Genomic DNA, 57,671 nt, shown 5'->3' with positions numbered 1-57,671 from the left:
ATCAGAAACGTGTACTTCCTTCGATAGCATATCTTGAGGGTGAGTACGGCCTTGACGGTATTTACATTGGTGTTCCAACTGTGCTTGGCGCAGGCGGTATCGAAAAAATCATCGAACTTGAATTGACTGAAGACGAAAAGGCGGCATTGGCTAATTCTGCTGAATCAGTTAAAGCTGTTATGAAAGTTCTTGTCTAATATCTTTAATAAAAATCGAGTAGCATATGCTACTCGATTTTTATTCTGATTATTGATAAACTTGTATTATCACACTAAAAGGGGGAAATAAGTTGATACTAGGGAAGAAAAGACGTCTAGGTAGAAAGATAGAGGAAATCACTGTTGGAGAAAAGTTGAAATTGACAGAGAAAATTGAAGATAAAGATCTCCTACTCTATCTTGGTCTAACAAATGATAGTAACCCGCTCTATATCCAGCATGATTACGCTTCACAGACGACTTATGGATTGCCTATCGTACCAACTATTATGCTGACAGGGATTGTGACATCCGCCGTTTCAAAGTATTTACCTGGGCCTGGTTCACATATCGTGAAACAGCAATTGTCATTCCCAAAAGCTGTGTATCACTATACAACTATCAATTTTTTGCTCGAAGTAATTCATGTTGATAAAGAAAAAAACTCAATAGACATTTCAATAGAAGCGTGTGACGAAAAGGAAGATATCGTTATTTCTGGAATAGTGACAGTCACTCCGCCAAAAGTGGAAGAGCGTCTTACATCACAAGCAATGGATAACTTTTGACGGGGGATTGATGCAAGTTGAGTTCAAGTATAAAGAAAATATTGATTGTCGATGACGAACAGCCGATTCGAACACTATTAGAATACAACTTAAAGCAGGCGCAATACGAAACAATCACCGCTGCTGACGGAGAAGAAGCTGTATTGAAAACAGAAATGGAAAAACCTGATTTAATTTTACTTGACTTAATGCTTCCGAAAATGGATGGGATTGATGTCTGCAAAACGTTAAGACAGCGGGGGCTCGATATTCCGATTATCATGCTGACGGCAAAAGGGGACGAGCTCGACAAGGTCCTAGGTCTTGAAATTGGCGCGGATGATTATATGACGAAACCGTTTAGTCCTAGAGAGGTTGTTGCACGCGTTAAGGCTGTATTGAGACGTAGTGGGGAATGGACAGGCCGTGTCGAAGAAACAGGGATTTTGACCACTGGATCTTTAACGGTGCACGCTGAACAATATGAAGCTTATCTTGACAAAGTAGAACTTGAGTTCACTCCAAAGGAATTTGAACTTCTTGTTTATTTCATGCAGAACAAGAATCGTGTTCTATCACGGGACCAACTTTTAAGTGCAGTCTGGAATTATGACTTTGCTGGCGATACACGCATCGTCGATGTTCACGTTAGTCATCTACGGGAGAAAATTGAAGAAAACACGAAGAAACCTGTTTTCATCAAGACAGTAAGGGGAATTGGCTATAAATTTGAGGAGCCGAAAATTTGATGAAAGATTTATATTCCCGATTAACTATTGCGTGTGCAATTCTTCTTTCGGTTCTTTTAACTGGCCTCGGTATTGTCCTGGGTCAGTTTTTCCCTTTATTCGCGCGTGATATCACACTTGATCTGCAACGACAATACTGGGTCTATTTAATCGTCACGCTGATAATTGCATTTATTCTCTCTCTCTTTATAGCGATGCGGATGATGATGCAATACGCCCGTCCGGTCGATGAAGTGACAAAAGTGGCCGTTCAAATTGCACAGGGCGATTACCATGCAAGGACTAAGACGGATGAACCAGAATATGATAATGAACTTGCGATTTCCATTAATAAAATTGCTAGCAATTTGCAAGAGATGACGACACTTCGAATGATGGAAAAAGAGCGTTTGAAAACACTTATAGAAAGTATGGGTAGTGGGCTTTTGATGTTTGGTCGTGAAGGGTCAGTCAATCTTGTAAATGGGGTATTTGAAAAGACGTTTGGATTTTCAAAAGAGGAGCCAATAGGTAAAACGTTCAAAACAATTGGTTTACCTATTGAAATTGAAGATTTGATTGAAGATGTTTTTATGACTGAACAAGTACATGAAAAACAGGTTAGGATTGATTCAGGAGGTTATTATTCCTACATGAGCGTTTATGGTGCGCCTGTTATCGGCCATCACGGGAATTGGCTCGGAATTGTTGTTGTCATGCATGATATTACAAAGCTTGTCCGGCTTGAAGAAGTAAGAAAAGATTTTGTTGCAAATGTATCCCACGAACTTCGTACTCCTATTACTTCAATTAAAGGGTTCACTGAAACATTATTAGATGGTGCGATGAATGAACCTGTCATAATGAAAGAATTTCTTGAAATCATTCAGAAAGAAAGTAACCGCCTACATCTATTAATTGATGACTTGCTCGAATTATCAGCAATGGAAAGAGAAAACTTTTCACTTCAGTTTGGACATGTTGAGCTGTTAGAGCTGATGAATGATGCATTGAAAATCGTTTCCGGTAGTCTGGAGCGTAAGAAGATGGCTATCAACTTGGATATTGCAGATGACATTGCTATCGAAGGCGATGCAAGTCGATTAATTCAAGTAATGGTGAATCTATTATCAAATGCGATTAACTATTCAAAAGAACAGACAAAAATCACTGTTTCAGTAAAAAGAATAGCGCAAAATGTAATTATTGAAGTACAAGATGAAGGAATCGGTATCGAACAAGTTGAACTGGCACGGCTGTTTGAACGCTTCTACCGTGTTGACCGTGCAAGGAGCCGTGACTCGGGTGGCACAGGGTTAGGACTAGCCATTGTCAAACACCTCGTGGAAGCCCATAGTGGTACAGTCGAAGTGGAGAGCACAATCGGTGTTGGTACATTGATTCGTATCTGTCTACCTTTGCGACAAGGTAATTAAGCAATCCCACGTCTGTTGATTAACTGAAAATAATTTGATCACAGACTGGGTGCTACTTGTATAGTTACATTTGGATTGCTTTGGATGGAATGACTTCTGTACGATTTCCGAGATGACTGGATATGTAGGGATACGACTTTGTCGCATCCCTACATATTTTTTCGGTAATCGTATGGTGGTCCTTCATCCGCCCTGCTCCAAATGGATAAGTCCACGAAGTGCTCAAGCTTATTGGGACGAAAGAATAGAATGGCATTTACCAGGATAAAAGCCGCCAAAGATGCAATTTTGGCGGCTGAAACTTTCTTTAGGGTTTTCTCTTTTTTTATTAAAGAAGTGTCACTTTCTAGTATACATCACATAATTTGATGATTACTTTTTGTTAAAAGTAATCAATGAACGCATTGTATAACGTGCAAAAGTGCCCGAAATTGCATCTTCGGGCACTTACACTCTTTATAGAATATCATCTACTCTTTTCTTCCAAAAAAACTGCATTTTTCACTTGAACATTGTAGGTACGCGACAGGCAACTATTCTCAATAGGGTTACTGGAAGAAGTGTAGTTAGAAGTGACGGAGTCACTTCTAGCTACACTAGCACCCCTCAGTAAATCTGTCATGAATAGTCGCCGAAAGCGTAACGGAAATGATCCAGTGAAAATGAAGGTCATTAAGCCCTACTCATCCGTATTTTATACGAATAAATGGTTAATCAACAGACGTGTTCATAAGTAAATAATTACAGAAGCAGACTAAACAACGCGTCATTTTCAATTCTATCCGCCCCCGTGGTAAGATGAATGAAGATGACGTTTTTTTGAATGGAGTGGAATGTACATGACGACAAAGAAAATTGTGTTACTTGACGGAAACAGTCTTGCGTACCGGGCATTTTTTGCATTACCTTTATTAACAAATGATAACGGTATCCATACCAATGCGGTATATGGCTTCACGATGATGCTCCAAAACATCCTTGAGGATGAAAAACCGACGCATATTCTCGTGGCATGGGATGCTGGAAAAACAACATTCAGGCATAAAACATACGGAGAATATAAAGGTGGGCGTCAGAAAACGCCACCTGAATTATCCGAGCAATTCCCTTATTTGCGTAAGTTGCTTGAAGCATACAATATCCCCCAGTACGAACTGGATCAGTATGAAGCGGATGATATCATCGGCACGCTTAGCAAAGCGGGAGATGCGGACGGTTCCGAAATCGTCGTCATTTCAGGGGATAAGGATTTAACTCAACTTGCCAGCGACCATACAACGGTGTTCATCACCCGAAAAGGAATGACTGATATTGAGAAATACACGCCTGAACACGTCATGGATAAATACGGCATTGAGCCCCATCAAATCATTGATATGAAAGGACTAATGGGCGATGCATCCGATAATATTCCCGGCGTTCCTGGAGTCGGGGAGAAAACTGCGCTCAAATTGTTAATCGAATACGGTTCGATTGAAAATGTTTATAAATCACTTGCTAAAATTACTGCTAAAAAGTTGAATCAGAACCTAACGGAAAATGAAGCACAAGCGTTTATGAGCAAAGATCTTGCGACAATTGAAGTGAATGCACCGATCACGGTTAACATTAATGATTTAGCGTATGACGGCCCCGATATGGATCAAGTGACGACTATTTACCGGGAGTTGAAATTCAAAACGCTCCTCGAAAAAATTACTCCTCAAGCAGCTGAGGAACCAAAAGAAGCAATTGAAGTCACGATTGTTGCCGAACTCTTGGACAAGGATTTATCAGATGAGATGGCGATTCATGTTGAAATGATGGATGAAAACTATTTGACTGCAGAGATTTTAGGCATTAGTTTGGCGGATGAAAAAAACATTCTATTTATACCGCTTGAAGTTGCAAAAAAATCGACACCATTCAAAAACTGGTTGCAAAATACGGACAAGCTGAAATACTCGTCTGATTCAAAAGCAGCTAGTGCATCACTAGCGCGTCAAGGTCTAGATGCAGAAGGCTTCCAGTTTGACCTATTGCTGGCGACCTACATCGTCAACCCATCGACGACCTATACCGATGTAGCTTCCATTACAGGAGAGTTTGGTTACACAGAAGTCGAGCAGGATGAAGTGATTTATGGAAAAGGTGCTAAGAAAGCGATACCGACCGAAGAAATAATTGCAGACCACGCCGGTCGAAAAGCGCTGGCGATTTGGAAATTGCACGCAGAGATTGAAGAGCGATTACAAGATAATGATCAATATGATTTATACCATGAACTTGAGTTACCGCTTGCGGCGATTCTTGCGAAAATGGAAACGACTGGTGTTAAGACGGACCGAGAGACGCTTCTGACAATCGGAACTGAACTGTCTGCTAAACTGGCTACACTTGAGACAACTATTTATGAAATTGCAGGAGAAAAATTCAACATTAATTCACCTAAACAGCTTGGCGTCATCCTTTTTGAGAAAATCGGACTTACTCCGATTAAAAAGACGAAAACTGGTTATTCAACTGCGGCGGATGTGCTTGAGAAGCTTGAAAGCGAACATGAAATTATCAGCCATATATTGAACTATCGCCAACTCGGAAAATTGAATTCGACATATATCGAAGGACTATTGAAAGAAATTCATGAGGATGGCAAGATTCATACCCGTTTCCAGCAAGCACTCACGACAACAGGTCGACTTAGTTCCATCAATCCCAATTTACAGAACATTCCTGTACGGCTTGAAGAGGGAAGGAAAATTCGTGCAGCGTTCGTTCCATCTGAACCGGGCTGGTATCTATTTGCCGCGGACTATTCACAAATCGAACTGCGGGTACTCGCACATATGTCGCAAGATGAAAAACTGATTGAGGCTTTCCGTGCAGGTGCAGATATTCATACGAAGACAGCAATGGATGTTTTCGGTGTTGATGAAGATTCAGTGACGTCAGACATGCGACGAGCAGCAAAAGCAGTCAACTTTGGTATTGTCTACGGTATAAGTGATTACGGACTTTCGCAAAACTTGGATATTACGCGCAAAGACGCAGCGCAATTCATCGATACTTATCTCAGCAGTTTCCCGGGAGTCAAACAGTATATGAGCGACATTGTTGCAGAGGCGAAAAGAAAAGGCTATGTGACGACGCTTATGAACCGTAGACGCTATTTACCAGAAATCACAAGTTCGAATTTCAACTTAAGAAGTTTTGCGGAACGGACTGCTATGAATACACCGATTCAAGGAAGTGCGGCCGATATTATTAAGAAAGCAATGATTGAAATGGCTAACAGGCTTGAAGTTGAAGGCATGCAGACACGTATGCTCCTGCAAGTGCATGATGAATTGATCTTTGAAGCACCAGAAGAAGAAATTGAGAAACTAAAAGAAATCGTACCTGAAGTGATGGAATCTGCTCTTGCGCTTGACGTGCCATTGAAAGTAGATTGGGCATTCGGATTATCTTGGTATGAGACGAAGTGAGGGGATAAAGTGCCTGAATTACCGGAAGTAGAAGGGGTTGTCCGTGCACTCGCACCAATTGCGATTGGAAGGACAATCCAGAACGTGACCGTTTCAGATACGGTTATCAAATCAAAACAACTAGGTAAAGAAGCTGTAATAAAAGGAATTACAACCGAAGACTTTATAGTAGATATGGCTGGTATGACGATTGAAAATGTCACACGGCGCAGTAAATACATTTACTTTCATTTAATGAAAGATGGTAACACCTGTCTTCTTGTCAGTCATCTTGGTATGACAGGGGCTTGGTTCACCGTTGACAGCGTTGATGACATTACGGAATTGAAGTTCCGTAACCATGTTCATGTTGTTTTTGCGCTGGAAGGCGGGGGACTACTGGTGTATTCGGATATTCGTCGTTTTGGAGAACTACGGCTTCTTGGCTGTGAAGCAGATCATCCGCCACTATTGAAAATGGCTCCTGAACCGTTCGCTACTGGAGCGCGCAAGCATTTCCTTGAGTTTGCAGCTATGCCGAAATATGCCCGAAAACCAATCAAAGAAGTCATTATGGACGGGCATGTATTATCTGGATGTGGGAATATTTATGCGACGGAAGCAATCTATAAGATGAAGATACATCCCGAAAGAACTACGGAGCGGATTAGTCTAAAAAGAAAAAATGAATTATTTGATGTGATTGTGGCTATTTTACAGGAAAGTATTGATGCGGGAGGCAGCTCCATTTCTGATTACCGGAATATTAATGGGGAAGCGGGCACAATGCAGGATCGTCTTAAAATGTATGGTAGGAAATTTTGCCCTGCTTGCGGCTCTGCCACGGAGAGTATGAAAATCGCAGGTAGGACATCCGTTTATTGTCCGACATGCCAGAAATGATTGTTGAAGGGCTGTGTGAGCTATGATTATCGGTTTAACGGGCAGTATTGCAAGTGGGAAAAGCACCGTATCCAAGATGTTGAAGAAAAAGGGCTTTCCAATTGTAGATGCGGATGAAATTGCACGTCTTGTTGTCGAACCTAGGAGTCCAGTTTTACAAGAAATCAGTCGCGTATTTGGTCAGGGGATTTTACGTTCGGACGGATCGCTTAATCGTGAAAAGCTAGGGGAGCAAATATTCGGCGATGTAGAAGAGCGCCAAAAGTTGAATGGTATCATCCATCCTGCAATACGACAAGAGATGTTAAGGCAAAAAGAGCAATTGATTTCAACGGGATCGAATACAGTTATCATGGACATCCCTTTGTTGTTTGAAAGCAAGTTGCAATCGTTCGTGGATAAAATTATTGTCGTGTCTGTCTCGGCAGAAATACAAAAGGAACGTCTCATTGCGAGGAATGTGTTATCGGAAGAAGAAGCGGATGCACGAATCCGTTCCCAACTATCAATCGAAGAGAAGGAACTGAGTGCAGACGCGGTTTTATTCAATAACGGTCCAGTGGAAGAGACAGAAAGCCAGTTGACTGAGGTGCTTTCTAAATGGAATGCAGAGCCTTGAAGTGATTCTGAAAAATGAAACATTTCAATTGTCCATAGTAAATCTTGGTTTTAGCATAATATGTGTTATACTAATGACGAGTATTAGATAAAAAGTATAACATACATACAGGAGGATCTTTATATGACTACTTCTATTGCGATAAACGGGTTTGGAAGAATTGGACGAATGGTATTCCGTCAAATGATTACAGAAGAAGATGTAACAATCGTTGCGATTAACGCAATGTATTCATCAGAAACACTCGCTCATCTTATAAAGTACGATACGAATCACGGTACATTTGATGGCGAAGTCATTGCAGAAGAAAATGCGATTGTCGTCAATGGGAAACGAGTGCAAATCGTCTCTGACCGTGACCCGCTTAACCTTCCTTGGAAAAAGCTTGGTGTCGATATTGTCATTGAAGCGACTGGTAAGTTCAATTCGCGTGACAAAGCGGCTCTTCACCTTGAAGCGGGGGCAAAAAAAGTCATTATATCGGCACCTGGTAAAAATGAAGATATCACAATTGTTTTAGGTGTAAACGATGATAAATTAGATATCGAAAAGCATGACATCATTTCGAATGCAAGTTGTACAACGAACTGTCTTGCTCCTGTAGCTAAGGTATTAAATGATGCATTTGGGATTGACAACGGTTTAATGACAACGGTTCATGCATATACAAACGACCAAAAGAACTTGGATAATCCTCATAAGGACCTTCGACGTGCACGTGCATGCGGACAATCTATCATTCCAACATCTACTGGAGCTGCAAAAGCGTTGGCACTTGTGCTTCCAGAATTGGAAGGGAAGATTCACGGAATGTCACTTCGTATACCTACGCCGAATGTTTCACTTGTCGACCTAGTTGTAGATTTGAAGCAAGACGTGACAGTAGAGATGGTAAACAATGCATTTAAGCAGGCTTCTGAAGGAGCGATGGCAGGTATTCTCCGTTTCTCAACAGAGCCGCTTGTATCTATTGATTACAATACAACAACTGACTCAGCGATCATTGACGGTCTTTCAACAATTGTTATGGCAGATCGCAAAGTGAAAGTACTTGCCTGGTATGATAATGAGTGGGGTTATTCTGCACGCGTCGTCGATTTGACAAAGAAAGTTGCAGTAGCTTTGAAAACAAAAGAACTTACTTAATTGTGAATAGAAAGCGTCCCTAAAGTCAGTGAAAGATGACTTTGGGGACGTTTTTTTTGGAAGACAAGTATATGTTTTCGACGTGGAATGGTGTCCAGGCTTCAGGCGCCAACCCTTGGGTCATAAATTATTTGGGAAGGGATTAAACTACATCTCTCCTCTATGGGGGTTGAAGTACGCCTCCTCGTACCTGTAAGCAGTCATTGCGACAGGACGTCGCGAACTTCGACTGCCTTCCTTTATCACTTATGCCTGTCGGGGTGGATGGCGCCTTGCGCTTTTCTCATTGTACAATGCTTCTTTCCACTCTATTTCGATTTTTTTTGTCGTTTTCTGTTATAATTAAGTTATTATCTAAGAAAAAGCGGAGGATACACATTATGAAATGTCCAGCTTGCCAGTTCAATGGCACCCGGGTAGTTGATTCTAGACCGGCCGAGGAGAATAGATCCATCCGGCGTCGCAGAGAATGCGAACAATGCGCATTCCGTTTTACGACATTTGAAAAAGTTGAGGAAATGCCTTTGATTGTCGTGAAGAAAGACGATTCGCGTGAAGAATTTAGCGGAGAAAAAGTGCTCAGAGGTCTTATTCGAGCATGTGAAAAACGCGCTGTTTCCCTTGAGGACCTAAAAAAGATCGTCTATTCGATTGAAAAAGAATTGAGAAGCGCAGGTGTCGTGGAGATTAATTCTGATGATGTTGGGGAAATGGTTATGGAACAGCTATCGGAAGTTGATGAAGTCGCGTATGTCAGATTCGCTTCGGTCTATCGCCAATATAAAGACATCACAGTTTTCATAAAAGAATTGCAAGACCTACAAAAACGGACGAAAAAGTAACGTATCCCATTCAGATAGGAAGTAGAGTTTGATGGCACCCCTTTATAAAGAACTACAGCCAGTTGACGCATACAAAATACGGTTATCGCAGCCCTTTTCAGATTATGATCGTCAACTCCTCACTTTATTTTACCAACCGCTGATTGGCCCAGGAGCGATGAGCTTGTTTATGACATTATGGGCGGACGCAGAGCGTGAAGACGACCGTGAATACAACCATTACCACCTTATGAACATCTTGACGATGCCACTGGGACCTGTCTTCGAAGCCCGTATATCTCTTGAAGCAATCGGCTTATTACGAACGTACAAGAAAAAAGATGGAGATGCGAGATTATTTGTTTACGATCTGCTTCCTCCACTTGATGCCAAAGCTTTTTTCCTAGATCCACTGTTGTCGACATTCTTATTTAGTAAAATCGGAGAACAGGCATACCGAAATCTACGTAGCCGCTTTGCGCTAGACAGTGTTAATGAAATTGGATTTGAAGATATTTCTCGTACATTTTTAGATGTGTATACGCCCGTTCAGCAGGGCTATAGTATGGATATGGGCGAGGGCCAGCAGTTTATCGGACGGAATGAGCCGGAAGGTGTTCCGTTTTTGCATTCAGACTTTGATTTCAATCTGCTAAGTTCGGGTTTATCTGAACAAATGGTTCCCAAAGCTTCATTATCTTCTGTTTCTAAGGAATTAATTGCGAAAATCGCATTCCTTTATTCGCTCACGCCGCTAGATATGCAAAAAGTCATCATGATGGCTCTCGATGAAGATCTCAAGTTGCCGGAAGACAGATTGCGAAAGTCAGCAGCGGAGTTTTATAAAATGAATGTTTCAAAAGAGGCGCCAGTATTGCATAAAGTGTATGCGAAAGAATTACCTAAGCCTGAAACAGGACTATTAACGCGAGATGAAGAATTGGTGCATTACCTTGAAAATACGGCGCCACTTGAAATGTTACGTGAGATTAACGGGAAAGAGCCACTTTCTGTAGACGTGAAGCTTGCAGAAAAGTTGGTCAATACACACGGATTGTCCGTCGGTGTCGTCAATGTTCTGCTGCAATACGTTCATTTGCGCAATGACGGGAAAATAACGAATAGTTATGTTGAGCGGATTGCTTCCCATTGGATGAACAAAAAGGTTGATACAGTGAAAACTGCACTTGAAATGTCGAGGAATGAGCATGACCAGTATGTTAAATGGAAAAATGAAGGTCAGAGCACAGGATCGAAATCGGCGCCTAGACGAAAATCCGCGCGTGAAGAGAAAGTACCGGAATGGTTTTATAAAAAAGAAGAAAAGAAAACAAAATCAGATAAACCTGTTAAGTCTTCTTCAGAGATTGATGAAGAACGCCGTAAATTACTTGAGGAATTAGGCGTAACGGGGGACGGGACGGTGAAGTGAAATGGAACATATTGGCGATACGTTGAAACGGGTCGTGAAATCACCGGCATTTGCCGCAAGATATGATGAATTGCGCAGAGAAGTGATGGAAAGTCCAGGGGTACAACAATTTTTGACGGATCATTCCACTGAAGTTGATGGTGAAGTTGTCGAGCGGAGTCTTGGCAAACTATACGAATACGCCACCGCTTCCCATAGTTGTGGAAAATGTCCCTACCTCGCAGGATGTGTGAATATCATGAACGGCTTCGAACCGAAATTGGTATTATCCCGTGGGCTTATAGATGTGGAATATACAAAGTGTCCCAACAGATTAGTTGATGATGATCAACGTAATATTAAGAAAATGATAGACAGTATGTATATGCCCAAAGATGTCATGGAAGCGAAATTGCAAAGCATTGATATGTTTTTTGATGATAGTAGGGTTCCGGCGGTACGAGCTGCAAAAGATTTCTTGAACGCTTTCGATGAAACCGGAAAACTTCCAGAGCGAGGTATGTACATTTATGGCCCGTTTGGAATCGGTAAATCATTCGTGCTTGGAGCATTGGCGAACGAATTAGCCAATCGTCGGATACGTACAGTTGCTGTATATGTCCCGGAATTCCTAAGGGAAATGAAACAATCTATTCAAGATCAGACCTTAAATGAGAAAATTGATTTTGTGAAAAACGCACAAGTACTTATGCTTGATGATATTGGTGCAGAAACAATGTCTGCTTGGACGCGTGATGAAGTGCTCGGCACTATTTTACAATACAGGATGGCAGAAAAATTGCCGACTTTTTTCACATCTAACCTTAGTTACGCTGAACTTGAAGATCATTTGACATACACACAGCGTGGTGAAAAAGAAGCTGTAAAAGCGGCAAGAATCATGGAGAGGGTGCAAATGATTAGCATTCCAATACGACTCGATGGTGAAAATAGACGCGATAAATAAAAGGGAAACCTAAAAATGACAGAAGCATTGAGCTTCTGTCATTTTTAATAGTTTATTTATTATCTTTTTTCAAAACGGTTTGTGCGTTGTTCTCTTTGCTTTTGATTCTCGTTTTCTTGAGTATTCAACTTATCGATATCGAATGTAGAGCCGAATTCTTCACGCATATCATTTGGTTTTTGGTTTCTGTTACGGTCTTGATTTTGTTTTTGGTCACGGTTTGGATTTCTGTCTTTGTTATTTGGCAAGATTAATCACCTCCATAAACGTATCATGTGTTTAATGCAGCTTTTCATTCCATGGTAATTAATTCTACCTAGATATGTTGACATAAAGAATCCACTCAACAACGCTCGGCGCATAGAATCATTAGCTCAACATATATAGCAAGAGCGATGTCTGATTTTTAACTTCATATTTTTGACAAGCCTTCGCGTTTCGTAATTGATAACAATAATGCTACAAACTCCCTATTCACTCCTGCACAGAATTTGATGTTTTGTTCTTTCCGGCTCAAATTCTTCGGAAAAGTGGCCTGAATGATTGTAAATTTACCTATATCAATATCGGGCGGGTGAATGTCCTCGTTATTCACTTTATCTCTCTTATAGCTCATTATTAAATACCGTTGCTACTAGGGCTGGTTTTAGTCGTCAATCCGCTTTTCGCTCATTAAATCACTTACGGTACCTAGTCGAAGCCCTTTCCCTTTAATTTCAATTATCATAGTTTCTAGCCCTTCAAAAACGGCTTTTGTAGGGTGCATTAGAACCATCGCACCGCTACTTACCCCAGAGACAACACGCACAACCATTTCGGAGGTTGCTGGCTTTCTCCAATCAACTGTATCGACCGTCCATAGAATTGTTTTCATGCCAAGCTCATTGGCGACCAAAATGGTTTCCTGATTAAAACTTCCACTTGGCGGTGCAAACCATATCGGTTTTATACCGAGAGTTTCCTCAATTACATCATTGGTTTTTTTCAATTCATTCACTGTTTCATTTCGAGAACGCTGTTTAAGGTCGGGGTGACTATAAGCATGGTTGCCAATTTCGTGACCTTCAAGGTTAATCATCGTAGCCAGATCGGGATTATTTTTAACCCAACTACCATCAAAAAAGAATGTTGCCTTTACCTGGTTGTCTGATAATGTTTTCAGGATACCCGGAATGTACTCATTGCCCCAAGCGACATTTATGAGTAGGGCTACCATTGGTTTTTCAGGATTCCCACGATAAATCGGTGACGGTTCTAAATCGCTCAAATGGATTTCCGGAGAAGTTTCCTTGAAAATGATTTTATTTGTATCAATATCTGTGCTGGGTTTCATGTTCTTATAGCTGGCTTCAATATCTACTTCTAAGCCATTATATCCGGGTATTGCTTTCCAGACTCTGTCGATTTTAGCGTTAATAGGTTCAATTTTATGTTGGTCATTATAAGCTGAAATCATTTTAATAAGTTCATCATTATCAGCCTCTGAGAAAGTAGTGATGGAGCTTTCGGCGTCAGGCTTTGAAGAAATAGCTGTAAATGTCTTTATGAGAATGCTCGGCACTGAGACTAGCACAATAAAAATCATAATCATGTAAATGATCTTTTTCATTCTTTTTCCTCATATGCAATACATTTAACTAATTGAAGATGTTCTGGCCAATCTACGGCAGCTTTATCACTCTGTTCCATGGTAAATCCTCCATTCAATATCTTGATACTAGTAGGCTTCCCGTTCATCTAAGGACTATACTTTTGATTATCTGGCAACACTGCAATCTAAACAAATAGAAAAACAGCTGGAGGAACCTAGAGGATCAGGTTGTTTTGTAATTATTAATCCAATGAATTATGGAGATACATGTAGAACGAACTTGCATTTATTACGTAATCGACGTATACTCAGTTTTAATTAATAATCTGAAATGCTTGGAAGAGGACAACAATCTTTTCGTCTACCTAAAGAGAACGGGGCCATTGGCTGGAAGCCCTGAAGGATAGAAGGATGATTTACCACCTTGGAGCAGCATCGGTGAACAGTGCAGTAACCGATGACGGAATCCGGTCCGTTACCCGACGTCAAGCTTCATCTTTTCGGTACGTTTGTCTAGCTTCAGCGGTCTAAACAGGCCTCTTACGCTTTTCAAGTGTTCCGGATTGAAGGAAGAAGGGTGGAACCGCGAGCTAAAGCTTCGTCCCTTTCCAGGGATGGGGCTTTTTTTGTTTTCCAATAATAATAAATGAGGAGTGCTTAACAATGACAAATATGATTAATTTGAAATTTCCAGATGGTGCCGTGAAAGAATTTCCACAAGGTACAACTACAGAAGACGTAGCAGGATCAATTAGCCCGGGACTGCGAAAAAGTGCACTGGCAGGTAAAGTTGGAGACAAGTTAGTAGACTTGAAATCAGCAATTAATGAGGACGGTGATATCGCGATTATCACACCTCAATCACCGGAAGCACTTGAAATATTACGCCATAGTACAGCACATCTTCTAGCACAAGCTGTAAAACGTAAGTTTCCTAATGCAAAACTAGGTATTGGCCCAGTTATCCAAAGCGGATTTTATTATGATATTGATTCGCCTGAACCGATTACAGCAGAAGACTTACCAGAACTTGAAAAAGAGATGAGAAGAATTATTGCTGAAAACGTGGAAGTAATTCGTCATGATGTATCTCGTGAAGAGGCGAAAAAGCGTTTTGAAGAAATCGATGACGAATACAAACTAGAACTTCTAGAAGCGATTCCTGAGGGCGAGCAAGTGTCTATTTATGAACAAGGCGACTTCATCGACTTGTGCCGTGGTGTTCACGTTCCATCTACAGGGAAGTTAAAGGAATTCAAACTCCTTAGCATCGCAGGCGCTTACTGGCGCGGCGATTCGAATAACAAAATGCTACAACGAATTTACGGTACAGCGTTCTTTAAAAAAGATGAACTAAAAGAACATCTTCGTCTTTTGGAAGAAGCTAAAGAGCGAGATCACCGTAAAATAGGGAAAGAACTTAATCTTTTCATGAACTCTCAAAAAGTAGGTCAGGGCTTGCCAATGTGGTTGCCTAAGGGAGCTACGATTCGCAGAATCATCGAGAGATACATCGTTGATAAGGAACAGAGGCTTGGCTATGATCATGTCTATACACCAGTTCTCGGTAGCGTCGAATTATATAAAACTTCAGGCCACTGGGATCATTATCAGGACGGCATGTTCCCTGTAATGAGTATGGACAACGAAGACCTTGTTTTGCGTCCAATGAACTGCCCTCATCATATGATGATTTATAAAAATGGAATTCATTCATACAGAAACCTGCCGTTACGTATTGCGGAACTTGGTACAATGCACCGTTATGAAATGTCCGGAGCACTATCAGGCTTGCAACGCGTTCGTGGAATGACGTTGAATGATGCGCATATCTTTGTTCGTCCGGATCAGATTAAAGATGAATTCAAACGCGTTGTCCAACTTGTTATTGACGTTTATAAAGATTTCAATATCGAGGATTATTCATTCCGTGTTTCTTACCGCGATCCAGCGGATAAAGAGAAATATTTTGATGACGATGCAATGTGGAATCGTGCACAAACAATGCTGAAAGAAGCGATGGATGAACTTGGTCTTGACTATGTTGAAGCAGAAGGGGAAGCTGCATTCTACGGACCTAAACTTGACGTTCAAGTGAAAACAGCAATTGGTATGGAAGAAACATTGTCAACAGTGCAACTCGACTTCTTGCTTCCTGAACGTTTCGATCTAACATACGTTGGCGAAGATGGAAAACAACATCGTCCAGTCGTCATTCACCGCGGTGTTGTTTCAACTATGGAACGTTTTGTTGCATTCCTAATTGAAGAATACAAAGGTGCATTCCCAACTTGGTTGGCACCTGTCCAAGTAGAAGTAATTCCAGTTTCACCAGATGCACATTTTGATTATGCAGATGGCGTTCGTGAAAAATTGGTTGCTGCTGGATTCCGCGTTAATATTGATAGCCGTGATGAAAAAATTGGTTACAAGATACGAGAAGCACAGATGCAAAAAGTACCTTATATGCTCGTTCTTGGAGACAAAGAAGTCGAATCAGGCGAAGTGAACGTTCGTAAATACGGCGAACAGCAATCTGAAAGCTTGCCATTCGACGAATTCCTTGCTAGACTAAAAGAAGAAGTTACAAGTATTTAAATTTATACAGCAGTGGTCAAACACTAACTATATAAATTTTAACGCATGTTTTCAGCGATGAAAGCGATGCGGCAACCGTGAATTCGCCAAGCCGCAGATTAAAACATGTTGACAAGTTTATTGTCACATGGTAAAGTAATTAAGGTTAGTAATGACTGAATACAGTTTGTGGTATAAGAAGAGGCTACCCGCTTCTCACCTGTTCGACGCCTAGACGTTGTTGACGGGTTAAAACATGAGTGAAGTGCCGTGCATTTGCACGTACACATACGCGGGTAGACAAATCCAATTTGTCTACCTTTTTTAATTGGATGGACCTGTGGGGCCGACCCGAACCGGACGGTATACCCAAACCATGTATTCGAGAAATATCCGGAGGTGGATTACTATTAGCAAAGACATGTACGTAAATGAGGGCATCCGTGCCCGCGAGCTACGCATTATTGATCACAACGGCGATCAGCTCGGAATCAAAACACGCACTGAGGCACTTGAAATTGCCGCTCTTGCGAATTTGGATCTTGTCCTTGTAGCACCAACAGCGAAACCCCCAGTGGCTCGTATCATGGACCACGGAAAGTTCAAATTTGAACAGCAGAAAAAGGATCGCGAAGTCCGTAAGAATCAGAAAATCATTTTGCTTAAAGAAGTTCGGTTAAGCCCGACAATCGATGAGCATGATTTCCAGACAAAACTACGGAACGCTGTCAAGTTCCTTGAAAAAGGCGATAAAGTTAAAGCTTCAATCCGTTTCCGTGGACGTGCGATTACGCACAAGGAAATCGGACAGCGTGTCCTTGACCGTTTCGCAGAAGCGTGCAAAGATGTATCTACGGTTGAACAACGACCGAAGATGGAAGGCCGCAGCATGTTCCTAGTGCTTGCACCAACTGCTGAAAAAGAGTAACAATGAATGATTTAGGAGGAACAGAACATGCCAAAAATGAAAACTCACCGCGGCTCAGCGAAACGTTTCAAAAAAACCGGTTCTGGTAAATTGAAACGCGGCCGTGCTTACACAAGTCACTTGTTTGCAAACAAACCGACAAAAGCGAAACGTCACCTGCGTAAAGCTTCACTAGTTTCTTCAGGCGATTTCAAACGCATTCGTCAAATGATCACTTACATGAAATAATTTAAAACACAATCGGACAGAAAAGCAGGAGGTAATGAACTATGCCACGCGTAAAAGGTGGAACAGTGACGCGCAAGCGTCGTAATCGAGTATTGAAATTAGCAAAAGGTTACTTTGGTTCAAAACATAGACTTTACAAGGTAGCAAACCAACAGGTAATGAAATCATTCAACTATGCATACCGTGACCGTCGTCAGAAGAAACGTGAATTCCGTAAACTTTGGATTACACGTATCAATGCGGCTGCACGTATCAACGGTCTTTCTTACAGCACTCTTATGCACGGCTTGAAAGTAGCTGGCATTGATGTTAACCGTAAAATGCTTGCTGATCTTGCAGTGACTGACGCGCAAGCGTTCACACAACTTGCAGATGCAGCGAAAAAATCAATCGCAAAATAAGAACGTCAATAAAAGTCGCCAAACGGTCCAGAGTTAATCTGGGTGCGAGGCGACTTTTTTATTTGTTTTTTTACGGCAACGGTAAAGTTTTCGTATTGAGGAATTTAGGAAGAGGATCTTATAGATCCGTGAATCTGCCGTGCAGTCTTAAAGAAATATATTATTACTCTCTGACTGCTAAACAGTGTAAAATGTAAGTAGAGAAAGAAAAGAGGGGAATCATACTTGCAAACGACACTTTTAGGATGGATTGCAATTATGTCCGTTTGGGCATTTATTACGATGGGGTATGACAAGCGTCAGGCAAAGAGAAAAGGACAACGAATACCTGAAAAGAATTTATGGACGCTTGCACTGCTTGGTGGAGGCATTGGTGCATATCTTGGGATGCAAACATTCCGTCATAAGACAAGACGTACATCTTTCCGGATCGGCTTTCTTATTTTAGCAATTGCCTATGGTATTGGCATACTCTATCTTCTAGGTGTTACCCTACCAGGAATGATGGAAGTGTAAAATAGCCCGCTTTTCAACGGGCTTGTTCTATTGTTCCATTAGTCGTTCGATTGGATTTTTCCAACTAATAGCGGCTTTGGGGTAGTTGGATAAGATTGTGGATGAAAGAAAATCAAAATCCGCTTTTGTGAAATCTTGAAGTTTTGTTTCATCTTTCACCCAAACGAAAATGGAGATGACGTCAATGGAATCATCTGTTGTATCTAAGTATTTTTCACCCTCAAACATAGCGCCTTTATACGATAGGAAGAAATTTTTTCGCACATTATTTACTTCATCATAGAAATAATACTTTTCCTCCGCGTATGCATCATCAAGCTTTTTTTTGGGGTCCGTCAAATAACGAATCCCGCGGTAGACTAAATAAATGATAAAAGCAATAATGATCAAGCGGATCAGTAATCCCATAACGGATCCCCCTTATGAATTTATAGATACTATCTTATACGGATGACAATCTGAAAAGTTTCAATATAGTTAAAAAAATGGAGGTTTTTTTTATGCAACTGTCAAAACTATTTACCATGCAACGTGAACTCGATTTATTTATCCAAAATAACAGAGAGGAAAAAACAGATGTTTTTCTAGAAAAAGGACTTGCACTCTTAATTGAACTCGCGGAACTTGCGAATGAAACGCGTTGTTTCAAATTTTGGAGCACAAAAGGTCCTTCGGATGACGCTGTGATTCTTGAAGAATATGTAGATTCGATTCATTTTCTACTTTCCTTGGGTATAGAAAAGGACTTACATACGCTAACAAACTGGCCGGAAGGTGAAGTTGAAGGAGAATTGACACAATTATTCCTAGAAACTACGGCTGCTATTCACTGTTTCCTGAATGAACTTAGCATGACGGCTTATGAGAAAGTCTGGATTCATTATGGGGCCATTGCTAAAAAACTTGGTTTCACAAATGAAGATATTATTGGTGCGTACTTAGCGAAAAATGAAGAAAATTATAACCGTCAAAAAACAGGTTATTAATTGTTTTATAGAAAAATCAAAAAATAGATTGACAGAAGCCTCCAGATAAAAAATAATAGAGTTGTATATAAACTTTTTAGGGGGCGTAAATGTGAACGATTGGAACAAAGAGGATTTTGGTATAAGGTTAAAAAAATTGCGTGAAGAACGCGGATTATCAATGATGGCATTCGGAGCAGCTATAGGAACGTCAGCAAGTCGTATTAAAGATTGGGAAAAAGGGAAGAATGCTCCATCGGCGGCTTGGGTGGCAAAAATATCAGAACGGTTTAATGTTACAACTGATGAGCTGATTCTAGGGAATTCGAAGACGTCAAAACCGTTTAAAAGCACGGGATCTGCAAATGTAGATATGCTTTACGACAAATTGAGAGAAAATGTTATTAGCGATATAGAAACACAAGAACAAACGAGTCGTACAGACGAACTGTATGCAGAACTTGATGCTATACACAAAGAAACGTATAGAAGCGGAAAGGGCAGAAAACGTGCAGAAATCGAAATGCTTGCGATACTGACAGAACTGCCGAAAAAAGAGGTCTTAGAACTTTTAGAACTTGCAAGGTTGAAAAAACGCTGGTTGTAATGAAAACGACTACGAATACAACGAAAAAAAAGATGCCTTTACGGCGTAAATGGTTTTTCATTTTATTCATACTTGTCCTTCTTTGCTTTGTCGTATATAAAGGAAATACAACAGTCGGGGTAACGCATTATGAAATTGTGTCGGACAAGATCCCTGCTAATTACGACAAATACACTATCGTTCAGATTTCTGATTTACATGATGCCGAATTGGGTGAAAAACATTCACATGTTGTTGATAGGGTGAAAATGATCACGCCCCAAGCGATATTCATTACGGGTGATTTTATCGACAGTAACCGCTACGATCTTGAAAAAAGTCTGATTCTTATTGAAGAGCTTCAATTTGTCGCTCCAATCTATTACGTGACAGGAAACCATGAAATCGCTACGCAGGATATGGACCGTATTCAGGGGGCTCTCGAAGACTTGGAGGTTCGTGTCTTATCGAACGAAGCGGATGTAATTACATTGTTTCCCGATAGTTCAATAGCAATAGGAGGAATTGAAGATCCGCTGGCAAGTGAGCTTGAAGATGATGAAGCCGTTAAAATATCGATAGAACAAGCATTTGAAAATATACCTGATGAGATGTTTAAAGTGCTATTGTCACATAGGCCTGAGCAATTTGATGTATACGCTGAAGCCGGGATAGATGTGACGTTCAGTGGTCATGCTCATGGCGGACAGTTTCGTATACCAGGGATCGGTGGCCTCGTTTCACCCGGACAAGGTTGGTTTCCCAAATATTCATCAGGCGTCCATGAGAAGAATGGCAGCGACTTGGTAGTCAGTCGCGGCCTGGGCAATAGCATCATTCCAGTGCGGCTGTTCAATCAACCGGAAATAGTAGTTGTCACATTACGCACAATAGAATAGTCTGGGCCTCCTTTCGATTATTGAAGGAGGTTTTTTTGTTGAAAATAATAATAGAATCTACCGTAAAATCCCATTAAATAACTTCTATTCTCATTTGTCGAAATAGGATATGATATGTACTTAACGTGAAAGTATCCGTAGTTAAGGTAAAGGCATTTTTGACATGTGTATAAAAATTACACTGCGAATGTTGAAAATGGAATAGGGAGGAACTAGAAATGATTCAAAGTGCTTTAGAATGGATTGTAACGACAGGGAATAACCTTTTATGGTCGTATATCCTAATCGGTTTGTTAATTGGTTTAGGTATTTATTTTACGATTCGAACGAAATTTGTACAGTTTCGCCTGTTTGGTGAAATGTTTAAACTTATAGTGGAAAAACCGGAAGTGAAGGGCGGGATATCCTCCTTTCAAGCGTTTACAATTAGTGCTGCATCACGGGTTGGAACAGGGAATATCACTGGGGTTGCCCTTGCAATTGGCATTGGAGGGCCAGGTGCAGTTTTCTGGATGTGGGTCATTGCGATAATCGGAATGGCGACTGCGTTTATCGAAAGTACGCTCGCTCAAGTGTATAAAGTGAAGGACGGCGATACATTCAGGGGAGGGCCTGCTTATTATATGCAAAAGGCTTTGGGAAATCGGAAGCTGGGTATCATATTCGCTATTTTGCTGACACTTTGCTTCGGTTTTATTTTTAATGCTGTACAGTCAAATACAATAAGTTTATCATTCAATAGTGTGTTTCATATTGAAAAATGGATTATTGGATTAGTTCTTATTTTTATAACGGCTCTTGTTATTTTCGGAGGCGTTAAACGGATTGCCAATGTCACACAAGTTATCGTTCCGATTATGGCTATTCTCTATATTATTGTTGCTTTATATGTCGTTATTATGAATATAAATGAGGTTCCCGCAGTATTTAAACTAATCTTCACGAGCGCGTTTGGAATGAACGAAGCGGTCGGTGGGGCAGTCGGGGCAGCGATTATGCAAGGAGTGCGACGTGGACTATTCTCCAATGAGGCAGGTATGGGGAGTGTACCGAACGCTGCTGCGGTTGCAAGTACATCGCATCCGGCAAAACAGGGTCTTGTTCAAAGTCTAGGTGTGTTTTTTGACACAATCATCATCTGTTCTGCAACGGCGTTCATTATTATTCTTGCCGATCTTTATAATACAGGTGAAGTGGATGGGATTCTCTTAACGCAGACATCCCTTGGTGTCCATGTAGGAGAGTGGGCACCTTATTTCTTGGCAATTGCCATTTTGTTTTTTGCTTTTAGTTCAATTATTGGAAACTATTATTATGGCGAGACGAATATTGAATTTATCAATGCGAATAAAATATGGTTAACTCTTTACCGTTTTGGTGTACTCGCGATGGTCATGTTTGGAACGCTTGCAAAAGTGGATCTTGTTTGGAACATGGCGGACCTCTTCATGGGGATGATGGCAGTCATTAATCTAATAGTTATCTACCTTCTAGGAAAAGTGGCATTCAAAACACTAGATGATTATACAGAACAACGAAAAAGAGGACTTAATCCTATATTCAAGGCTAGTACGATTCCCGGGCTAAAAGGTGCAGAATGTTGGGAAGATGAAAAGATAAGCGACGGCAAATAAAAGATTACTTCAATTGTTAATAAGGCAAGAAACCTATTTGAACTATAATTGGTTTCTTGCCTTATTTCATTTTGTTTACTATTTAGAAGAGTGTGAAAAAAGGTTACAATTAAGGTATGATAGAGATAGTATGCACTTAAGAAAGGATGATTAAGATGAAAGCATTTATCCATGAATTAGGGCAGTTGAAAATAGGTGACATGAAAGAACCAGTTGCAGCAAGTGGTGAAGTCGTCGTTGCGATTCAGACGGCAGGTTTGAACCGTCGAGACTTATATATACCTGGACGTAGGGGGAATGAGGCACAAGCATTGACACTAGGATCTGACGGTGCAGGAATTATTGAGTCAGTAGGTGCAGGAGTAACGGCGTTTGCAGTCGGGGATGAAGTAATGATTAATCCTTCGCTACGTTGGTTTGAAAACAGCGATGCCCCACCGGCAGAATTTGATATTTTAGGAATGCCCGATAATGGCACATTTGCTGAGAAAATTGCTATTTCGGCTGAACAGATTGAAAGGAAACCTACTCACTTGTCCTGGGAAGAGGCAGCGGTACTTTCGTTAGCGGGTTTAACAGGTTATCGTGCACTATTTACTAAAGGGGGATTAAAAGCGGGGGATACAGTTTTCATCCCAGGTGCCGGCAGTGGAGTAGCCACGTATCTTATTTCATTCGCTAAAAACGTTGGAGCACGTGTGATTGTTACTTCTCGCAGTGAAGCTAAGCGAAAACAGGCGCTTGACCTTGGAGCGGACATCGCTCTTGATACGAATGGGGATTGGAACAAGGAGTTAGAAGGAGAGACAATCGACCTCGTTATCGAAAGTGTTGGCCGGGCGACGTTTAATCGTTCGCTTAGTTTATTGAAAAAAGGCGGGCGTATCGTCATTTTTGGAGCAACGACTGATGATACAGTCGACTTGGATTTGCGCGCGTTTTTCTATGGACAGTACCAACTTTTTGGTTCTACGTTAGGAAGTCGAGAAGAATTACGTGACATGATTGCGCATGTCGAAAAATATGGAACACGTCCAATTGTCGATAAAGTCTTTAATTTGGAGGAAGCAGCAGAGGCCTTCGATTATATTGAAGAGAGTAAGCAATTTGGAAAAGTGGTACTGCGAGTAACGAAATGACGTAGTACTTCAGTTAATTAATAATGTCGTATAAATGTCACTGAGATATCCCGGTATTTGGATATAGTTGGGGTATACTTAAAATAAAAAAGGTGGGACAGACATGACAAAAAAAGTATCGCCACTAACTGATTTACAAATAGCATCACAGGCCACGATGAAATCGATTTGGACTATAGCCAAAGAGGCAGGTATACCCGAAGAAGCGGTCGAACCATACGGCAGATTCAAAGCAAAGATTGATGTAACTAAGTTAGCTGAGAGTAGCAAGGATGGAAAAGTGGTTCTTGTCACAGCCATTAGCCCAACACCGGCGGGGGAAGGAAAGTCGACTGTCACTGTAGGGCTTGCTGATGCCCTTTCAAAGCTCGGAGAAAAGACAATGATTGCTTTACGCGAACCATCCCTTGGACCTGTTATGGGGATGAAGGGTGGGGCTACAGGCGGTGGTTATGCTCAAGTGTTGCCAATGGAAGAAATTAATCTACATTTTAATGGTGATATTCATGCAATTACGACTGCGAATAATGCGCTTAGTGCACTTATAGATAATCATCTTCACCACGGAAATGTGCTTCGGATTGACCCGCGGAGAATTACTTGGAAACGCGTCTTGGATATGAATGATCGCGCATTACGCAACATAACAATTGGACTCGGCGGCCCTACACAAGGAGTTCCAAGAGAAGATGGTTTCGATATTACAGTCGCATCTGAAGTTATGGCGATTTTTTGTTTAGCGACAAGCCTGCAAGACTTGAAAGAAAGACTTGCACGTATCGTTATCGGTTATACGTATGATAAAGAGGCGGTAACGGTACGAGACCTTGGTGTCCAAGGGGCATTGGTACTTCTACTGAAAGAGGCATTCAAACCAAACCTTGTGCAGACAATTGAAGGGACTCCGGCACTTATACATGGTGGACCCTTTGCGAACATTGCGCACGGCTGTAACTCGTTAATTGCAACAAATACGGCACGTAAACTTGCTGATATCGTCGTTACGGAAGCTGGATTCGGTGCCGATTTAGGTGCTGAGAAATTCATGAATATAAAAGCACGTCAAGGTGGATTCTCACCCGATGCAGTTGTCATTGTGGCAACAGTACGTGCACTTAAAATGCATGGTGGAGTTCCGAAAAACCAGCTTGCAGAGGAGAATGTACAGGCTGTCACGGATGGATTAGTCAACTTAGCTAAGCATATTGATACCATTCGTGCATTCGGTGTCCAACCGGTCGTTGCGTTGAACAAGTTCATCACGGATACTGGTGCAGAACTGGAAGTCATTTTTGAGTGGTGTGAGGAAAACGAAATAAGGGTAGCACTCACTGATGTCTGGGAACGCGGTGGAGATGGCGGCATTGCTTTGGCGCAGGAAGTTTTAAAGCTTCTGGATGAACCAAATAATTTCGCTCCACTCTATGATGTAGAACAGCCCGTAAGTGATAAAATTACAGCTATTGTTCAAAAAGTATATGGTGGATTGGGTGTTGTATTTACAGAACAAGCGTTAAAAGATCTCAAAAATATCGAGAACAATGGCTGGGGAATTTTGCCGATTTGTATGGCCAAAACCCAATATTCATTTTCAGATGATCCGAAAATACTTGGGCGCCCTGAAGGGTTTACTATTACTGTTAGAAAAATCATTCCGAAACTTGGAGCAGGATTTCTTGTCTGTCTGACGGGGGATATTATGACGATGCCAGGATTGCCGAAAACGCCTGCAGCCCTTCAGATGGATATCGATTTACAAGGCAATGCAGTAGGTTTAATGTGATTTTTGAAATTGTGGATAGGTAATAAATTTAATGAGGTTGTCCAAATAATTGGGGACAACCTCATTGTTAATTAAGTAAGTCTCGAATCATGTTTCGCTTAAAAGCAAACATATTTAAATCAGTTTATTTAGGTGGCAATTTAGTAAGCGAGTGTATACGTGGTATGATAATTAACTATAAACGATAAAAAACACTGAACAGTAATTCAGTGTTTGCATTTAAAACAACGAAATAATTTCCTCCCTATTGAACTAAAGCACTGATTAGCATAATAAGAGGTGTAGCTATTATTAGAATATACCTATAGACTTCCAGCTAATTCTTTAATTACTTTTTTTGCTTCAGATGCAAATTCTACCGAGGCATCATAATAGTCTTGCCCATCTTTTAGGAGTGAAAAATCACCAATTTCAATTTTTAGTAAAGTACTACCATTTAGGTCTTCTAACTTAAACAGATATGCCACATCACCTTCATTCGGTTTTACTTCCCAATTTGATGAGTATAAGGCAAGTTTTAATTCCTTCAATTCTTCTGCTTTTATAATTGTTGTAACAGTCTGGTCGCCGTTAGGATGCTCCCAAACCACTTTACTTCCCTTACTCATATTTTCACTAGGATAATTTTCTGGAAGTTCATCCCACTGCGCAATATATTTTGGGTTAATGAGAACCTCCCATACTTTTGAAGGAGTAGCCTCTATATGAACTTCATCTTTTACAATTAGTATATTGGTCATTATATCTACCTCCTGAAATGTTGGATCTAAGTCAATATTTTCATTGAGAAAAACTGCCGTTAGTTCAATAATAAATAATTCCTATATTCTATTATACCAACAACACTTAGAAATCAAAATTTTCCATCACTTTAGAGTATCCCGTCCGTTTATAAATTGGGAGGATTTTTATTATTACGCCCAAAAGCGAACTTTCGTTGTTCTATATAAATCAAAAAAGCACTGCGAATTGCAGTGCTAATTTATGCTCTAATACAATGTGGTTTTGGCTACGAAATTTAATGTTATTTGCTTGTTTGCACCTCCGAAGAGAAACCGTGAAGCATTTCTGCTTCTACTTACTTTATTTTAAAGTGCTTTATCGTCAATCGAATCGAGCCATGATTCGATTGTTCCGATAACAGACTCAACACAGCCGTCTTCGAAAGGTGATATTAAATTGGCTTCGGCGACTAGTTTTGTAAAAGATTTTGAACCACCGAGTGTGCAAAGATGTAAATAATCTTTCCATGCCGCATCACGGTCCTCAAATGAGCGTTTCCAAAATTGGAACGCACATATTTGTGCAAGGGTGTAATCGATATAATAGAATGGGCTTTCATAAATGTGACCCTGACGCTGCCAAACAGCACCCGATTCCAAGTATTCAATGCCATCGTAATCACGCATAGGTAGATAGATATTCTCGATCTTTTTCCATGCAGCTTTTCGTTCTGCAGCTGTCATTTCAGGGTTTTCATAGATGACATGCTGGAATTCATCGACTGCGACACCGTATGGTAAAAAGAGCAATGCACTGCTAAGGTGTGCGAATTTATATTTATCCGTTTGTTCTTTGAAGAAGAGTTCCATCCAAGGCCATGTGAAGAACTCCATACTCATTGAGTGAATTTCTGCACCTTCAGATGTAGGCCACATATATTCTGATATACCAATATTCTGACTAGAGAACACTTGGAATGCGTGCCCGGCTTCATGCGTTAACACATCGATATCTCCAGAAGTTCCATTGAAATTAGAGAAGATGAAAGGCGAATCGTAATTATCGATGAATGTACAATAGCCGCCCGCTTCTTTCCCTGTCTTCGCTTCGACGTCTAGTAAGTTCTTGTCCGTCATGAATTTGAAAAATGCATCAGTTTCAGGTGAAAGTTCAGCATACATCTTTTTACCATTTTCAATGATCCAGTCAGGAGATCCCTGGGGTGTTGCATTGCCTGTAAGGAAGTCTAAGGACTGATCGTAAAACTTCAATTCGTCAACGCCTATACGTTCAGCTTGGCGCGCATAAAGGCGGCTTGCGAGCGGAACGATATGGTCGCGTACTTGATCACGGAATTTCTTCACCATATTGGCATTATAGTCGATACGGTCCATTCTTAGGTAACCAAGCTCCACAAAGTTTTTGTAACCAAGTGTCGTCGCGATTTCATGACGGAGCTTAACAAGTTGATCATAAATTACGTCGAACTTTTCACCGTTGTCAGCATAGAATTTGTAGGAAGCTTCCATAGCTGACTTACGAACGGAGCGGTCCGTAGATTCTGCATAGGGTCCCATTTGAGCAAGTGTAAGTGTTTTACCATCGAATTCGATTTGTGAAGATGCGACCAGTTTCGAGTAATCGGAAGTTAGTTTGTTTTCTTTTTGTAACAAGCCAACAATTTCTGGAGAAAACGATTTTATGGCATTATCAGCTAAAGCGAATAGTTGAGTGCCCCATTTTTCTTCGAGTTGTGCTCTGAAAGGAGTGGAAACCAGTTCTTTGTAGTAAGCGGTTTCAAGTTCTTGGTACTCAGGTCCGATTTCGTCGAAATAATCGCGTTCTTTCTGATAGAACTCATCGTTTGTATCGATGGATGCACGGATATAGACAAGGTTGGCCATTGTTGAGTAGTCTTTACCAATCGTGTTGATCTTCTCAATGACTTCATTTTGCTGGTCATAAGAACTTGCGGAACGGAATTCCTGTAGCAACTCGTCAAAGTCTTGTTTTACTTCTGCCATATTGAGCTTTGAGTATTGATAGTCTTCAAATTTAATCAAAATGATTCCCCCTGCTAGTTTACTAGTGAATTACTTCACTCTTTATATTGTTCACGAAGTTCCGGAATATTGCAAAAGAAATTTACGATTTTCATGTATTTTGTCAAATTAGCTTGTTAAAGAAGTATCATGACTAAAGCATAGCAATAGAAGAAGTATGAAAATAGTCGTCTACATTGGCACGTCTGTTTATTAACCGTTTTCTTTCATAAAGAGCAGGTAAGAAAGGCTTGAAAAACTCTATTTTCACTGGATCATTTCCGGTCCGCTTTCGGCGAGCTATTCATGACAACTTTACTGAGGGGCAAGTGTGGCTAGGAATTACAGTTCATTCCTCCTAAGTAATCCTGTTACGAATAGTTGCCTGTCGCGTTCCTACAACGTTCAAGTGAAAAATACAGCTACTTTAGAAAAAAAGAATAGAAGACTCTTTATAAAGGTTGTAAGTGCCCGAAGATACAATTTCGGGCACTCTAGTACTTTCTACAATGTGTTCCTTGCTTACTTTTAGTAAAGAGTATGCATCTTATCATGAAATGGACTATGAGAAAGTGACTCTTTCTTAACTAAAAAAGACAAGACTATGGAGAAGGCTTCAGTCGCCAAAATTGTATCTTTGGCGACTATTATCCAGATAAGAAGCCCGCTATTCTTTCGTCCCGAAAATCTTTAGTACTTTGTGTACGAATGTATTTGGATAGCGACGGATGAATAAGCACCATGCGATTACTTCACATCAAGAAACCTCGTTAATCGTATAGAGGTCGTTCAATCCAAGCAATCCAAAAGTAATTGTACAAGAAGTGCCTAGTGTTGGATTCAGTCATTTACTGGTTGCTTTTGGTAAATCAACATATGTGATAGATTGGATATTTAAGAGGTATATGGAGGGAACAATAAAATGCAAAATGGAACTGAACAATTGATGGATACGGATGTGGAATTTGGATTAAGTGAAGAGGAAGTGAATAAAAGGCTGGATGAATACGGGGCGAATAAACTTACGGGTAGTAAAAGCCGTACGCTGATACAACGGATTTTTGCGCAAATCAATAATGTGTTAATTTATGTATTAATCGTTGCTGCTGTTATTTCCGGAATACTTGGGGAAGTGGCAGACTCAATTATTATTGGATTGGTCGTTATCATCAATGCAGTTGTGGGGGTCGTCCAGGAATCGAAAGCGGAGGAAGCGCTTCAAGCGTTGAAAAATATGGCAGTACCTAAAGCACTTGTAAGAAGGGAGGGTGTCAAGCAAGAGATACCGTCGGAAGAAGTCGTTCCAGGTGATGTCATTCTCCTTGATGCAGGCAGGTATGTTCCGTGTGATATCAGACTAATTGAATCAGTAAATTTGAAAATTGAAGAGGCGGCACTGACAGGTGAATCTGTGCCTGTTGAAAAGGATGCACATTTTACTGGAGAGCCCTCAATGCCAATCGGAGATCGAAAAGACATGGCCTTTATGTCGACATTGACTACATATGGGCGTGCAACAGGAATTGCTATTGCAACAGGCATGAAGACTGAAATAGGGAAAGTTGCTACCATGCTTGACCAGGAAGTGGACGACGAGACGCCTCTTCAGAAAAGCCTTGCCCAATTAGGTAAATATCTTGGCATTGCTGCTGTTGCCATCTGTGTCATCATATTTACGATTGGCGTACTTCAAGGGCGTGGCTATTTGGAAATGTTCATGTTAGCGGTCAGTCTTGCAGTTGCAGCAATACCTGAGGGGATGCCTGCGATCGTTTCAATCGTCCTTGCAATCGGCGTTCAAAGGATGATTAAGCAAAACGTTATCATTCGAAAACTCCCTGCTGTGGAAGCGCTAGGCTCTGTGGATGTTATCTGCTCTGATAAAACCGGGACGTTGACTCAAAATAGGATGACGGTTACAACGTTTTTTGCAGATGGGTCTTTAAATGAGTTAAGTAAAGCCAATCTGAAAAAACCGGTACAAAAATTGTTGTTTGAGAATATCGCATTGTGTAATGATGCGACGTATTCTAAAACAGGAGAAACAGGAGATCCAACAGAGATTGCGCTTGTCGTAGCGGCGACAGAATCCGGACTGGAAAAAGAACTGTTGGATAATAACTATCCTAGAATCACGGAGTTACCATTCGATTCAAATCGGAAACGAATGACTACGGTACATCGATCTGCAGATGCAATTTATTCACACACAAAAGGTGCTATTGACGGCATCCTACAGAAGTGTACACATATTGAAGTAGCTGATGGGGCAAGGATACTTGATGAAACCGACCGACAATCAATTCTGGAAGCGGCCATGACGATGTCTTCTAAAGCGTTACGTGTATTAGGCTCCGCCTATAAGACTGTAGAAGAAGCCAAAGCCATGGAACTAGACCAAGCTGAAGAAGGATTGACATTCCTAGGCCTTATCGGAATGATTGACCCGCCGCGTGAAGAAGTGAAAGACGCGATTAAAGTGACGAAAGAAGCTGGGATTCGAACAGTGATGATTACTGGTGATCATCAGGACACGGCATTTGCAATAGCGAAAGAACTAGGAATTGCGACTCAGAAATCTGAAGTAATTGAAGGGAAAACAATTGATTCGATAACGGGGGATCAATTGATAGAAAAAACCGGAGAGATTAATGTCTATGCCCGTGTTTCGCCAGAACATAAAGTAAAGATTGTACAAGCACTTAAAGCGAAAGGTCATACAGTGTCGATGACAGGGGATGGAGTCAACGATGCACCATCATTAAAAGCGGCAGATATTGGCGTAGCGATGGGGATTACGGGAACTGATGTTGCAAAAGGTGCAGCAGACATGATTTTGACAGATGATAATTTTTCGTCAATCGTGAAAGCTGTCGAAGAGGGACGTGTGATTTACCGCAATATTAAGAAGTCCGTCATATTTCTATTGTCATGTAATCTTGGTGAAATTATAGCGCTTTTTGCTGCCATTTTACTAGGATGGCCGCTACTATTGCGTCCGATTCATATACTGTGGATAAATCTTGTGACAGATACATTTCCAGCGCTATCACTCGGCGTGGATCCTGAAGAGCCTGGAGTAATGAAAGAAAAACCACGACACCGGCATGAGAGTATATTCAGAGGATCTATTCCATTTTTGATTTTAAACGGAATTTTGATTGGGGCGATTACGCTCGTCGCTTTCATGGTTGGAGTATACATGTCAGGTGAGCATGAAGGTAGTTTCCTAGCCCTGTTTTCATCCGGAATTCCAGAAAGTGCACTAGTTCACGGACAGACAATGGCTTTCATCGCACTAAGTTTCTCCCAACTTGTTCACTCCCTTAACTTCAGGTCGATGGATAAGTCTGTATTTACCGCAGGAATTTTCAAAAACAAATTCTTGATTTACTCAATTTTGCTTGGAATCATTTTGCAAGTGGTTATCGTGTCAGTTGGTCCAATCGCGAAAGTCTTTAGTGTGCATTCACTAGGGCCTATGGAATGGCTAGTTATTGCCGCTTTAAGTCTGCTGCCTCTCTTGATAAACGAAATGATTAAATTCATTAAAAAATAAGGTATGTGCCAAAGTTAACCCTTTTGGTGTTGAATGATGTATTATGGAGTGTAGTGGCTTTGTAGCCGGGGAATCTAAAATTGTAAGTGAGAGGTTGGTACTACTATGGAAATTACTGAGTATATCATCAAAAAAATTAACGATCCTACTGGGATCATTGCTGGAGAACGTTATGAATACCGATTGTACATTAATCTTGATGAAGAAGACGAGCTTTATTCTGAAGGTGGAACGGGCCTTCGAGTAATCTTTGCAATTGACGAGGATGAAGGTCGAATTGCTTCATATCACTTCTTTGAGCGTTCAAGTGAGAAAGTTCTTGATTTCGAATTGGAAGATGACGAGAAAGAAACTGTTCTTGCATATTGCAGAGCGCATCGCGAATAGGAAGAAATAAAAGGCCTGTACACATTTGATGTGTACAGGCCTTTTATTGCGTACCTTTAATTCGAAAATCAGATTATGTGTATTTTATTGTATTTTGTTAGATAATGTGTAGAGTGGATAGAGAAGAAGAAAACTTTTATCCGAGACTAATCTAATTGGAGTGTTTAACTATGAATAACGAAATCGTTGATATTACAATTATCGGGGGAGGACCGACAGGACTCTTCGCTTCTTTCTATGCTGGAATGCGTGAAATGTCGGTTAAAATCATCGATAGCTTGCCACAACTTGGCGGTCAGCTGATCGAACTGTATCCTGATAAAGATATATATGATGTGGGCGGATTCCCAAAAATTCTTGCGAAAGATTTCGTAGCGAATCTAGTAACGCAAGCTCATTATTCGAAACCAGAAATCCTTCTCGGTGAAACGGCTATGTCAGCAACGCGTGATGGAGATCATTTCATTCTTAAAACAGATAAAGGCGTTCATTTGACACGTACCATTCTTTTGACTGCTGGAATCGGTGCATTCCAACCACGTAAGATTGGTCTTCCTGAAGAAGTACTTTTTGAAGGAAATACACTTCATTACAGCATTAAGGATCTGACGATTTTTAAAGATAAAAATGTACTCGTTTGTGGCGGTGGGGACTCCGCGGTTGACTGGTCACTTATGTTGGAGGATATCGCTTCAACTGTGACACTGGTTCACCGTCGTGAACGCTTTACAGCACATGAGACGAGCGTTAATCAACTGATGGAATCGAAAGTTGATGTGAAAACTTCCCGTGCTGTGAAAGTGATTGAAGGGGAAGATGGCAAGGTTAGTGGCATTGTCTTAGCAGAAAAAGACGGAACTGAGGAACGTCTTGACGTCGATCATTTAATTGTTAACTACGGTAATATATCTTCTCTTGGGCCCTTGAAAGATTGGGGTCTAGAAATGGATCGTAACTCGATTATGGTTAACACACGTATGGAGACAAACATCGAAGGTATCTATGCAGCTGGAGATGTTACAAATTATGCAGGCAAGGTGAAGCTAATTGCAGTCGGACTTGGCGAAGCGCCGATTGCGGTGAATCATGCGAAAGCTTATGTCGATCCAAAAGCAAGATTGCAACCACTTCATAGTACAAGTATCTTTAGTTAAATATAGTTTATGGTAAATTGAAAAACCGCCTTGCGCGGTTTTTTTTTGCGTGGAATTCGGGAAAATATTTATAAGTAGTGATTCGCTTGAAACTACCTTGCGATATAGAACGTAATAGTAGTAGTACATGAAGAGGGAATGCTAACAGTGAAAAATGTTCGTGATAGTGGTTTTATTTACTGGAAGTTGAATTATAGAAAAAAGTTTATCATATATGTTGAATTAAAGAATCCCACTAAATTTACTATGGTGATCAATAAGGAGAGAGTATTAATTCGGGGTGCGGATTGTAGAACGCTTAGCGCTTTGGGGATGCCTTACGCAGTAAGCCTGGATTAGCGCTTCGCATCCAGTCTTACGGCTTCGGCGACCCCTTTGCCGCGCCTGCGCTAGGGTGTTCGTTATCGAGAGAAATGTGATTTCGAGATGTATATGGCGAGATTGTAAGGTATTACTATTTGATACTATAAAAATTGAAATAAAGAATTCCGTTGAACCGCTACGGCGCTAGGGGATGCCTCCCGCCATAAGCCAAGCAGCTTCGCCGCCAGTCTTATGGCTTCGGCGACCCCTGTTAAGGCGCCTTCGCTCAGTATATATACCGGATTCAACATATATAATTATAGTCAAGAAATCCGCACTCTAGGTTACAGATTTCATCCCAAATTATGAAATGCGCTTTCTCACATAGACCATCCAGCGAAGGCACGTCTTCGTGGTAGCCGGTCTCCTTTCTGGCTTATCGCGGGAGGCATCCACAAAGCGTCGAAGTGGTATTAGTGGGAAGCCTAATTCATTCCAAATACTAAGGCTTTTTCAGTGGCCTCCCAAAAGTCCTTGTAAAGCGCATACGCCGTATTTATTTGTTCAACATATATAGAACTTTATGGCATATTCCGATTTGTATTGTCGTAATCATAGTACTGCTAATTTCAGCAATACCTGAACTAGAGAAAAAATTGGATTAAGGCGTTATTAATTACTTTACACTTATTTAAAATGAAAAAATGAAAAAATGAAAAAATGAATATCAACAGTAAAAATAATTTAGTGGTGCGCCATTTTGGTCAATCATTTCAAGCGGATGGGCTAGCTGTTAAGTGGTTTTTCACTAATGAGGGCTTTAGTAGAATGAGCAACAGAAAACCCACCTTGGCCAAGGTGGGTTTTCTGTTGCTCTAAAATAATACTCTGCATGGTTTGTAGCTCAGCTTATATACAGCTGTAGTGTATACGTTAACCTCTGAAACATACTGCTTTTAAGAACTATAAAAAGAAAGTGATAGCCAGGATGAGTAGCAATGGACCAAATAGGATGATGTATCCAATCGGGTTGGCGAAGTTGATGGTCCAACCGACACCGAATCTTTTCTCAACAAAAATGGAGGAATCGTCTTTATTCACATAAAAGATCCCAGCTTTCCAATACTTATCGTCATCGACGTCAGTAATACCAGCAATAGAATCATCTTCAATGTCAACATTGATCCGTGAGCCACTCTGACCAACTTTGAAAGCATAGATAGCTGTCGTTATAAGGACGATTAGTGAGAAACCCAACGGTAATGCAAGCATAAGTACTGCACTACCAAGTCCTTCATGGATTGTCGTAAGCTGTAGGAATCCCAAAAGAACAGTCATGAGTACGCTTATCATAAATAATAACCAACTCGTGTATTTACGGAACGATAATTGTTGAATTTGAGATGTTTTTCGTTTTGCGGCATTCAATTTAATGCCGGATTTTTTTGTGAATGCATTGATCCCAAGCATCATCCCTTGCATAACCAACAGAATGAGTAGAAGGGCAATTACGGAGAAAGGTGTTTTCGGGCTAAAGGCATCTGCTTGGCCACTTGGTCCCCAATGTGTTGGAATCATACTAGGCATACTACTGTATTGGGTTGCAGTATAGGCAATTAGGCCAATAGTTATAATCATTGGTAAAGCATAAAGAAATGAAGGAAGCATTTCGTCTTTTGTTCGGATAGCTAAATCAGCGATTCGGACCTGTTTCAAATGTAAGCCCCATTCATTGAGTTGTTTAAGACGTGTTGTTTTTGCATGAAAGTAAAAATAGAGCCCCATACTCAAAAAGATGATACCGAACTGAATCGCTAATCCGGTTAAGATAATTTTGTCTTCCGTTAGGCTACTAGTGTTGGCCCAGGTAAAATAAGCAATCAGTGAAATGAGACCGGTAATGAAAATAGTTGCGGCATATATTTTCTTGAAAGAAGCAATTGTAGGGTCGTCTGTATGTCCTTCTGGAATCGTTACGCCGAACGCAATTGTCCGTCTCAATAAAAATGGGGTGGCGGATAGCAGTACAAAGAGAAAACCGATTATGACTAAAAATAGTGTAAGTTCCATTCCTTTACTCCTCCTTAATAGATAAAATGATAGATGAAATTAATTTATTAATAGCTTCAGGTTTCATCCCGAGCACGATTGCTTCTGCGATGATTGGTTTTATTTCTGTGGAAATTCTTTCAAGATGATCCCCACGAATGTCATCTTGTGAAAGAGGATTGACGATAGCTCCTGACTTTGGAACAATCCGAATGATTTCTTTTCTTTCAAGTTCATGGTAAGCCTTATTGACGGTATGCATATTCATGCCAAGGTCTGCTGCTAATGATCGAACGGATGGTAGCGCATCCCCGCCTACCAGTATTCCGCGAGCAATCGCTTCGATTAGTTGGGAGGCTAATTGTGCGTAAATTGGTATATCCGATTCCGGTTCGATTTGGATGAACATTTGATTACCTCCTAACTGTTCTAATTCTATTATAACAAATGTGTTCTATTATGTATAGAGCAAGTGTTGGTTTACATTAATCAATTACGCCTTGGCCTAGTTGCGCTTGCGCAATTAACACCTTTCAAAATTTGTGACATCCGTTGGAGGCTTAACTTGAAACAGCAGAGTCTTCTACTGACTCAAGTTAAACTAAAAACCCCTGAACATCCAGTCCAGGGGGAGTAAAGTGACTATTTATTGTAACTCTGAAACTTTGACGAATGTATAACCTTCACTTTGCAAGTAAGCTAGAACTGCATCGAGACCATCCGCTGTCGATTGGTGAATATCGTGCATAAGAATAATGCTGCCATCTTTTGTCGCACCTTTTACATGTGCAAGAAGTTTGTCTGGATCACGGTGTTTCCAGTCGAGCGTATCTACATCCCATAGAACAACAGGTAAGTTTGTTTGGCTACGAACAGTTTTGTTAACTGCGCCATAAGGGGGCCTGAATGCAGTTACTTTCTGACCGGTGACATTTTCAATAATGGAAGACGTCTCGTTGATTTCACTGCGCACCTTTTCGACGTTTGCCTTTGTTAAATCAGGGTGGTTCCAGGTATGATTCCCAAGCTCGTGACCTGCTTCTTGTACTTTTTTTGCGATCTCCGGATAGTATTCAACCCGACTACCAAGCATGAAAAATGTTGCTTTTGCATCGTATTTATTTAACGTCTCAAGAATTTGAATGGTCACTTTAGGATCGGGCCCATCATCGAATGTAAGGGCAATTTGTTTAATGCCATCATCGACTTCTTCTGTGGATCCTTCCGTTTCATCTTCAGTAGTATCACTATCGTTGTTGCCTTGATTTGTAGAGGATTCTGTATCCTTAGGAGGGGTAGCTGGATTTTCCTCCTTCACCGGATCTTTGGTAATCGTATTCTCATCAGTATCTTCAACTACCAATTGGAACTTTTCGGAAAGTAAGCTGTTTATATCACTCACTGGAATTACGATAATCGGTGGACCGGCTGCTCCCGCTGCTAGTTCGTATTCATCGAAATATAGAATAAGAGATTCATCCGTGATTGCGAAATTATCGAAGTTTGCCCAGATTGGTTCAGTCTGGAGATGCACTTCTTCCGGGAAAACGTGATCTGCAAGTAAAGGATCGTTGTATATTGCTTCGCGTGCTAAAGTAGAAAGTTGTTCGAGATTTTTTGGATCACGTCCAAAGAGGTCCGCAATTGTAAACGTTTCTCCTGTTTCAGGATTCAAATGGAATGATCGAATATCGGTTGTACCGTTTGCCCCGCCGGTTGAACTACTGTTAACAAGAACAAACGAATAGTTTCCTGAATAATGGGAAAGGGTTTCAAAAGAAATGTTGAGTTCACCTGTGAATTTACTACCGTTTTTTTTGTTTTCTGCCATTGTAGTTAAATAGTTTTGTTTAGCTGTTGTTATGTATTTGGAAATAGCTTCATTGAATGGACTATGTAAACTTTGCGGATATTGAATGGCAAATGGAATATATGTATCATTAGAAGTTTCCGTAATAATTTTAATACCTGGATAATGGGAGTCAATCGTATCGATTACGACCGAAGTTGAAGCCTTGTTCTTTTCAGGAAGCGAAGAAGCCTCGTTCTTAGTAGTTTGTGAAATTAAATAGATGGCCGATACGGTTAATGCGATGATAGCTATTGAAAATGTAATGTCAATCCAGGATGAACGACGTTTTCGGTGCATATTTTTCATGTTGTAGGCTCCTTTACTGTTTATAAAAAGTTAGACGGATGAGTCTCGTTAATAGTTTCAAAAAGTTATATATATGTCGAAATCTATCATTAAACATACTTTTATAGTATACATGAAAAAAAGAAATGTACCAAGTATTGACATAAAATTCGGGAAAACTAATTAACCTTAGTTAATAGAAGGGTAATTTGGGTATATATTGACTAGGAATAATTCTTGACTAACGTAGCTAAAGAAGCTTGCTACGTCCAGACTTCAGCGCCTAGAGGCTCGGGTCATAAGTCGGTTCTGCTGTGCGGTAAAAAATCGGCTTCGCCAGCTCGTCTTGTGCCTGCCGTCTCTGAACAGGCGCTTGCGCTTTTGTCTATTTGTGATATAATATCAGCGTCCCGGATCTTGCAAATACGGGTTTGCTTTTGTATATTTACAATTATTTGTGAATAATCCGAGCCGGTTGTTGCTATAACATGCAATTATAAAAACAAGGTGGTTGGAAAAAATGGAAAAAAACGCATACCAGGTTCTTCTCTATTACAAATATGTAACGATTGAAGATCCTGAAACGTTAGCTGTTGAACATTTGGCGGCATGTAATGAAATAGGTTTAAAAGGTCGTATTATTTTAGGTACTGAAGGAATTAACGGTACATGTTCGGGAACCGTTGAACAGACGGAAGCGTACATGGACATGATGAAAAGCGATGATCGTTTCAAAGATATCGTTTACAAAATCGACGAAGCAGATGGACATACATTCAAAAAAATGCATGTGCGCGCTCGTGAAGAAATCGTTAACTTGAGCTTACCTGATGATATAAACCCAAATGAATTAACGGGTAATTACTTAAGCCCTGAAGAGTTCTTCAAGCAAATGCAAGATGAAGATACAGTTGTCATTGATGCACGTAATGATTACGAATTCGATCTTGGACATTTCCGTGGAGCAGTTCGTCCAGAAATTGAAAACTTCCGCGACCTGCCTGAGTGGATTCGCGACAACAAAGAACAGTTCGAAGGGAAGAAAATCCTGACGTATTGCACTGGTGGAATACGTTGTGAAAAATTCTCCGGTTGGCTTGTACGTGAAGGTTTTGAAGATGTTGGTCAATTGCACGGAGGAATCGTCACGTACGGAAAAGATCCTGTTGCCAAAGGTCAGCTTTGGGACGGACAATGTTACGTATTTGACGAGCGAATTGCGGTTCCAATCAATCAAGTGGAGCATGTAATCGTCGGCCGTGATCATTTTGATGATACGCCGTGTGAACGCTACGTGAACTGTGCAAATCCGATATGTAACGCAAAAATCATTTGTTCTGAAGAAAATGAGCACTTGTATATGCGCAGTTGTACGGACGAATGTCGTACACACCCGCGGAACCGTTACTTCGTTGAGCATAACTTGACAGTAGAACAATATGACGAGCGTCTCGAAGCAATTGAACGTCGTAAAAATGAAATGCAAGCTATTTAAATGAAAAACGCCTAAACAGATTTATCTGTTTAGGCGTTTTTTGTTGGAAGTATAGAAAATAATTCGTCAGATTTTTATCGTAAATAATGGTGGCGATAAGAAAAGTAATAAGCGATCAAACCGGCAATCGGGATGGAAGAAGTAATCAATAAAGACAACATAAGCCGGAATTCTCCCTCGAAGATCAGGGCCAAAGCCATTGCCGCTAGGGCGATAGGAGTGAAAAGAAGTATGGCTGAAAGCGCATCTTTTACCGCTCTTCCAGTTATTACTGCTTCCCGCTCATCATTCGAATAAAATTCAGGCAAAATCATTTCCTTCATAATAAACCGACCGTCAGGACTGTTCTTTCTATGCTTATACTGCTGAAAACAAATGAGCCCTAATACAATCCGAAAGGAAAGCATGAAATAAGGACTTGGACTATTGTGTGATGTATATATGTTGAATTAAAGAATCCCATTGAATCTGCTGTGGTTCTCGATAATGAGAGAGTTGTAATTCGGGGTGTGGATTGTAGAACACTCGGCGCTTCGGGGATGCCTCTCACCGTAAGCCTGGATTAGCGCTTCGCATCCAGTCTTAAGGCTTCGGCGACCCCTTTGCCGCGCCTGCGATAGGGTGTTCATTATTGAGAGAAATGTAATCTTGAGATGTATATGCCGAGATTGTAAGGTGATTACTAGTTGATACTATATAAATTGAAATAAAGAATCCCATTGAACCGCTACGGCGCTAGGGGATGCCTCCCGCCATAAGCCAAGCAGCTTCGCCGCCAGTCTTATGGCTTCGACTACCCCTGTTAAGGCGCCTTCGCTCAGTATATATACCGGATTCAACATATATAATTATAGTCAAGAAAGACGCAATCCAGGTTGCAGATTTCACCACTAATAATGAAATGCGCTTTCTCGCATAGAACATCCAGCGAAGGCGCGACTTCGTGGTAGCCGGAGCGATAAGACTGAAAGGGGTCTTCTTTCTGGCTTATCGCGGGAGGCATCCACAAAGCGTCGAAGCGGTATTAGTGGGAATCCTATTTCATTCCAATTACAAGGGCTTTTTCAGTGGCCTACCATAATCCCTTGTAAAGCGCATACGCCGTATTCATTTGTTCAACATATATAGTTGAATCATAATAATAGGTGCCCGATACATGAAGACTAAATGTAATAATCATCAAAACTCTAAGAGATTAGGCTATCGTTAAACTTCTCATCTGAAATCCGCACACATTCATTACTTATGTTGCAGTACTTTAAATGAAATTAAATACGTCAGCAATCCAACTATAGGAATGGAGACTGTTGTAAAGAGTGGATACCAAATATAATCAACAAAATAATTTGGAATGAACATATAAGATCCAACAATAAAAAATGAGTAAACCAAAATAAAGACGAATGAATTACTGACTGCTTTATGTGTAATTTGAACAGCTCGTTCGTCTGAAACATCGTATTCTACGGCTAAGAATGCATTCAAAACAGAGTGTTTGTTTTTACGGACGAGAATAAATTGTATGGTATTTATGATGACAAATAAAATGACAATAATTATAAAAATAAACCCTGGCCATCGAGTGATAGAGACTTCAAACCCATCAATATAGCCTCGGTCCATTTGAATAAATAGCTGCTCTACCCTTAAATAATCAAAAACCATTACCGCTAGAGATAACAGTAGCATAATCCTTAAAAACACTGTAATGTACATACTCATTTATTTTTCTCCTCTTTTGAAAAAATTCTCTCAATCGGCATTTCAAATACTTCTGCGATATTCATAGCTAATAGTAGGGAAGGGGTGTAGCTACCCTTTTCGAGCGAGACGATTGTCTGTCTTGTTACCCCAACCTTGTCGGCGAGATCACCTTGTGTCAAATTGAAACGCGCTCTTAATTCCTTCACGCGGTTTGTAAGCAAATGGATTCCTCCTTGCTGAATGTTAAGTTGATTGTATAGTAGGATATTCCTTTTGTAAAGTTAACTATACAAAAAGGATGCTTTGCTTTACATATAGTAGGCTTAAATTGTCACTTACCCTCTTACTTATAAGCATGTCAAAGTGTTATACTAAGAACAGTCAATTGATATTGGAGGAACTATAGTTATGCAGTGGAGAAATTTATATCGTGGATTCTTTATGGGGATTAGCGATCTTATTCCTGGTGTGAGCGGAGGAAGAATTGCGTTCATTTTGGGTATTTATGATGAATTACTAGCATCGATTAACGGGTTTTTCAGCCGTAATTGGAAAAAACATATTGGGTTTTTATTGCCATTAGGTATTGGAATCGGTACTACACTTTTACTCTTCAGCAGGGTAATCGAATACTTAATTAAAAATCAGCCTGCGCCTACTCAGTATTTCTTTATGGGGCTTGTCGTCGGCGTACTACCTTTTATTACAAAGCAAGCAGGTGTGAAAAGAAATTTTACATGGCAACATTTCATAGTCATTCTATTAGTTGGAGGAGCACTCGCTTCACTGGCATTCATTAAACCACAAGATACAGCGGTCATTACATCTCTGACTGCCTCCAATACGATTGGACTCTTTTTCGCTGGATGGGCGGGAAGTATCGCCATGTTATTGCCGGGTATTAGCGGTTCATTCATTTTGCTGGTTTTGGGCGTCTATTCGACGGCAATTGGTGCACTAGCAAACTTTAATTTACCAATTATCGCTGTTATCGGTGCAGGAATCATTGTGGGGTTCATCGTCAGCAACAAAGCAATCAGTTATTTGCTGAAGCATTTTAAGTACATCATGTTTGCTGTGATTATCGGACTTATTGTAGGTTCGTTATTCGTCATCTATCCCGGGATTCCTGAAAGTGGAACACCGTTTGTCATGAGTGTTATTGCGTTCTTTACAGGTCTCGTCGTCGCGAATATGTTCAGTTCACCGAACAAAACATCAATCGTCAATAAGTAGTGAAAAGTGCCGCATCTGAAACGGATTGAACCGTTTCTGGATGTGGCACTTTTCATATTGACCGTCATTATAACTTCCCTCCTCGCATACTATGGATAAAACATGCCCTGACTGGAGGGAAATTGATGGATATATTAAACAAAGTAAGAAATTTCCGAGAAGAAGAAAACAGACTTAAGTGGGAAGGCACGTTTGCTGAGTACCTAGCCATAGTGAAGGACAGAAAAGAAGTCGCACAAACAGCACATTCACGTGTTTATAATATGATTAAAAGCTCTGGATTAGTGGAGAAAGATGGTAACAGGCTCTATCAATTTTTTGGAGAAGAGATTTTTGGACTGGAAGAGTCAATCGAAAGACTTGTGGAAGAATACTTTCATCCCGCAGCTAAAAGACTAGAGGTTCGTAAACGGATTCTGTTGTTGATGGGTCCAGTGAGTGGTGGTAAATCTACAATCGTGACTTTATTGAAACGCGGACTTGAGAACTATTCTAAAACAGACGAGGGTGCGGTTTACGCCATCAAAGGCTGTCCAATGCATGAAGATCCGCTACATTTAATCCCGCAGCATTTACGCAAAGATTTTTTAGAGGGGTATGGTATTCGTATTGAAGGAAGCCTGTCGCCGTTAAATTCTATGCGACTTGAACAAGAATACGATGGTGAAATTGAAAATGTACTGGTAGAACGAATCTTTTTCTCGGAAGACAAACGTGTCGGTATTGGAACATTTACACCTTCCGATCCAAAATCACAGGATATTGCGGATTTAACGGGAAGTATCGACTTTTCTACAATTGCCGAATTTGGTTCCGAATCGGATCCGCGTGCTTATCGCTTTGACGGTGAATTGAATAAAGCAAACAGAGGCATGATGGAATTTCAGGAAATGCTGAAGCTGGATGAGAAGTTTCTATGGCATTTATTATCGCTGACCCAGGAAGGTAACTTTAAGGCGGGCAGGTTCGCGTTGATTAGCGCAGATGAACTAATTGTCGCGCATACGAATGAAACAGAGTACCGATCTTTTATTGCCAATAAAAAAAATGAGGCTCTTCACTCAAGAATTATTGTAATGCCGATTCCTTATAATCTAAAAGTTAGCCAAGAAGAGTGTATTTACGAAAAAATGATTAAAGAAAGTGATATGACGCATGTTCATATTGCTCCACATGCATTTAAGGTAGCTGCGATATTTTCAGTGTTGACACGTCTGGAAGATTCTAAGAAACAAGGAATCGATGTTGTAAAGAAAATGCGTCTTTACGACGGGGAAAGTGTTGAAGGATTTAATCAAATGGATGTAGAGGAATTGAAGAAGGAGTTTCCGAATGAAGGAATGAACGGCATTGATCCACGTTATGTCATCAACCGAATTTCATCGGCTATCATTCGAAAAGAAGTTTCTTCAATTAATGCACTAGATGTCTTACGTTCTTTGAAAGATGGGCTAGACCAGCATGCTTCCATTTCACAAGCAGACCGTGAAAAGTATATGAACTATATTGCAATCGCAAGAAAAGAATTTGATGAAATTGCAAAGAAAGAAGTACAAAAAGCATTCGTTTATTCATATGAAGAGTCCGCGGTATCGATGATGGATAACTACCTCGATAATGTTGAAGCCTATTGCAATAAAAACAAATTGCGAGATTTTTTAACAGGAGAAGAAATGAATCCGGACGAAAAATTGATGCGTTCCATTGAAGAACAAATTGGTATTTCGGAAAATGCTAAAAAAGCTTTTCGAGAGGAAATTCTCATTCGACTTTCCGCTTATGCAAGGAAAGGAAAGCGTTTTGACTATAATTCCCATGAGCGTTTGCGAGAAGCCATTCAAAAGAAACTGTTTTCAGATTTAAAAGATGTTGTCAAAATTACGACTTCATCCAAAACTCCAGACGAATCGCATCTTAAAAAGGTGAATGAAGTCATCGCACGACTTATCGATGAGTATGGTTATAATTCAATTTCGGCAAATGAATTGTTGCGCTATGTTGGAAGTCTACTAAATCGATAAATGCTGGAAGATAAAAGAACAAGACTGATGAAGTATTGGTCTTGTTTTTTTCTAAAAATCACAAGCATACATTGGCTAAAAGATGGGTGTGGATGAAGATGAGTGAAAAAGACAATGAACATTTTGCTATCTCACAAGAAAACTGGTCTCTTCACCGAAAGGGCCATCAAGATCAGCAACGTCACTTAGATAAAGTGAAAGAAGCTATTCAAAATAACTTGCCTGATTTAATCAGTGAGGAAAGTATTATTTTGTCAAAAGGTAAGGACGTTATTAAAATCCCCATACGTTCGCTAGATGAATATAAAATTCGATACAATCATGACAAATCAAAGCATGTAGGGCAAGGAAATGGAGATAGCCAAGTAGGTGATGTGGTTGCGAAAGATGGATCGCAGGGGAAAAGTGGGCCAGGGACAGGGAAACAAGCCGGGGATCAAGCGGGGGAAGACTATTATGAAGCAGAAGTCTCGATTGCTGAATTAGAGGATGCCTTGTTTAAAGAAATGGAATTACCGGATTTGGAACAAAAAGAGCAGGCCGAAAACACGGCTGAAAAAATTGAGTTTAATGATATCCGAAAAAAAGGACTTATCGGAAATATTGATAAAAAACGCACGATTTTAACTGCTATTAAAAGGAATGCCATCAAAGGGAAAGCTGAAATCGCACCCTTTCACAATGATGATTTACGTTTTAAGACATGGGATGATGTGAAAAAACCTGAATCTAAAGCAGTAGTTCTTGCCATGATGGATACGAGTGCATCAATGGGTAATTTCGAAAAAATGATGGCGAGAAGTTTTTTCTTTTGGATGGCTAATTTTTTGCGCACGAAATATGAAACAGTTGAATTTGAATTTATTGCGCATCATACAGAAGCAAAAGTGGTAACTGAAGAGGACTTTTTCTCGAAAGGGGAAAGTGGGGGTACCATTTGTTCATCCGCGTATATAAAAGCACTTGAATTGATTGAAAATAAATACAATCCTGTACGCTATAATATCTATCCATTTCACTTTTCCGATGGAGAAAACATGTCATCTGATAATGAAAAATGTATAAAGCTTGTTCAAGAACTTATGGCTGTTTCCAATATGTTTGGTTACGGTGAGGTAAATGCCTATAATCGTTTTTCAACAATGATGTCCTCATTTAAAAAAATCGATGACCCTAAATTCCGTCATTATATATTGAAAGAAAAACGAGATGTTTACTTTGCGCTTAAAAGCTTCTTCCATAAAAACTTGGAGGGATTCGATTGACGGAAATAAAAGCGCTTCACCGTGCGATTGATGAAATCACAGAAATCGCAACTGGATTTGGTCTCGACTATTATCCCATGCGGTATGAAATTTGCCCTGCCGATATAATTTACACATTTGGTGCGTATGGGATGCCAACCCGTTTTACTCATTGGAGTTTTGGAAAACAATTTCATAAAATGAAGTTGCAATATGATCTTGGTTTGAGTCAAATCTATGAGTTAGTCATTAATTCAAATCCTTGTTATGCGTTTTTGCTGGATACGAACAGCCTTATTCAAAACAAACTTATTGTTGCCCATGTTCTTGCCCATTGTGATTTTTTCAAAAATAATGTTCGATTCTCTAACACAAGAAAAGATATGGTAGAGAGTATGACTGCAACGGCTGAGCGCATTGCGAATTATGAAATGATCCATGGTAAAGATGAGGTAGAACGTTTTTTAGATGCTGTATTAGCCATTCAGGAACATATTGATCCTTCTATACTAAGGCCTCAACGGCCAGCTGATGATTTGGATGAGGAAAGTGTTGAAGAAGAAATTATACGGAAAACGCCTTATGATGATTTATGGAATTTGGATAGAAAAGCGGCAGAGAAGAAAGTAACAACACCAAAGGGAAAGAAAGTACCCCAAAATCAGGAAAAAGATCTTTTGCTATTCATTTTGGAGTATAGTCGAGAACTGGAAGAATGGCAACGTGATATATTAACGATGATGCGAGAGGAAATGCTCTACTTTTGGCCACAGCTTGAAACGAAAATTATGAATGAGGGCTGGGCATCATTTTGGCATCAACGTATCTTGAGGGAAATGGATTTAACCTCTGATGAAACAATCGAATTTGCTACATTGAATGCGAATGTTATCCAGCCTTCGAAAACCTCGATTAATCCCTATTATCTAGGATTGAAAATCTACGAGGATATTGAAAAGAGATACAATAATCCGACGGAGAAATTGAGACGGTTAGGGGTCCAGCCTAACACGGGTATAGAAAAAATCTTTGAAGTGAGAGAAATTGAATCGGATATATCCTTTATCCGCAACTATGTCACCAAAGAGTTAGTTCAACAGGAAGATTTATATCTCTTTGAAAAAAAGGGCGGCAACTATCAAATTACTACTAAAGATTATGAAAATGTAAGAAATCAACTAGTATCCATGCGTGTAAACGGTGGTTTTCCATATATCGTAGTTGAAAATGGGGATTACTTGCGCAACGGAGAACTGTATTTGGTGCATAAATACGAGGGGACCGAGCTGGATCTTAAGTATTTAGAAAGTGTGCTTCCTTATATTTATCAATTATGGGGACGGATTGTACATCTAGAAACGTATGTAGAGAATTTGCAAGTCGTCTATTCATATGATCGGAACAAAGTATATCGACGGTATGTTTAAGTGATAACCAATAATTAGAAGTAGTACTATCCCGCGATCGGATTTTCGGTTGTGGGGTTTTTTCTCGTCTAAATTCCAACGGGGTAAAGATTCACGGACTGGGAAATACATTCGTTAATGGTGCTTATATGGAAATCGAAGTGGCAAAAGGTAAAACATCAATGAAAACGAAATTCATATAATGGCGAACGGACTTTCATTTCAATACGCCGCATAATCTGTTATTCTTAAAGTAAAGCTTAAGACGGGAGAGTGAATGAAATGGCTGGACCAGCACTTAAGAAACTACACTCCCACCGCGCAATTCATGAAGGCGGACTTTCAGGGGCAGTTAGTAAGACAGAGGGTATGATGGAATTTCTTCAACAGGGTGATCTTGCGTTGGCGAACCAGGCGGCTGATGATTTAATTGAATACTGGAAGACACGTGTTATCAGTCACGCGGATGCCGAAGAACAAGGGTTTTACGGAGAAGTTGCCGAACGGAATCCTGATCTGAAGGACACTGTTGTTCAATTGACACGAGACCATGATTTGCTACGGATTATCGTGAAGGATATTGAACAACTGCGTGAGGACGAAAATCTGAGTCCTGCTGTACTTCATAGGTTTCATGCATTAATCGTCGTCAATGAAATACATAGCCGCGATGAAGAACGCATGCTTTTTGAAAACTAATACTACTTTAAGCGCCATTAACCGGTGCTTTTTTCTTTGATATATAGTTAGGAGATGGTCCAAATCGAAAAAGCTTTATCAATATTGACAACATATTTTGGGTATCCTTCTTTTAGGACAGGTCAGGAGCAAGTTATCCGGGGCGTTATGAGCTATCAGGATACACTTTGCGTTATGCCAACGGGGGGCGGGAAGTCTGTCTGTTACCAAGTGCCCGCACTCGTGATGGATGGGACCGTTCTTGTTATTTCACCACTTATTTCACTGATGAAAGACCAAGTCGATGCACTCCACCAAGTAGGGATTCCCGCAGCGTATATCAATAGTTCACTTTCATCCGAGGAATACTTTGAAACAATGGAGAGAGCCGTGTTGGGCGAGTATCAGCTTCTTTACGTCGCCCCTGAACGTCTTGACTCACCGTCTTTCAAAAATCAGTTGCGGCGGATGACAATTCCGATGGTCGCTATTGACGAAGCACATTGTATTTCGCAATGGGGTCACGATTTCCGTCCAAGTTACCGCAATATAAGCAGTATTGTTTCTCTATTTGATAAAAAGCCGGTTCTCCTTGCACTAACAGCTACTGCCACACCAGCTGTCCGGGAAGATATTTGCCGTCAGCTTGGAATTAGTGAAAATAATACGGTTATGACTGGATTTGAGCGGGCAAACCTCACTTTTTCGGTCGTCAAAGGGCAAGACCGTGAAAAATTTGTAAAAGAATACGTCCGTAAAAATGAAGGAGAAGCGGGCATTATCTACGCTGCTACACGAAAAGCGGTTGATCATGTGCACGACATTCTTCAAAAAAGTGGAGTGTCTGTTGCGAAATATCATGCTGGACTTGGAGACATTGAACGTCAGTCTGGGCAAGACCGTTTTTTGAATGATGAGGCGTCAGTCATGGTTGCGACAAATGCATTCGGCATGGGAATTGATAAATCCAATATCCGCTATGTTATTCATTACCAGATGCCGAAAAACATGGAGAGCTATTATCAGGAGGCAGGGCGTGCAGGACGTGATGGGCTTGACAGTGCTTGTACTGTGCTATTTTCATCACAGGATGTACAAACCCAGCGTTTCTTGATTGATCAGTCACAAGACCCAAGCAGAATTCCGGCAGAGCTTGAAAAATTGCAGTCAATGATTGACTATTGCCATACAGAAACATGCCTTCAGAAATTCATTATTTTGTATTTCGGAGAGACAGATGTGAAGGACTGCGGTCGCTGTGCAAATTGTACCGACACACGTGAAAGTACGGATGTGACTGAAGACGTTCAAAAAGTATTGTCATGTGTCATTCGAATGGGACAACGGTTTGGCAAGGCGATGATTGCACAAGTATTAACAGGATCTCGGAACAAGAAGGTGATTGAATTCGGTTTCGATAAATTAACGACATACGGTTTAATGAAAGGGCGTAGCGCAAAAGATATATCTGATTTCATCGAGTTCATCATTTCAGAAAGTTATCTTGGCGTGGAGAATGGGCAGTTTCCAACCATTTACGTCAGTGAACAAGGGAAAGATGTGCTGACAGGTAAAGTGACAGTCAATCGAAAAGTGACTGTTATTACAATGCAAGTTGCGAATGATGATCCACTATTCGACCAGCTTCGTGCACTACGTATGAAACTGGCTCAAGAAGCGGGTGTACCGCCGTTCGTCGTCTTTTCAGATAAAACGTTGCGTGATATGGCGGCAAGAATGCCTGTTACAAATGATGATTTCCTCGAAGTAAATGGTGTTGGTCTTGCGAAATTGGAAAGATACGGGGAAGCTTTCATGGAAGAAATCAAGACTTTTCAAATGCAAAACGCATAAAAACCATCCGGACAATGAACAGTCCGGATGGTTTTTTGTTATCAAATTATCTATTATCAACTTTTTCTGGATACATATCGTGATTCATCATCCGGTGTTCCGCCATTTGTTCATATTTTGTTTCGGGTTTGCCATAGTTGCAATAAGGATCGATTGACAAGCCGCCACGCGGCGTAAATTTCCCCCATACTTCGATATAACGCGGTTCAATTAGTTTGATTATGTCATTCATAATAATATTGACGCAGTCTTCATGAAAGTCGCCATGATTTCGGAAACTGAATAGATATAATTTGAGTGCTTTACTCTCCACAAGTTTTTTATCCGGCACAAAACTGATATACATCGTCGCGAAATCGGGTTGCCCTGTCATCGGACAAAGTGATGTAAACTCCGGACAGTTGAATTTAACAAAGTAATCGCGATCCACATGCATATTGTCGACAGCCTCTAAAACATCGGGGTTGTACTCGTACACGTATTTCGTGTTTTGATTGCCGAGCAAAGTTAAGTCGGTCAATGTTGCTTCATCTCTTCCAGCCAATTAAAAAAACCTCCCGTATAGTTTGTCAGGGAGGTCCATAGGCGCCGGGAAAACGGCCATATCGAATGCACATGGCGTAAATTCCGTCATCCATAGTTTTTTATAGAGGGTCGCTATGAACCTCTCCCGAACAGGGTATTCATTTCGTATCTGACATTATAGGACGTGCGATGATTTGTCAATAGATCCTTTTTTCTTCAAGCCAATCAAGGCATATAAAGCGACAGCGAGGAGGATGAATCCTGTCAGCATGAAAGCGCCTCGGTACTCCAAGTCCAAGAATCCAATCAAGCTTGAACCTGCAACGACACCAATCGAGAAGAACGCGTAAAAGTAACCATATGCTTTCCCGCGAAATTCAGGAGATGAAGAATCGATTAGCAGCGAGTTGATGGATGGGAAGAGGAAAGCGAATCCAGCCCCATAAATACACATTGCAATATATAAGTAATTCAATTCCTCAACTTGACTCAGGAACAGCATACTTAATCCCATAAGTGTTATTCCGAATGCAAGTGTCACAACTGGCCGTACACGGTCAAAAACTCGATTGATGGGCAATAAGAAGATGAGAATAGCGACGACGCCAAATGTGCTTAGTAACAACCCCGTTGTTTTCGTATCAAATCCAAGTGATTCAACTTTTAGCGGCAACACAAGGGCAAGTACACCTTGTGAGAACATTAAGAAGAATGCTCCCGCGAATGCTCTGACCATCCCCGGATGTTGGAAAAGATATCTGACACGGAAACTGTCAGCTCCTTTTGAAGGCTGTTTTCGTACATATGTAAACGATCGGAGAACAAAGAATGCAAGTATTGCCAGTAGCATCATGATGCCACCGTTGACCGCCATAATGAAAGGTGTACTTGTTTTAGCTGCCACAATACCACCATAAGCTGGACCGATAATCGCTGCCAATCCAACGAATGCACCTGAAATTGCAACACTTTTACCTCGTTTAGATTCTTCTGCACGATTTGCCAGGAAAGTGAACGCAGCTGGTACAATTAGCCCTTCCATAAAACCATGGACAAATCGGACACCGAGCAATGACATTGGTCCATCAACAAACGCGTAGAGGAAGAGAGAGAGTGCAGAAGCAAATAGTCCAAGTACGAGTATGAAAAAAGGTCCTCTTTTGTCAGTCATGAAACCGGAAATGACATTCCCGATAGTATTTGAAAATGAATACATACCAACTGCAAGTCCAACTAAAAATGGTGTAGCACCAAGAGATAATGCAAATGGGCTCATGACAGGCAGTTGCGAAAATAAATCAAAAAACGAGAAGAAAACGATGAGGTAAACAAAACCACGCATAATGAAGCCTCTTTTCAATTAATAGATAACATCCTACCCTATACTTTAGCATTATTTGGACCTAAGGGGAAAAGGAGAGATTGTGAACAAAACATATTCTTTAGCAATTAATGAAAGATAACGATAAGATTAATGAAATATATGAATGGGTAAAGGGGGAAACGGTGAGTGGGCTTTTTTACAAACTTATTTAAAAAACAAGATGATAGCGAAATTGTAAATGAAATTGAAAAGCGATATATTTTCGTTCAACTAGACTTGGAACATTATTCCGAACCGTTTTTTGCGAGGGATTTAGTAAACATGTCCTCTCCCGATTTGAAACAACCTGAATATAGGGGCGTTCACAAATCATTTGCTGCAGGAGTGTCATTAATCCCGCATCTTAAAGCAGATACTTCTATCGAATTGTTCATTCTAACGGATTATTTCGATGTGGAGGAAATCATTAAAGCGGGTATTGCTGTGAAGCATGTGCAATCTTCTGTTGATAGGATAATGATGGAAGCAATTATTTGGAAGGGTAACGGTCAGGTGGAAACAATTCCATTTTTGCTGAATCTCCGTCTTGAAGACGAGAGCTCCCGATTGGCTGCAGCATTAATCAGTGTTCAAAAAGAAATACCATTCTATTTTGGGCAGATTGTGAATGAAGTGTTCACAATAGAAAAGCAACTGCTTGTGAACATGCCCGAAGTGGTCCAAGAAGATATGCAAAACACTTTCGCAGAGCTGTATAGTGATGAACCCAGGAAATTCGGACCTTTTGTCGGGCTAGAAAGCGTATCAGATCGAGAAATGACGACTGGAGGATGGGTCATGCATTTTGATAATGAGAAGCTGAAGGAAGAGGAATCAGACTTGTCTTTGATGAAAATTAAAATTCTAAGCTCAGCTTTTGATAAAATTAGTCGTCTAGGTGTCAAAGGTCGGTTTACAGGATGGATTGCAGAAAATGTGGCAGATTCAATCGGAACAGGTTCATACGGTGGGACGACGACATTTATCTTTACATCATCGGAACCAATGCATGGTAATGAAAAATTGCATAGTGAAATTATGAAATATATGAAGTCGTTAAAAGGGTTTATTCGCGAGGAAGGCGGCTATCCCTTAAAATACGAGGGCCTTCCTGTGCTAAGACAAAATGGCGGTGGCTATGGGGTCGTTGCCATTGATGAAGTTTTTTTTACGAAAGCGGACGAGTTATATAGAAAAATGACCAACAAAGAGATAAACTTATATTATAAATTGCTGAAATTGAATGCAACAGATTGAAAGGGGAAATACGACGATGACAATTAGAGTTGGGATTGCAGGTTACGGAAATTTAGGACGCGGTGTTGAATTTGCAATTAGTCAAAATAAAGATATGGAACTAGTTGGTGTGTTTACAAGGAGAAATCCGGAAGATGTGAAATTACTGAATGGCAATGTATCCGTACATATGATGGATGACATTCATAAATTTACTGATGCAATCGATGTACTCATCCTTTGCGGCGGATCGAAAAACGATTTGCCAGAACAAGGACCGGCACTATCAGCCCTATTCAACACGGTAGATAGCTTTGATACACATGCGAAAATTCCGGGTTATTTTGAAGCTGTAGATGCATCGGCTAAACCTAACGGTAAGATTGCCATCATTTCAGTCGGCTGGGATCCAGGTTTGTTCTCCATCAATCGTTTGTACGGCGAAGCAGTTTTATCGGAAGGTGCTACTTACACGTTCTGGGGCAAAGGATTGAGCCAAGGACATTCCGATGCGCTTAGAAGAATTGAAGGCGTAAAAGGTGCTGTCCAATATACAATTCCTGTTCCGGACGCAGTTGACAAAGTGCGTAGCGGTTCGTTACCAGAATTGACTACGCGTGAGAAGCATACCCGAGAATGTTATGTAGTCTTAGCAGATGGCGTTGACGGCAACAAAGTGAAAGAAACGATTGTCACGATGCCTGACTACTTTACAGATTACGATACGACAGTGACTTTTATTACTGAAGAAGAATTGAAACAGGATCACTCTGCGATGCCACACGGCGGTTTCGTGATTCGCAGCGGTAAGACAGGGGAAGACAGCGCACAAGTGATGGAGTATTCCTTGAAACTCGACAGCAACCCTGAGTTCACATCAAGCGTGCTTGTTGCGTACGCACGCGCAGCTTATAGGTTGCATCAAAACGGTGAGACGGGTGCGAAAACAGTCTTCGACATTGCGCCTGGATTGCTTTCTCCAAAAAGTGCTGCAGATTTACGGAAAGAATTGCTGTAATTGTACTTGGAAATAGAATTGCATATTGCTTTTTGAATAAACAACGGCAGCGTTACCTCTATAGTTGAGGTAACGCTGTTTTTATGGAGATGTTTTGTTTATTACTATATATTCGGCACTACTTATTTGGAGTTAACAAGGTGGTATATCTTGCAGGGTATAACGAACAAATCTAGCGACTAAGTTGTTTTGGAAGAACATTCCACTTGTTGAGTGCCGACTATATAGTGATTTCAATCAACTCTCTACTTTATTTGATTCTCAATCCAAAATGTTTTGATAATAGCAACCATTTCGCATATACTACTCATGTACGATTTATTTAGGAGGTCGAAGGAATTGACGAAATTAGATGAAACGTTAGTGATGCTGAAAGAACTTACAGACGCAAAAGGGATTCCAGGTAACGAACGTGAACCCCGTGAAGTTATGAGAAAGTACATAGAGCCATTTGCAGATGATATTGAACAGGATGGTCTCGGTTCATTAATCGCAAAGAAAACAGGCGAAGCAGATGGACCCAAAATCATGTTAGCGGGACATCTTGATGAAGTTGGATTCATGATTTCTAAAATTGACGATAAAGGTTTCCTATCATTTCAAACAGTAGGCGGCTGGTGGTCACAAGTAATGCTTGCACAGCGCGTGACAATCGTTACACGCAAAGGGGACACAGTTACAGGTGTTATTGGATCGAAACCACCGCATATCTTATCGCCTGAAGCGCGTAAAAAACCGGTCGATATTAAAGATATGTTCATTGACGTTGGTGCAACTTCGAAAGAAGAAGCAATGAAGTGGGGCATTCTACCTGGAGATATGGTTGTACCGTATTTCGAATTCACAGTGATGAATAATGAAAAATACCTTCTTGCAAAAGCGTGGGACAACCGTATCGGCTGTGCAATTGCGATTGACGTAATGAAAGCGCTTAAAGATGAAAAACATCCGAATATCGTTTTCGGAGTGGGGGCTGCACAAGAAGAAATAGGTCTTCGTGGTGCGCGCACAGCAGCAACGAAAATTCAGCCGGACATCGGATTTGCAGTTGATGTAGGAATCGCTGGCGACACGCCAGGTGTTACGTCCAAAGAAGCTACTGGTAAAATGGGCGATGGTCCACAAATTCTATTATTCGATGCTTCAATGGTATCGCATAAAGGGTTGCGTGAACTTGTTGTTGACACAGCTGAAGAGAATAGCATTCCTTATCAGTTTGAAACGATTCCAGGCGGAGGAACAGATGCAGGTTCAATTCATCTGTCAGGCAATGGCGTACCATCACTTGCAATCTGTATTCCAACACGTTATATTCACTCGCATGCAGGTATCCTGCACCGCGACGATTATGAAAATACAGTGAAACTGATTGTGGCGGTCATTAAGAAATTAGATCGAGACACAGTAAATAAGATTACATTTGAATAATTGAACGATTATTCTGCTCTGGCCAATTAAATGGTCTGGGCAGTTTTTTTATTTGAATAAATCTATAAAAATACACTTGACTTTATAATTATGCATACATATAATCAGAGATACCAATTGAAATAAACGATAGGGGATGAGGGAATGGTGAAGATTGAAATGGATAATGCGAAAATAGTAGAAGGATTGAAAGGGAGAGATTTACTTACCCTGCTTGATTATACACATGAAGAGGTATCGTATTTATTGCATAAAGCAGATGCGATGAAAAAAGATATGGCGGCTGGCAAGATGCCGAATTTATTGGCCGGAAAAACACTGGGGATGATTTTTGAAAAGCATTCAACGCGTACACGTATTTCATTCGAAGTGGGTATGATCCAACTTGGGGGGCATGCAATGTTCATGAATGCACGTGACTTGCAAATCGGCCGTGGGGAGTCCGTTTATGACACAGGTCATGTATTGTCTGAGTACTTGGACGGCGTCATGATCCGTGCGAATTCACATGAAATGGTGAAGGAACTAGCACAACACACATCGGTTCCAATCATCAATGGTTTGACGGATATTTTCCATCCGTGCCAGGCGTTAGCAGACTTGCTGACAGTTTTGGAAGTGAAAGGTTCATTAGCGGGGCTGAAGTTAGCATATGTAGGTGATGGCAATAATGTAGCGCATTCACTTGTAATTGCTGCGGCACATATGGGTATGCACGTAGCTGTCGCGACGCCAAAAGGGTTCGAATACAATCCGAACCTCTTAGTGAAAGCGAAAGCCATTGCTGTTAAAAATGGCGGAAGTGTCTTTGAAACAACGAATCCAATAGAGGCTGTCGCTGGAGCTGACGTCGTTTATACAGATGTCTGGACGAGTATGGGCCAAGAAGAAGAAGCGGCTGCACGCCTAGAAGCATTCAAAGAGTTTCAAATAAACGACGGGTTGGTCGCACATGCGAAAAAAGATTATATGTTCTTGCATTGTTTACCTGCACACCGTGAAGAAGAAGTTGCGACGTCCGTTATTGATGGTCCGAACTCGTATGTATTTCAGCAAGCGGGCAATCGTCTGCATGCGCAGAAAGCAGTTCTTGCTTCATTGTTATAATAAAATAAATTAACAAGTCCAGGTTTTGATGCCTGGGCTTTTTTTGTATATTAAACCTAACTTAATGTTAATAATACTGTACATAATGTTAAGTGTAGTATACATTATGAATAGGAGGTGTCACGATGTTAAAGAATCGGCTGAAAGAATTGCGAGCACGACATGATTTCACACAAATTGAACTGGCAAAACGTGTTGGCGTGACACGACAAACAATTGGCTTCATCGAAAAAGGGGAATTTTCACCGTCCGTGACACTGTCATTGAGATTGGCACGTGCATTGGAATGTGACATTAACGAATTATTTTGGTTAGAAGGGGAGGAGTGACAATGAAGAATGATATGAGAATTACGTATCCTCTATGGCAAATGGGTGTCATCGTTATAGCAATGCTCCTCACTTGGCTGGTTGGTTTATCTTCTGTTTTCACAGTGGGAGATAGGAGCTTCGAGGTTAATGTGCAAGGGGAATGGGGAGTGATTTGGGGAGTTGCGCTGCTTGTTTTCGTTTTCTATTTAGCGTTATTTACTTGGAATGTTGTCAAGCACAATAAACGGATGCCGAATCATAAAATTAATGTTTTCTCATGGAAGCCGCAAGAATATATGGAGGATGACGAACTATTTCAAGAGGTTACGAAACGGGCGACAAAGAAAGTCTATACCTATTTTGTTTGGTCCATCCCAATTTTTGCTGGTTTGTCTTTAGGACTCCAAGTTGGAACGATTGGTGTGGTAATGGTTCTTTTACTTCTTTCGATGGGGCAATATTTAATTTATTACACAGAAGTCAGGAAATATACGGGGGTAGATGAATGATGTTTGAATATTTTTTAGTGTTTCTAGGTGCTGCCATTCCGTGGTTAGAAATCGCACTTGTCATCCCGCTAGGCATCATTAGAGGGTTATCCCCGATTTGGGTTATGATCCTTGCATTCGTTGGTAATATGCTTACGGTGCTGATTCTCATTATTGCATTCCAAAAAGTGAAGGAATGGATGGAGTCAAGGAAAAAGAAGGATGGGAAAGAAGAATCGAAGCGGACTGAGCGGGGGAAACGAATCTGGAATAAATATGGTATGCCTGGACTCGCGTTGCTCGGTCCGGTTTTAATCGGAACACATATTGCGGCGTTTATCGGATTGTTATTTGGGGCAAGTAAAGTGAACACGACAATTTGGATGACGATTAGCATTGCGTTATGGACGCTTGTATTCGGCATTGCGACAGCGATGGGCTTCGATTTCTTCGTGGAAAACCTCTGAATCTAATAATACAGAAACAAACACGAAAGTTTAAAGTTTCGTGTTTGTTTAGTTTGTTTTTTTATTGTTGGATCGACCACTACTACTTCAGCAATTAAATGGTGAAGAAACTAGCACAACACACTTCGGTTTCAATCATCAATGACTGACGGACATTTTCTATGACTTTGAACTTCTACCCAAAGGTTCTGCTGAAAGGTTTGAATCATTAGAATTGATAGTAATGGTGTCTATGAAGCTGAATATATTGCTTACAATAGTGAAGGTGAA

At 40.6% G+C, this 57,671-nt stretch carries 53 protein-coding genes and 1 riboswitch (1 of these 54 running past the window's edge); of the genes, 39 read left to right on the top strand and 14 right to left on the bottom strand.

The features are described 5' to 3' along the window. From mdh to pnpS, 4 genes are all read left to right on the top strand, one after another. Positions 1-197, top strand: partial view of a malate dehydrogenase gene (gene mdh / locus MKZ26_RS06605; protein ID WP_187047308.1) — the 3' portion only. Its footprint begins 742 nt before the window's first position; 197 of the gene's 939 nt are visible here — the last part of the coding sequence; its start codon lies beyond the left edge, outside the window; the stop codon is at positions 195-197. 92 nt (positions 198-289) lie between these two features. Continuing rightward, positions 290-766: a MaoC/PaaZ C-terminal domain-containing protein gene (locus MKZ26_RS06600; protein WP_338652900.1), complete on the top strand. Its 477-nt coding sequence runs from the start codon at positions 290-292 to the stop codon at positions 764-766. Positions 767-783: 17 nt separating this feature from the next. Next, the gene (locus MKZ26_RS06595) at positions 784-1,494 is read left to right on the top strand and encodes a response regulator transcription factor (RefSeq protein ID WP_082786522.1); all 711 of its coding nucleotides are present in this window, start codon (positions 784-786) and stop codon (positions 1,492-1,494) included. Continuing rightward, on the top strand, positions 1,494-2,909 hold the full coding sequence (gene pnpS, locus MKZ26_RS06590) for a two-component system histidine kinase PnpS (RefSeq protein WP_340767610.1): 1,416 nt from the start codon (positions 1,494-1,496) through the stop codon (positions 2,907-2,909). The genes MKZ26_RS06595 and pnpS overlap by 1 nt, the downstream gene beginning before the upstream one ends. Positions 2,910-2,973: 64 nt before the next feature. Here pnpS and MKZ26_RS06585 read toward each other — a convergent pair whose 3' ends face one another. Then, positions 2,974-3,096: a hypothetical protein gene (locus tag MKZ26_RS06585; protein WP_340765232.1), complete on the bottom strand. Its 123-nt coding sequence runs from the start codon at positions 3,094-3,096 to the stop codon at positions 2,974-2,976. A 652-nt stretch (positions 3,097-3,748) separates the two neighbouring features. Here MKZ26_RS06585 and polA point away from each other — a divergent pair. The 7 genes from polA to dnaI all read left to right on the top strand — a co-directional run bounded on the left by polA (position 3,749) and on the right by dnaI (position 12,219). Further along, a complete protein-coding gene (polA, locus tag MKZ26_RS06580; protein ID WP_340765230.1) occupies positions 3,749-6,373 on the top strand; it encodes a DNA polymerase I in 2,625 nt (874 codons plus the stop codon). Positions 6,374-6,382: 9 nt separating this feature from the next. Next, complete coding sequence (gene mutM, locus MKZ26_RS06575) at positions 6,383-7,255, top strand: bifunctional DNA-formamidopyrimidine glycosylase/DNA-(apurinic or apyrimidinic site) lyase (RefSeq protein ID WP_340765228.1); 873 nt, start codon at positions 6,383-6,385, stop codon at positions 7,253-7,255. 22 nt (positions 7,256-7,277) lie between these two features. Beyond that, on the top strand, positions 7,278-7,874 hold the full coding sequence (gene coaE / locus MKZ26_RS06570; RefSeq protein WP_340765225.1) for a dephospho-CoA kinase: 597 nt from the start codon (positions 7,278-7,280) through the stop codon (positions 7,872-7,874). A 123-nt stretch (positions 7,875-7,997) separates the two neighbouring features. Then, complete coding sequence (locus MKZ26_RS06565) at positions 7,998-9,020, top strand: glyceraldehyde-3-phosphate dehydrogenase (RefSeq protein ID WP_340765224.1); 1,023 nt, start codon at positions 7,998-8,000, stop codon at positions 9,018-9,020. 380 nt (positions 9,021-9,400) lie between these two features. Then, positions 9,401-9,862, top strand: a complete 462-nt coding sequence (gene nrdR, locus MKZ26_RS06560) for a transcriptional regulator NrdR (RefSeq protein WP_067207676.1) — start codon at positions 9,401-9,403, stop codon at positions 9,860-9,862. Positions 9,863-9,893: 31 nt separating this feature from the next. Then, the gene (locus tag MKZ26_RS06555) at positions 9,894-11,273 is read left to right on the top strand and encodes a replication initiation and membrane attachment family protein (protein ID WP_340765223.1); all 1,380 of its coding nucleotides are present in this window, start codon (positions 9,894-9,896) and stop codon (positions 11,271-11,273) included. Between the two features lies 1 nt (position 11,274). Next, positions 11,275-12,219 (top strand): primosomal protein DnaI, encoded by a 945-nt coding sequence (gene dnaI / locus MKZ26_RS06550; protein WP_340765222.1) that lies wholly within the window; start codon positions 11,275-11,277, stop codon positions 12,217-12,219. 59 nt (positions 12,220-12,278) lie between these two features. Here dnaI and MKZ26_RS06545 read toward each other — a convergent pair whose 3' ends face one another. Together MKZ26_RS06545 and MKZ26_RS06540 are read right to left on the bottom strand one after the other, a co-directional pair. After that, positions 12,279-12,467: a hypothetical protein gene (locus MKZ26_RS06545; protein WP_340765220.1), complete on the bottom strand. Its 189-nt coding sequence runs from the start codon at positions 12,465-12,467 to the stop codon at positions 12,279-12,281. Positions 12,468-12,865: 398 nt separating this feature from the next. Further along, complete coding sequence (locus tag MKZ26_RS06540) at positions 12,866-13,828, bottom strand: polysaccharide deacetylase family protein (RefSeq protein ID WP_067207693.1); 963 nt, start codon at positions 13,826-13,828, stop codon at positions 12,866-12,868. A gap of 645 nt (positions 13,829-14,473) precedes the next feature. Here MKZ26_RS06540 and thrS point away from each other — a divergent pair. From thrS to MKZ26_RS06515, 5 genes are all read left to right on the top strand, one after another. After that, positions 14,474-16,408, top strand: a complete 1,935-nt coding sequence (gene thrS / locus MKZ26_RS06535) for a threonine--tRNA ligase (RefSeq protein WP_067207695.1) — start codon at positions 14,474-14,476, stop codon at positions 16,406-16,408. Between the two features lie 400 nt (positions 16,409-16,808). Continuing rightward, positions 16,809-17,315, top strand: a complete 507-nt coding sequence (gene infC / locus MKZ26_RS06530) for a translation initiation factor IF-3 (RefSeq protein WP_067207698.1) — start codon at positions 16,809-16,811, stop codon at positions 17,313-17,315. A gap of 27 nt (positions 17,316-17,342) precedes the next feature. Then, positions 17,343-17,543 (top strand): 50S ribosomal protein L35, encoded by a 201-nt coding sequence (gene rpmI / locus MKZ26_RS06525; RefSeq protein WP_067207701.1) that lies wholly within the window; start codon positions 17,343-17,345, stop codon positions 17,541-17,543. A 41-nt stretch (positions 17,544-17,584) separates the two neighbouring features. Beyond that, on the top strand, positions 17,585-17,944 hold the full coding sequence (rplT, locus tag MKZ26_RS06520) for a 50S ribosomal protein L20 (RefSeq protein WP_067207704.1): 360 nt from the start codon (positions 17,585-17,587) through the stop codon (positions 17,942-17,944). A gap of 225 nt (positions 17,945-18,169) precedes the next feature. Beyond that, positions 18,170-18,460 carry a DUF1294 domain-containing protein gene (locus tag MKZ26_RS06515; RefSeq protein ID WP_231885791.1) on the top strand — a complete coding sequence of 97 codons (291 nt, stop codon included), beginning with the start codon at positions 18,170-18,172 and terminating at the stop codon, positions 18,458-18,460. A 27-nt stretch (positions 18,461-18,487) separates the two neighbouring features. On the opposite strand, the gene MKZ26_RS06510 is transcribed toward MKZ26_RS06515, so the two are convergent. Then, positions 18,488-18,868 (bottom strand): sigma-w pathway protein ysdB, encoded by a 381-nt coding sequence (locus tag MKZ26_RS06510; RefSeq protein WP_340765216.1) that lies wholly within the window; start codon positions 18,866-18,868, stop codon positions 18,488-18,490. A 92-nt stretch (positions 18,869-18,960) separates the two neighbouring features. Between MKZ26_RS06510 and MKZ26_RS06505 the strand changes: the two genes are divergently transcribed. From MKZ26_RS06505 to MKZ26_RS06480, 6 genes are all read left to right on the top strand, one after another. Further along, on the top strand, positions 18,961-19,446 hold the full coding sequence (locus MKZ26_RS06505) for a dUTP diphosphatase (RefSeq protein ID WP_067207709.1): 486 nt from the start codon (positions 18,961-18,963) through the stop codon (positions 19,444-19,446). A 91-nt stretch (positions 19,447-19,537) separates the two neighbouring features. After that, positions 19,538-20,032, top strand: a complete 495-nt coding sequence (locus MKZ26_RS06500) for a helix-turn-helix domain-containing protein (protein ID WP_340765214.1) — start codon at positions 19,538-19,540, stop codon at positions 20,030-20,032. Beyond that, complete coding sequence (locus tag MKZ26_RS06495; protein WP_340765212.1) at positions 20,032-20,910, top strand: metallophosphoesterase; 879 nt, start codon at positions 20,032-20,034, stop codon at positions 20,908-20,910. The genes MKZ26_RS06500 and MKZ26_RS06495 overlap by 1 nt, the downstream gene beginning before the upstream one ends. A gap of 218 nt (positions 20,911-21,128) precedes the next feature. Continuing rightward, complete coding sequence (locus MKZ26_RS06490) at positions 21,129-22,544, top strand: alanine/glycine:cation symporter family protein (RefSeq protein WP_340765210.1); 1,416 nt, start codon at positions 21,129-21,131, stop codon at positions 22,542-22,544. 155 nt (positions 22,545-22,699) lie between these two features. Next, positions 22,700-23,683 (top strand): zinc-binding dehydrogenase, encoded by a 984-nt coding sequence (locus MKZ26_RS06485; RefSeq protein WP_340765208.1) that lies wholly within the window; start codon positions 22,700-22,702, stop codon positions 23,681-23,683. A gap of 103 nt (positions 23,684-23,786) precedes the next feature. After that, positions 23,787-25,466, top strand: coding sequence for a formate--tetrahydrofolate ligase (locus tag MKZ26_RS06480; RefSeq protein WP_187047318.1), 1,680 nt, complete (start codon positions 23,787-23,789; stop codon positions 25,464-25,466). Between the two features lie 302 nt (positions 25,467-25,768). Here the strand turns inward: MKZ26_RS06480 and MKZ26_RS06475 are convergent, their stop codons facing one another. Both MKZ26_RS06475 and MKZ26_RS06470 read right to left on the bottom strand, forming a co-directional pair. Continuing rightward, positions 25,769-26,206, bottom strand: a complete 438-nt coding sequence (locus tag MKZ26_RS06475; protein ID WP_067207723.1) for an SRPBCC domain-containing protein — start codon at positions 26,204-26,206, stop codon at positions 25,769-25,771. A gap of 348 nt (positions 26,207-26,554) precedes the next feature. Further along, positions 26,555-28,213 (bottom strand): M3 family oligoendopeptidase, encoded by a 1,659-nt coding sequence (locus MKZ26_RS06470; RefSeq protein WP_422397654.1) that lies wholly within the window; start codon positions 28,211-28,213, stop codon positions 26,555-26,557. A 940-nt stretch (positions 28,214-29,153) separates the two neighbouring features. On the opposite strand from MKZ26_RS06470, the gene MKZ26_RS06465 reads away from it, so the two are divergent. The 3 genes from MKZ26_RS06465 (at position 29,154) to MKZ26_RS06455 (ending at position 33,331) form a co-directional block, all read left to right on the top strand. Further along, a complete protein-coding gene (locus tag MKZ26_RS06465) occupies positions 29,154-31,790 on the top strand; it encodes a cation-translocating P-type ATPase (RefSeq protein WP_340765205.1) in 2,637 nt (878 codons plus the stop codon). Positions 31,791-31,895: 105 nt separating this feature from the next. Next, the gene (locus MKZ26_RS06460) at positions 31,896-32,177 is read left to right on the top strand and encodes a DUF6509 family protein (RefSeq protein WP_067207728.1); all 282 of its coding nucleotides are present in this window, start codon (positions 31,896-31,898) and stop codon (positions 32,175-32,177) included. A 170-nt stretch (positions 32,178-32,347) separates the two neighbouring features. Then, entirely contained in the window at positions 32,348-33,331 is a 984-nt protein-coding gene (locus MKZ26_RS06455; RefSeq protein WP_340765203.1) for an NAD(P)/FAD-dependent oxidoreductase, read from the top strand. A gap of 1,266 nt (positions 33,332-34,597) precedes the next feature. Here MKZ26_RS06455 and MKZ26_RS06450 read toward each other — a convergent pair. The 3 genes from MKZ26_RS06450 to MKZ26_RS06440 form a co-directional block, all read right to left on the bottom strand. Further along, positions 34,598-35,704, bottom strand: coding sequence for a DUF1648 domain-containing protein (locus tag MKZ26_RS06450; RefSeq protein ID WP_340765201.1), 1,107 nt, complete (start codon positions 35,702-35,704; stop codon positions 34,598-34,600). Between the two features lie 4 nt (positions 35,705-35,708). Next, positions 35,709-36,092 carry a GntR family transcriptional regulator gene (locus MKZ26_RS06445; RefSeq protein ID WP_067207742.1) on the bottom strand — a complete coding sequence of 128 codons (384 nt, stop codon included), beginning with the start codon at positions 36,090-36,092 and terminating at the stop codon, positions 35,709-35,711. A 237-nt stretch (positions 36,093-36,329) separates the two neighbouring features. Further along, positions 36,330-37,841 (bottom strand): polysaccharide deacetylase family protein, encoded by a 1,512-nt coding sequence (locus MKZ26_RS06440; protein WP_340765198.1) that lies wholly within the window; start codon positions 37,839-37,841, stop codon positions 36,330-36,332. Between the two features lie 499 nt (positions 37,842-38,340). Here MKZ26_RS06440 and trhO point away from each other — a divergent pair, with 499 nt between their 5' ends. After that, positions 38,341-39,315 (top strand): oxygen-dependent tRNA uridine(34) hydroxylase TrhO, encoded by a 975-nt coding sequence (gene trhO / locus MKZ26_RS06435; RefSeq protein WP_067207745.1) that lies wholly within the window; start codon positions 38,341-38,343, stop codon positions 39,313-39,315. Between the two features lie 74 nt (positions 39,316-39,389). Here the strand turns inward: trhO and MKZ26_RS06430 are convergent, their stop codons facing one another. The 3 genes from MKZ26_RS06430 to MKZ26_RS06420 form a co-directional block, all read right to left on the bottom strand. Beyond that, on the bottom strand, positions 39,390-39,638 hold the full coding sequence (locus MKZ26_RS06430; protein ID WP_340765194.1) for a hypothetical protein: 249 nt from the start codon (positions 39,636-39,638) through the stop codon (positions 39,390-39,392). 916 nt (positions 39,639-40,554) lie between these two features. Further along, a complete protein-coding gene (locus tag MKZ26_RS06425; protein WP_340765192.1) occupies positions 40,555-41,037 on the bottom strand; it encodes a hypothetical protein in 483 nt (160 codons plus the stop codon). Further along, positions 41,034-41,240, bottom strand: a complete 207-nt coding sequence (locus MKZ26_RS06420; RefSeq protein ID WP_370569981.1) for a helix-turn-helix transcriptional regulator — start codon at positions 41,238-41,240, stop codon at positions 41,034-41,036. The genes MKZ26_RS06425 and MKZ26_RS06420 overlap by 4 nt, the downstream gene beginning before the upstream one ends. Positions 41,241-41,427: 187 nt before the next feature. Here MKZ26_RS06420 and MKZ26_RS06415 point away from each other — a divergent pair, with 187 nt between their 5' ends. The 6 genes from MKZ26_RS06415 to recQ all read left to right on the top strand — a co-directional run bounded on the left by MKZ26_RS06415 (position 41,428) and on the right by recQ (position 49,458). Continuing rightward, positions 41,428-42,255, top strand: a complete 828-nt coding sequence (locus MKZ26_RS06415; protein WP_340765190.1) for a DUF368 domain-containing protein — start codon at positions 41,428-41,430, stop codon at positions 42,253-42,255. 125 nt (positions 42,256-42,380) lie between these two features. Next, entirely contained in the window at positions 42,381-44,276 is a 1,896-nt protein-coding gene (locus tag MKZ26_RS06410; RefSeq protein ID WP_067207760.1) for a PrkA family serine protein kinase, read from the top strand. Between the two features lie 98 nt (positions 44,277-44,374). Further along, complete coding sequence (yhbH, locus tag MKZ26_RS06405) at positions 44,375-45,541, top strand: sporulation protein YhbH (protein ID WP_067213898.1); 1,167 nt, start codon at positions 44,375-44,377, stop codon at positions 45,539-45,541. Beyond that, positions 45,538-46,947 carry a SpoVR family protein gene (locus MKZ26_RS06400; protein WP_067207763.1) on the top strand — a complete coding sequence of 470 codons (1,410 nt, stop codon included), beginning with the start codon at positions 45,538-45,540 and terminating at the stop codon, positions 46,945-46,947. The genes yhbH and MKZ26_RS06400 overlap by 4 nt, the downstream gene beginning before the upstream one ends. A gap of 261 nt (positions 46,948-47,208) precedes the next feature. Beyond that, on the top strand, positions 47,209-47,625 hold the full coding sequence (locus MKZ26_RS06395; RefSeq protein ID WP_187047326.1) for a hemerythrin domain-containing protein: 417 nt from the start codon (positions 47,209-47,211) through the stop codon (positions 47,623-47,625). A gap of 54 nt (positions 47,626-47,679) precedes the next feature. After that, positions 47,680-49,458 carry a DNA helicase RecQ gene (gene recQ, locus MKZ26_RS06390; RefSeq protein WP_067207768.1) on the top strand — a complete coding sequence of 593 codons (1,779 nt, stop codon included), beginning with the start codon at positions 47,680-47,682 and terminating at the stop codon, positions 49,456-49,458. Between the two features lie 46 nt (positions 49,459-49,504). On the opposite strand, the gene queF is transcribed toward recQ, so the two are convergent. Together queF and MKZ26_RS06380 are read right to left on the bottom strand one after the other, a co-directional pair. Then, the gene (gene queF, locus MKZ26_RS06385; protein ID WP_340741825.1) at positions 49,505-50,002 is read right to left on the bottom strand and encodes a preQ(1) synthase; all 498 of its coding nucleotides are present in this window, start codon (positions 50,000-50,002) and stop codon (positions 49,505-49,507) included. Positions 50,003-50,088: 86 nt separating this feature from the next. Beyond that, a riboswitch (PreQ1 riboswitch) is annotated at positions 50,089-50,132 on the bottom strand. 26 nt (positions 50,133-50,158) lie between these two features. Then, on the bottom strand, positions 50,159-51,325 hold the full coding sequence (locus MKZ26_RS06380) for an MFS transporter (RefSeq protein WP_067207773.1): 1,167 nt from the start codon (positions 51,323-51,325) through the stop codon (positions 50,159-50,161). 168 nt (positions 51,326-51,493) lie between these two features. On the opposite strand from MKZ26_RS06380, the gene MKZ26_RS06375 reads away from it, so the two are divergent. From MKZ26_RS06375 to MKZ26_RS06345, 7 genes are all read left to right on the top strand, one after another. After that, entirely contained in the window at positions 51,494-52,603 is a 1,110-nt protein-coding gene (locus MKZ26_RS06375; protein WP_340765187.1) for a hypothetical protein, read from the top strand. Between the two features lie 16 nt (positions 52,604-52,619). Further along, a complete protein-coding gene (locus MKZ26_RS06370) occupies positions 52,620-53,600 on the top strand; it encodes a diaminopimelate dehydrogenase (RefSeq protein WP_340765185.1) in 981 nt (326 codons plus the stop codon). A 339-nt stretch (positions 53,601-53,939) separates the two neighbouring features. Further along, positions 53,940-55,028: a M42 family metallopeptidase gene (locus tag MKZ26_RS06365; protein ID WP_340765183.1), complete on the top strand. Its 1,089-nt coding sequence runs from the start codon at positions 53,940-53,942 to the stop codon at positions 55,026-55,028. Positions 55,029-55,172: 144 nt separating this feature from the next. Continuing rightward, the gene (argF, locus tag MKZ26_RS06360) at positions 55,173-56,135 is read left to right on the top strand and encodes an ornithine carbamoyltransferase (protein WP_067207784.1); all 963 of its coding nucleotides are present in this window, start codon (positions 55,173-55,175) and stop codon (positions 56,133-56,135) included. A 125-nt stretch (positions 56,136-56,260) separates the two neighbouring features. Continuing rightward, complete coding sequence (locus MKZ26_RS06355) at positions 56,261-56,464, top strand: helix-turn-helix transcriptional regulator (RefSeq protein ID WP_187047331.1); 204 nt, start codon at positions 56,261-56,263, stop codon at positions 56,462-56,464. A gap of 2 nt (positions 56,465-56,466) precedes the next feature. Continuing rightward, positions 56,467-56,955 carry a hypothetical protein gene (locus MKZ26_RS06350; RefSeq protein WP_340765180.1) on the top strand — a complete coding sequence of 163 codons (489 nt, stop codon included), beginning with the start codon at positions 56,467-56,469 and terminating at the stop codon, positions 56,953-56,955. Beyond that, the gene (locus MKZ26_RS06345; protein WP_340742591.1) at positions 56,955-57,401 is read left to right on the top strand and encodes a small multi-drug export protein; all 447 of its coding nucleotides are present in this window, start codon (positions 56,955-56,957) and stop codon (positions 57,399-57,401) included. Before MKZ26_RS06350 ends, MKZ26_RS06345 begins: the two co-directional genes overlap by 1 nt. Positions 57,402-57,671: the final 270 nt, after the last annotated feature.

The sequence above is a fragment of the Sporosarcina sp. FSL K6-6792 genome, from assembly GCF_038004885.1.
In the GTDB taxonomy this organism is placed as follows: domain Bacteria; phylum Bacillota; class Bacilli; order Bacillales_A; family Planococcaceae; genus Sporosarcina; species Sporosarcina psychrophila.
This window is presented reverse-complemented; position numbering and strand designations above follow the sequence as displayed.

Coding starts and splice junctions, on each gene's coding strand:
- pnpS (WP_340767610.1), top strand. CDS start 1,494: ATGAAAGATTTATATTCCCGATTAACTATTGCGTGTGCAATTCTTCTT.
- MKZ26_RS06585 (WP_340765232.1), bottom strand. CDS start 3,096: ATGAAGGACCACCATACGATTACCGAAAAAATATGTAGGGATGCGACA.
- polA (WP_340765230.1), top strand. CDS start 3,749: ATGACGACAAAGAAAATTGTGTTACTTGACGGAAACAGTCTTGCGTAC.
- coaE (WP_340765225.1), top strand. CDS start 7,278: ATGATTATCGGTTTAACGGGCAGTATTGCAAGTGGGAAAAGCACCGTA.
- MKZ26_RS06565 (WP_340765224.1), top strand. CDS start 7,998: ATGACTACTTCTATTGCGATAAACGGGTTTGGAAGAATTGGACGAATG.
- nrdR (WP_067207676.1), top strand. CDS start 9,401: ATGAAATGTCCAGCTTGCCAGTTCAATGGCACCCGGGTAGTTGATTCT.
- MKZ26_RS06555 (WP_340765223.1), top strand. CDS start 9,894: ATGGCACCCCTTTATAAAGAACTACAGCCAGTTGACGCATACAAAATA.
- dnaI (WP_340765222.1), top strand. CDS start 11,275: ATGGAACATATTGGCGATACGTTGAAACGGGTCGTGAAATCACCGGCA.
- MKZ26_RS06540 (WP_067207693.1), bottom strand. CDS start 13,828: ATGAAAAAGATCATTTACATGATTATGATTTTTATTGTGCTAGTCTCA.
- thrS (WP_067207695.1), top strand. CDS start 14,474: ATGACAAATATGATTAATTTGAAATTTCCAGATGGTGCCGTGAAAGAA.
- infC (WP_067207698.1), top strand. CDS start 16,809: ATGTACGTAAATGAGGGCATCCGTGCCCGCGAGCTACGCATTATTGAT.
- rpmI (WP_067207701.1), top strand. CDS start 17,343: ATGCCAAAAATGAAAACTCACCGCGGCTCAGCGAAACGTTTCAAAAAA.
- rplT (WP_067207704.1), top strand. CDS start 17,585: ATGCCACGCGTAAAAGGTGGAACAGTGACGCGCAAGCGTCGTAATCGA.
- MKZ26_RS06510 (WP_340765216.1), bottom strand. CDS start 18,868: ATGGGATTACTGATCCGCTTGATCATTATTGCTTTTATCATTTATTTA.
- MKZ26_RS06505 (WP_067207709.1), top strand. CDS start 18,961: ATGCAACTGTCAAAACTATTTACCATGCAACGTGAACTCGATTTATTT.
- MKZ26_RS06495 (WP_340765212.1), top strand. CDS start 20,032: ATGAAAACGACTACGAATACAACGAAAAAAAAGATGCCTTTACGGCGT.
- MKZ26_RS06490 (WP_340765210.1), top strand. CDS start 21,129: ATGATTCAAAGTGCTTTAGAATGGATTGTAACGACAGGGAATAACCTT.
- MKZ26_RS06485 (WP_340765208.1), top strand. CDS start 22,700: ATGAAAGCATTTATCCATGAATTAGGGCAGTTGAAAATAGGTGACATG.
- MKZ26_RS06480 (WP_187047318.1), top strand. CDS start 23,787: ATGACAAAAAAAGTATCGCCACTAACTGATTTACAAATAGCATCACAG.
- MKZ26_RS06475 (WP_067207723.1), bottom strand. CDS start 26,206: ATGACCAATATACTAATTGTAAAAGATGAAGTTCATATAGAGGCTACT.
- MKZ26_RS06470 (WP_422397654.1), bottom strand. CDS start 28,213: ATGGCAGAAGTAAAACAAGACTTTGACGAGTTGCTACAGGAATTCCGT.
- MKZ26_RS06465 (WP_340765205.1), top strand. CDS start 29,154: ATGCAAAATGGAACTGAACAATTGATGGATACGGATGTGGAATTTGGA.
- MKZ26_RS06460 (WP_067207728.1), top strand. CDS start 31,896: ATGGAAATTACTGAGTATATCATCAAAAAAATTAACGATCCTACTGGG.
- MKZ26_RS06455 (WP_340765203.1), top strand. CDS start 32,348: ATGAATAACGAAATCGTTGATATTACAATTATCGGGGGAGGACCGACA.
- MKZ26_RS06450 (WP_340765201.1), bottom strand. CDS start 35,704: ATGGAACTTACACTATTTTTAGTCATAATCGGTTTTCTCTTTGTACTG.
- MKZ26_RS06445 (WP_067207742.1), bottom strand. CDS start 36,092: ATGTTCATCCAAATCGAACCGGAATCGGATATACCAATTTACGCACAA.
- MKZ26_RS06440 (WP_340765198.1), bottom strand. CDS start 37,841: ATGAAAAATATGCACCGAAAACGTCGTTCATCCTGGATTGACATTACA.
- trhO (WP_067207745.1), top strand. CDS start 38,341: ATGGAAAAAAACGCATACCAGGTTCTTCTCTATTACAAATATGTAACG.
- MKZ26_RS06430 (WP_340765194.1), bottom strand. CDS start 39,638: ATGAAGGAAATGATTTTGCCTGAATTTTATTCGAATGATGAGCGGGAA.
- MKZ26_RS06425 (WP_340765192.1), bottom strand. CDS start 41,037: ATGAGTATGTACATTACAGTGTTTTTAAGGATTATGCTACTGTTATCT.
- MKZ26_RS06415 (WP_340765190.1), top strand. CDS start 41,428: ATGCAGTGGAGAAATTTATATCGTGGATTCTTTATGGGGATTAGCGAT.
- MKZ26_RS06410 (WP_067207760.1), top strand. CDS start 42,381: ATGGATATATTAAACAAAGTAAGAAATTTCCGAGAAGAAGAAAACAGA.
- yhbH (WP_067213898.1), top strand. CDS start 44,375: ATGAGTGAAAAAGACAATGAACATTTTGCTATCTCACAAGAAAACTGG.
- MKZ26_RS06395 (WP_187047326.1), top strand. CDS start 47,209: ATGGCTGGACCAGCACTTAAGAAACTACACTCCCACCGCGCAATTCAT.
- recQ (WP_067207768.1), top strand. CDS start 47,680: ATGGTCCAAATCGAAAAAGCTTTATCAATATTGACAACATATTTTGGG.
- MKZ26_RS06380 (WP_067207773.1), bottom strand. CDS start 51,325: ATGCGTGGTTTTGTTTACCTCATCGTTTTCTTCTCGTTTTTTGATTTA.
- MKZ26_RS06370 (WP_340765185.1), top strand. CDS start 52,620: ATGACAATTAGAGTTGGGATTGCAGGTTACGGAAATTTAGGACGCGGT.
- argF (WP_067207784.1), top strand. CDS start 55,173: ATGGTGAAGATTGAAATGGATAATGCGAAAATAGTAGAAGGATTGAAA.
- MKZ26_RS06355 (WP_187047331.1), top strand. CDS start 56,261: ATGTTAAAGAATCGGCTGAAAGAATTGCGAGCACGACATGATTTCACA.
- MKZ26_RS06350 (WP_340765180.1), top strand. CDS start 56,467: ATGAAGAATGATATGAGAATTACGTATCCTCTATGGCAAATGGGTGTC.
- MKZ26_RS06345 (WP_340742591.1), top strand. CDS start 56,955: ATGTTTGAATATTTTTTAGTGTTTCTAGGTGCTGCCATTCCGTGGTTA.